The organism is Geodermatophilus sp. SYSU D00698 (assembly GCF_054050335.1).
Window position 1 is genome coordinate 226,797 of the sequence record NZ_JBJGZD010000003.1, and the last position, 54,950, is coordinate 281,746.

The 54,950-nt window shown below is 76.4% G+C and carries 59 protein-coding genes and 1 riboswitch (2 of these 60 cut by a window edge); of the genes, 15 read left to right on the top strand and 44 right to left on the bottom strand.

All coding sequences use genetic code 11. The features are described from left to right. The 10 genes from ACI8AB_RS04420 to ACI8AB_RS04465 form a co-directional block, all read right to left on the bottom strand. A protein-coding gene (locus tag ACI8AB_RS04420; protein WP_456949088.1) for an NADH-quinone oxidoreductase subunit G crosses the window boundary here: on the bottom strand, positions 1 to 378 show its start. The gene continues 2,109 nt to the left of window position 1, outside the view; only the first 378 of its 2,487 coding nucleotides appear in the window; its start codon is at positions 376 to 378; the stop codon falls past the left edge of the window. Then, entirely contained in the window at positions 375 to 1,703 is a 1,329-nt protein-coding gene (nuoF, locus tag ACI8AB_RS04425; protein WP_456949089.1) for an NADH-quinone oxidoreductase subunit NuoF, read from the bottom strand. Before nuoF ends, ACI8AB_RS04420 begins: the two co-directional genes overlap by 4 nt. Before the next feature lie 4 nt (positions 1,704 to 1,707). Next, positions 1,708 to 2,730 carry an NADH-quinone oxidoreductase subunit NuoE gene (gene nuoE / locus ACI8AB_RS04430; protein ID WP_387987834.1) on the bottom strand — a complete coding sequence of 341 codons (1,023 nt, stop codon included), beginning with the start codon at positions 2,728 to 2,730 and terminating at the stop codon, positions 1,708 to 1,710. Between the two features lie 73 nt (positions 2,731 to 2,803). After that, the gene (locus ACI8AB_RS04435; RefSeq protein ID WP_456949090.1) at positions 2,804 to 4,126 is read right to left on the bottom strand and encodes an NADH-quinone oxidoreductase subunit D; all 1,323 of its coding nucleotides are present in this window, start codon (positions 4,124 to 4,126) and stop codon (positions 2,804 to 2,806) included. Next, on the bottom strand, positions 4,123 to 4,860 hold the full coding sequence (locus tag ACI8AB_RS04440) for an NADH-quinone oxidoreductase subunit C (RefSeq protein WP_456949091.1): 738 nt from the start codon (positions 4,858 to 4,860) through the stop codon (positions 4,123 to 4,125). Before ACI8AB_RS04440 ends, ACI8AB_RS04435 begins: the two co-directional genes overlap by 4 nt. Then, positions 4,857 to 5,534, bottom strand: coding sequence for a NuoB/complex I 20 kDa subunit family protein (locus ACI8AB_RS04445; protein WP_456901420.1), 678 nt, complete (start codon positions 5,532 to 5,534; stop codon positions 4,857 to 4,859). Before ACI8AB_RS04445 ends, ACI8AB_RS04440 begins: the two co-directional genes overlap by 4 nt. A 15-nt stretch (positions 5,535 to 5,549) precedes the next feature. Then, the gene (locus ACI8AB_RS04450) at positions 5,550 to 5,912 is read right to left on the bottom strand and encodes an NADH-quinone oxidoreductase subunit A (RefSeq protein WP_456901421.1); all 363 of its coding nucleotides are present in this window, start codon (positions 5,910 to 5,912) and stop codon (positions 5,550 to 5,552) included. A gap of 152 nt (positions 5,913 to 6,064) precedes the next feature. Continuing rightward, positions 6,065 to 7,339, bottom strand: a complete 1,275-nt coding sequence (locus ACI8AB_RS04455; RefSeq protein WP_456949092.1) for a geranylgeranyl reductase family protein — start codon at positions 7,337 to 7,339, stop codon at positions 6,065 to 6,067. A gap of 40 nt (positions 7,340 to 7,379) precedes the next feature. Continuing rightward, positions 7,380 to 8,066 carry a phosphoribosyltransferase gene (locus ACI8AB_RS04460; RefSeq protein ID WP_456949093.1) on the bottom strand — a complete coding sequence of 229 codons (687 nt, stop codon included), beginning with the start codon at positions 8,064 to 8,066 and terminating at the stop codon, positions 7,380 to 7,382. A gap of 212 nt (positions 8,067 to 8,278) precedes the next feature. Beyond that, positions 8,279 to 8,998 carry a demethylmenaquinone methyltransferase gene (locus ACI8AB_RS04465; RefSeq protein ID WP_456949094.1) on the bottom strand — a complete coding sequence of 240 codons (720 nt, stop codon included), beginning with the start codon at positions 8,996 to 8,998 and terminating at the stop codon, positions 8,279 to 8,281. Positions 8,999 to 9,034: 36 nt separating this feature from the next. Here ACI8AB_RS04465 and ACI8AB_RS04470 point away from each other — a divergent pair, with 36 nt between their 5' ends. Continuing rightward, complete coding sequence (locus tag ACI8AB_RS04470) at positions 9,035 to 10,309, top strand: isochorismate synthase (protein WP_456949095.1); 1,275 nt, start codon at positions 9,035 to 9,037, stop codon at positions 10,307 to 10,309. A 96-nt stretch (positions 10,310 to 10,405) separates the two neighbouring features. On the opposite strand, the gene ACI8AB_RS04475 is transcribed toward ACI8AB_RS04470, so the two are convergent. The 3 genes from ACI8AB_RS04475 to ACI8AB_RS04485 all read right to left on the bottom strand — a co-directional run bounded on the left by ACI8AB_RS04475 (position 10,406) and on the right by ACI8AB_RS04485 (position 14,710). Beyond that, entirely contained in the window at positions 10,406 to 11,560 is a 1,155-nt protein-coding gene (locus ACI8AB_RS04475; protein WP_456949096.1) for a transglycosylase family protein, read from the bottom strand. Between the two features lie 4 nt (positions 11,561 to 11,564). Next, positions 11,565 to 11,734, bottom strand: a riboswitch (cyclic di-AMP (ydaO/yuaA leader). Between the two features lie 340 nt (positions 11,735 to 12,074). Further along, positions 12,075 to 13,754 carry a 2-succinyl-5-enolpyruvyl-6-hydroxy-3-cyclohexene-1-carboxylic-acid synthase gene (gene menD / locus ACI8AB_RS04480; protein ID WP_456949097.1) on the bottom strand — a complete coding sequence of 560 codons (1,680 nt, stop codon included), beginning with the start codon at positions 13,752 to 13,754 and terminating at the stop codon, positions 12,075 to 12,077. Then, positions 13,751 to 14,710 (bottom strand): o-succinylbenzoate synthase, encoded by a 960-nt coding sequence (locus tag ACI8AB_RS04485; RefSeq protein ID WP_456949098.1) that lies wholly within the window; start codon positions 14,708 to 14,710, stop codon positions 13,751 to 13,753. The genes menD and ACI8AB_RS04485 overlap by 4 nt, the downstream gene beginning before the upstream one ends. Positions 14,711 to 14,751: 41 nt before the next feature. Here ACI8AB_RS04485 and menE point away from each other — a divergent pair, with 41 nt between their 5' ends. Then, positions 14,752 to 15,891, top strand: a complete 1,140-nt coding sequence (menE, locus tag ACI8AB_RS04490) for an o-succinylbenzoate--CoA ligase (RefSeq protein WP_456949099.1) — start codon at positions 14,752 to 14,754, stop codon at positions 15,889 to 15,891. After that, positions 15,891 to 16,763 (top strand): 1,4-dihydroxy-2-naphthoate polyprenyltransferase, encoded by an 873-nt coding sequence (locus tag ACI8AB_RS04495; RefSeq protein WP_456949100.1) that lies wholly within the window; start codon positions 15,891 to 15,893, stop codon positions 16,761 to 16,763. Before menE ends, ACI8AB_RS04495 begins: the two co-directional genes overlap by 1 nt. Before the next feature lie 7 nt (positions 16,764 to 16,770). Here ACI8AB_RS04495 and ACI8AB_RS04500 read toward each other — a convergent pair whose 3' ends face one another. Then, positions 16,771 to 17,082, bottom strand: a complete 312-nt coding sequence (locus tag ACI8AB_RS04500; protein WP_456949101.1) for a DUF4229 domain-containing protein — start codon at positions 17,080 to 17,082, stop codon at positions 16,771 to 16,773. Between the two features lie 29 nt (positions 17,083 to 17,111). Then, positions 17,112 to 17,621: an Lrp/AsnC family transcriptional regulator gene (locus tag ACI8AB_RS04505; protein WP_456949102.1), complete on the bottom strand. Its 510-nt coding sequence runs from the start codon at positions 17,619 to 17,621 to the stop codon at positions 17,112 to 17,114. A 35-nt stretch (positions 17,622 to 17,656) separates the two neighbouring features. Here ACI8AB_RS04505 and ACI8AB_RS04510 point away from each other — a divergent pair, with 35 nt between their 5' ends. Beyond that, positions 17,657 to 17,866, top strand: a complete 210-nt coding sequence (locus ACI8AB_RS04510; protein ID WP_387988404.1) for a hypothetical protein — start codon at positions 17,657 to 17,659, stop codon at positions 17,864 to 17,866. 95 nt (positions 17,867 to 17,961) lie between these two features. Here the strand turns inward: ACI8AB_RS04510 and ACI8AB_RS04515 are convergent, their stop codons facing one another. From ACI8AB_RS04515 to ACI8AB_RS04580, 14 genes are all read right to left on the bottom strand, one after another. After that, complete coding sequence (locus tag ACI8AB_RS04515; RefSeq protein WP_387988403.1) at positions 17,962 to 18,312, bottom strand: hypothetical protein; 351 nt, start codon at positions 18,310 to 18,312, stop codon at positions 17,962 to 17,964. Between the two features lie 116 nt (positions 18,313 to 18,428). Further along, entirely contained in the window at positions 18,429 to 19,394 is a 966-nt protein-coding gene (gene ccsB, locus ACI8AB_RS04520; protein WP_456949103.1) for a c-type cytochrome biogenesis protein CcsB, read from the bottom strand. Beyond that, positions 19,391 to 21,025 (bottom strand): cytochrome c biogenesis protein ResB, encoded by a 1,635-nt coding sequence (resB, locus tag ACI8AB_RS04525; protein ID WP_456949104.1) that lies wholly within the window; start codon positions 21,023 to 21,025, stop codon positions 19,391 to 19,393. Before resB ends, ccsB begins: the two co-directional genes overlap by 4 nt. After that, a complete protein-coding gene (locus tag ACI8AB_RS04530) occupies positions 21,022 to 21,840 on the bottom strand; it encodes a cytochrome c biogenesis CcdA family protein (RefSeq protein ID WP_387988400.1) in 819 nt (272 codons plus the stop codon). Before ACI8AB_RS04530 ends, resB begins: the two co-directional genes overlap by 4 nt. Continuing rightward, on the bottom strand, positions 21,841 to 22,473 hold the full coding sequence (locus ACI8AB_RS04535; protein ID WP_456949105.1) for a TlpA family protein disulfide reductase: 633 nt from the start codon (positions 22,471 to 22,473) through the stop codon (positions 21,841 to 21,843). It abuts the gene before it with no gap. After that, positions 22,470 to 23,102, bottom strand: coding sequence for a histidine phosphatase family protein (locus ACI8AB_RS04540; protein WP_456949106.1), 633 nt, complete (start codon positions 23,100 to 23,102; stop codon positions 22,470 to 22,472). Before ACI8AB_RS04540 ends, ACI8AB_RS04535 begins: the two co-directional genes overlap by 4 nt. Beyond that, on the bottom strand, positions 23,102 to 24,484 hold the full coding sequence (gene hemL, locus ACI8AB_RS04545; RefSeq protein WP_456949107.1) for a glutamate-1-semialdehyde 2,1-aminomutase: 1,383 nt from the start codon (positions 24,482 to 24,484) through the stop codon (positions 23,102 to 23,104). Before hemL ends, ACI8AB_RS04540 begins: the two co-directional genes overlap by 1 nt. Next, complete coding sequence (locus tag ACI8AB_RS04550; protein WP_456949108.1) at positions 24,481 to 25,026, bottom strand: hypothetical protein; 546 nt, start codon at positions 25,024 to 25,026, stop codon at positions 24,481 to 24,483. The genes hemL and ACI8AB_RS04550 overlap by 4 nt, the downstream gene beginning before the upstream one ends. Further along, the gene (hemB, locus tag ACI8AB_RS04555) at positions 25,026 to 26,024 is read right to left on the bottom strand and encodes a porphobilinogen synthase (protein WP_387988395.1); all 999 of its coding nucleotides are present in this window, start codon (positions 26,022 to 26,024) and stop codon (positions 25,026 to 25,028) included. Before hemB ends, ACI8AB_RS04550 begins: the two co-directional genes overlap by 1 nt. Further along, on the bottom strand, positions 26,021 to 27,550 hold the full coding sequence (locus tag ACI8AB_RS04560; protein WP_456949109.1) for a uroporphyrinogen-III synthase: 1,530 nt from the start codon (positions 27,548 to 27,550) through the stop codon (positions 26,021 to 26,023). Before ACI8AB_RS04560 ends, hemB begins: the two co-directional genes overlap by 4 nt. A gap of 103 nt (positions 27,551 to 27,653) precedes the next feature. Next, entirely contained in the window at positions 27,654 to 28,604 is a 951-nt protein-coding gene (gene hemC / locus ACI8AB_RS04565) for a hydroxymethylbilane synthase (RefSeq protein ID WP_456949110.1), read from the bottom strand. Further along, positions 28,601 to 29,956 carry a glutamyl-tRNA reductase gene (locus ACI8AB_RS04570; RefSeq protein ID WP_456949111.1) on the bottom strand — a complete coding sequence of 452 codons (1,356 nt, stop codon included), beginning with the start codon at positions 29,954 to 29,956 and terminating at the stop codon, positions 28,601 to 28,603. Before ACI8AB_RS04570 ends, hemC begins: the two co-directional genes overlap by 4 nt. Beyond that, entirely contained in the window at positions 29,953 to 30,639 is a 687-nt protein-coding gene (locus tag ACI8AB_RS04575) for a redox-sensing transcriptional repressor Rex (protein ID WP_387988391.1), read from the bottom strand. The genes ACI8AB_RS04570 and ACI8AB_RS04575 overlap by 4 nt, the downstream gene beginning before the upstream one ends. 265 nt (positions 30,640 to 30,904) lie before the next feature. Further along, the gene (locus tag ACI8AB_RS04580; protein ID WP_456949112.1) at positions 30,905 to 31,156 is read right to left on the bottom strand and encodes a glutaredoxin family protein; all 252 of its coding nucleotides are present in this window, start codon (positions 31,154 to 31,156) and stop codon (positions 30,905 to 30,907) included. A gap of 301 nt (positions 31,157 to 31,457) precedes the next feature. Here ACI8AB_RS04580 and ACI8AB_RS04585 point away from each other — a divergent pair, with 301 nt between their 5' ends. The 3 genes from ACI8AB_RS04585 (at position 31,458) to ACI8AB_RS04595 (ending at position 34,525) form a co-directional block, all read left to right on the top strand. Continuing rightward, a complete protein-coding gene (locus tag ACI8AB_RS04585) occupies positions 31,458 to 32,204 on the top strand; it encodes a sigma-70 family RNA polymerase sigma factor (RefSeq protein ID WP_456949113.1) in 747 nt (248 codons plus the stop codon). Positions 32,205 to 32,322: 118 nt separating this feature from the next. Beyond that, a complete protein-coding gene (locus ACI8AB_RS04590) occupies positions 32,323 to 33,516 on the top strand; it encodes a DUF5667 domain-containing protein (protein ID WP_456949114.1) in 1,194 nt (397 codons plus the stop codon). A gap of 94 nt (positions 33,517 to 33,610) precedes the next feature. Continuing rightward, positions 33,611 to 34,525, top strand: a complete 915-nt coding sequence (locus ACI8AB_RS04595) for an HAD family hydrolase (RefSeq protein ID WP_456949115.1) — start codon at positions 33,611 to 33,613, stop codon at positions 34,523 to 34,525. A gap of 194 nt (positions 34,526 to 34,719) precedes the next feature. Here ACI8AB_RS04595 and ACI8AB_RS04600 read toward each other — a convergent pair whose 3' ends face one another. From ACI8AB_RS04600 to proC, 5 genes are all read right to left on the bottom strand, one after another. Beyond that, entirely contained in the window at positions 34,720 to 35,631 is a 912-nt protein-coding gene (locus ACI8AB_RS04600) for a lysophospholipid acyltransferase family protein (RefSeq protein ID WP_456949116.1), read from the bottom strand. Continuing rightward, positions 35,624 to 36,742 carry an NAD-dependent epimerase/dehydratase family protein gene (locus ACI8AB_RS04605; RefSeq protein ID WP_387988385.1) on the bottom strand — a complete coding sequence of 373 codons (1,119 nt, stop codon included), beginning with the start codon at positions 36,740 to 36,742 and terminating at the stop codon, positions 35,624 to 35,626. The genes ACI8AB_RS04600 and ACI8AB_RS04605 overlap by 8 nt, the downstream gene beginning before the upstream one ends. A gap of 10 nt (positions 36,743 to 36,752) precedes the next feature. Next, on the bottom strand, positions 36,753 to 36,851 hold the full coding sequence (locus ACI8AB_RS04610) for a 30S ribosomal protein bS22 (protein WP_012854759.1): 99 nt from the start codon (positions 36,849 to 36,851) through the stop codon (positions 36,753 to 36,755). Positions 36,852 to 37,152: 301 nt separating this feature from the next. Then, positions 37,153 to 37,494 (bottom strand): helix-turn-helix domain-containing protein, encoded by a 342-nt coding sequence (locus tag ACI8AB_RS04615; protein ID WP_456901439.1) that lies wholly within the window; start codon positions 37,492 to 37,494, stop codon positions 37,153 to 37,155. 252 nt (positions 37,495 to 37,746) lie between these two features. Continuing rightward, positions 37,747 to 38,565 (bottom strand): pyrroline-5-carboxylate reductase, encoded by an 819-nt coding sequence (proC, locus tag ACI8AB_RS04620; RefSeq protein ID WP_387988384.1) that lies wholly within the window; start codon positions 38,563 to 38,565, stop codon positions 37,747 to 37,749. Positions 38,566 to 38,670: 105 nt separating this feature from the next. Here proC and ACI8AB_RS04625 point away from each other — a divergent pair, with 105 nt between their 5' ends. After that, entirely contained in the window at positions 38,671 to 39,240 is a 570-nt protein-coding gene (locus ACI8AB_RS04625) for a type 1 glutamine amidotransferase domain-containing protein (RefSeq protein WP_456901440.1), read from the top strand. Between the two features lie 27 nt (positions 39,241 to 39,267). Here the strand turns inward: ACI8AB_RS04625 and ACI8AB_RS04630 are convergent, their stop codons facing one another. Both ACI8AB_RS04630 and ACI8AB_RS04635 read right to left on the bottom strand, forming a co-directional pair. Continuing rightward, positions 39,268 to 40,113, bottom strand: a complete 846-nt coding sequence (locus ACI8AB_RS04630) for a hypothetical protein (RefSeq protein ID WP_456949117.1) — start codon at positions 40,111 to 40,113, stop codon at positions 39,268 to 39,270. Next, positions 40,113 to 41,057, bottom strand: a complete 945-nt coding sequence (locus tag ACI8AB_RS04635) for a Ppx/GppA phosphatase family protein (protein ID WP_456949118.1) — start codon at positions 41,055 to 41,057, stop codon at positions 40,113 to 40,115. Before ACI8AB_RS04635 ends, ACI8AB_RS04630 begins: the two co-directional genes overlap by 1 nt. Before the next feature lie 40 nt (positions 41,058 to 41,097). Here ACI8AB_RS04635 and ACI8AB_RS04640 point away from each other — a divergent pair, with 40 nt between their 5' ends. The 3 genes from ACI8AB_RS04640 (at position 41,098) to ACI8AB_RS04650 (ending at position 45,044) form a co-directional block, all read left to right on the top strand. Next, the gene (locus tag ACI8AB_RS04640) at positions 41,098 to 41,916 is read left to right on the top strand and encodes a hypothetical protein (RefSeq protein WP_456949119.1); all 819 of its coding nucleotides are present in this window, start codon (positions 41,098 to 41,100) and stop codon (positions 41,914 to 41,916) included. Positions 41,917 to 42,010: 94 nt separating this feature from the next. After that, positions 42,011 to 44,182 (top strand): bifunctional MFS transporter/dTMP kinase, encoded by a 2,172-nt coding sequence (locus ACI8AB_RS04645; protein ID WP_456949120.1) that lies wholly within the window; start codon positions 42,011 to 42,013, stop codon positions 44,180 to 44,182. Positions 44,183 to 44,192: 10 nt separating this feature from the next. After that, the gene (locus ACI8AB_RS04650) at positions 44,193 to 45,044 is read left to right on the top strand and encodes a class I SAM-dependent methyltransferase (RefSeq protein ID WP_456949121.1); all 852 of its coding nucleotides are present in this window, start codon (positions 44,193 to 44,195) and stop codon (positions 45,042 to 45,044) included. Between the two features lie 232 nt (positions 45,045 to 45,276). On the opposite strand, the gene ACI8AB_RS04655 is transcribed toward ACI8AB_RS04650, so the two are convergent. Beyond that, positions 45,277 to 46,290, bottom strand: coding sequence for a helix-turn-helix domain-containing protein (locus ACI8AB_RS04655; RefSeq protein WP_456949122.1), 1,014 nt, complete (start codon positions 46,288 to 46,290; stop codon positions 45,277 to 45,279). A gap of 81 nt (positions 46,291 to 46,371) precedes the next feature. Here ACI8AB_RS04655 and ACI8AB_RS04660 point away from each other — a divergent pair, with 81 nt between their 5' ends. Further along, on the top strand, positions 46,372 to 46,590 hold the full coding sequence (locus tag ACI8AB_RS04660) for a hypothetical protein (RefSeq protein WP_387988376.1): 219 nt from the start codon (positions 46,372 to 46,374) through the stop codon (positions 46,588 to 46,590). A gap of 10 nt (positions 46,591 to 46,600) precedes the next feature. Beyond that, complete coding sequence (locus ACI8AB_RS04665; RefSeq protein ID WP_456949123.1) at positions 46,601 to 46,822, top strand: DUF3072 domain-containing protein; 222 nt, start codon at positions 46,601 to 46,603, stop codon at positions 46,820 to 46,822. 146 nt (positions 46,823 to 46,968) lie between these two features. Here the strand turns inward: ACI8AB_RS04665 and ACI8AB_RS04670 are convergent, their stop codons facing one another. After that, complete coding sequence (locus tag ACI8AB_RS04670) at positions 46,969 to 47,649, bottom strand: winged helix-turn-helix domain-containing protein (RefSeq protein WP_456949124.1); 681 nt, start codon at positions 47,647 to 47,649, stop codon at positions 46,969 to 46,971. Continuing rightward, positions 47,646 to 48,872: a sensor histidine kinase gene (locus tag ACI8AB_RS04675; protein WP_456949125.1), complete on the bottom strand. Its 1,227-nt coding sequence runs from the start codon at positions 48,870 to 48,872 to the stop codon at positions 47,646 to 47,648. The genes ACI8AB_RS04670 and ACI8AB_RS04675 overlap by 4 nt, the downstream gene beginning before the upstream one ends. A 219-nt stretch (positions 48,873 to 49,091) precedes the next feature. Between ACI8AB_RS04675 and phoU the strand changes: the two genes are divergently transcribed. After that, on the top strand, positions 49,092 to 49,745 hold the full coding sequence (gene phoU / locus ACI8AB_RS04680; protein WP_387988372.1) for a phosphate signaling complex protein PhoU: 654 nt from the start codon (positions 49,092 to 49,094) through the stop codon (positions 49,743 to 49,745). 179 nt (positions 49,746 to 49,924) lie between these two features. Here phoU and ACI8AB_RS04685 read toward each other — a convergent pair whose 3' ends face one another. Genes ACI8AB_RS04685 through mshA form a run of 5 tightly spaced genes read right to left on the bottom strand, consistent with a single transcriptional unit; the run spans position 49,925 to position 54,537 of the window. Then, the gene (locus ACI8AB_RS04685; RefSeq protein ID WP_456949126.1) at positions 49,925 to 50,695 is read right to left on the bottom strand and encodes a phosphoglyceromutase; all 771 of its coding nucleotides are present in this window, start codon (positions 50,693 to 50,695) and stop codon (positions 49,925 to 49,927) included. A gap of 5 nt (positions 50,696 to 50,700) precedes the next feature. Then, positions 50,701 to 51,003, bottom strand: coding sequence for a hypothetical protein (locus ACI8AB_RS04690; protein WP_387988370.1), 303 nt, complete (start codon positions 51,001 to 51,003; stop codon positions 50,701 to 50,703). Between the two features lie 18 nt (positions 51,004 to 51,021). Continuing rightward, positions 51,022 to 52,614 carry an MFS transporter gene (locus tag ACI8AB_RS04695; RefSeq protein WP_456949127.1) on the bottom strand — a complete coding sequence of 531 codons (1,593 nt, stop codon included), beginning with the start codon at positions 52,612 to 52,614 and terminating at the stop codon, positions 51,022 to 51,024. Next, on the bottom strand, positions 52,611 to 53,195 hold the full coding sequence (locus ACI8AB_RS04700; protein WP_456949128.1) for a YbjN domain-containing protein: 585 nt from the start codon (positions 53,193 to 53,195) through the stop codon (positions 52,611 to 52,613). Before ACI8AB_RS04700 ends, ACI8AB_RS04695 begins: the two co-directional genes overlap by 4 nt. 13 nt (positions 53,196 to 53,208) lie before the next feature. Continuing rightward, entirely contained in the window at positions 53,209 to 54,537 is a 1,329-nt protein-coding gene (gene mshA / locus ACI8AB_RS04705; RefSeq protein ID WP_456949129.1) for a D-inositol-3-phosphate glycosyltransferase, read from the bottom strand. 84 nt (positions 54,538 to 54,621) lie between these two features. On the opposite strand from mshA, the gene ACI8AB_RS04710 reads away from it, so the two are divergent. Continuing rightward, positions 54,622 to 54,950: the 5' portion of an SDR family oxidoreductase gene (locus ACI8AB_RS04710; protein ID WP_387988366.1), read on the top strand. The gene runs 460 nt beyond the window's last position; the window shows 329 of its 789 coding nt (coding positions 1-329); it begins with the start codon at positions 54,622 to 54,624; the stop codon falls past the right edge of the window.

The window sequence follows — 54,950 nt, forward strand, 5'->3', positions numbered from 1 at the left end:
GCAGTCCAGCGGGTGGTTGATCAGCAGCAGCTCCATCGTGCCCTGCTGCGCCTTGTCGGCGACCGGGCTGGTCAGCTGCGTCTTCACCGCCATGCCGTCGGTGACCGGCATGGTGCAGGAGGCCACCGGCTTGCGCTGGCCCTCCACCTCGACGAGGCACTGCCGGCAGGCGCCGACGGGGTCGAGCAGCGGGTGGTCGCAGAACCGCGGGATCTGGATGCCGACCATCTCCGCGGCGCGGATGATCAGCGTCCCCTTGGGCACCGCGACGTCGAAGCCGTCGATGGTGCAGCGGACGGCGTCCGGCGGGGTGTGCGGGCCGGGGACGCCCGGCGGCACCGCCGGCGCGGGCTCGGGGGCGGTGGGAGTGAGCGTCACGAGGCGACTCCGACGGGCTCGAGCCGCAGCGAGCGGCCCAGGCGGGCCTGCTCCTCCGGCGGCAGCAGGGCGACGTAGTCGTCGCGGAAGTACTTGAGCGAGCTGGTGATGCAGCTGGTCGCGCCGTCCCCGAGGGCGCAGAACGAGCGGCCGAGGATGTTGTCGCAGGTGTCGGTGAGCAGGTCGAGGTCGGCCGCCGTCCCGCGGCCGTCGACCAGCCGCCGCAGCACCTGCACCAGCCAGTAGGTCCCCTCGCGGCAGGGCGTGCACTTGCCGCAGGACTCGTGCGCGTAGAACTCGGTGAACCGCAGGGTGGCCTCGACGATCGAGTCGGTCTCGTCGAACACCATGAGCGCCGTCGTGCCGAGCATCGAGCCCGCGGCGGCGACCGAGTCGAAGTCGAGCGGCACGTCGAGGTGCTCGGCGGTGAAGTACGGCGTCGAGGAGCCGCCCGGCGTCCAGAACTTGAGCTCGTGCCCGGCCCGCACGCCGCCGGCCATCTCCAGCAGCTCGCGCATCGTGGTGCCCATCGGCGCCTCGTACTGGCCGGGGCGGGTCACCCGGCCCGACAGCGAGTAGATCTTCGGCCCGGGCGACTTCTCCGGCCCGAACCGCTTGAACCAGTCGGCGCCGCCGCGGACGACGAACGGCACGGTGGCCAGCGTCTCCACGTTGTTGATGACCGTGGGGGCGCCGTAGAGCCCGGCGACCGCGGGGAACGGCGGCTTGAGCCGCGGCTGGCCGCGGTAGCCCTCGAGCGAGTCGAGCAGCGCCGTCTCCTCGCCGCAGATGTAGGCCCCGGCGCCGGCGTGCACGACCAGCTCCAGGTCGTAGCCCGAGCCCAGGACGTCGCTGCCGAGGTAGCCGGCCGCGTAGGCCTCCTCGACGGCGGCCACCAGCCGGCGGTGGGCGTGCACCGCCTCGCCGCGGACGTAGATGACGGCGAACCGGCAGCGGATCGCGTACGCCGAGATGATCACGCCCTCCACCAGGGAGTGCGGGTCGGTCATCATCAGCGGCAGGTCCTTGCAGGTGCCGGGCTCGCCCTCGTCGGCGTTGACCACGAGGTACTTGGGCATCGCGGCCGGCCCGGTGGGCGTCTCCCCCGGCTTGGGCTGCGGGATGAAGCTCCACTTCATGCCGGTCGGGAAGCCTGCGCCGCCGCGGCCGCGCAGGCCGGAGTCCTTGACCAGGGAGACCAGCTCGTCGGGCTGCATCGACAGCGCGGTGCGCAGCGCGGCGTAGCCGTCGAGGGACTCGTAGGTGGACAGCCGCCAGGGCTGCTCGGCGCCCCAGCGCGAGGTGAGGACGGGGGTGAGGGGCATCGGGTCAGGCCTCCCGCTGGGTCGCGGGCCCCTGGCCGGAGGTGCCCGGCTCGGTGCCCGCGGGGGTGTCGGGGGTGGGACGGTCGCCGCCGGGGGTGCGCCGGCCGTACTCGGTGCCGCGGTCGGGGTGCGCCTGCGCGGCGCCGGCCCGCTCGGCCGGGTTGTCGGCGGCGGCGACGCGGGCGTCGGCGGCCTCCTCCTCCGGCGTCTGCCCGGTGTCGCCGGACGGCGCGACCGTGTCCGCGGGCTCGCCGGCGTCGGCGGGCTCCGGCTCGGGACCGCTCATCGGCGGGGCGGACTCGCCGCGCTCGGCGGCCAGCCGGACGCCGGCCAGCGTCGGCCCCCACTCGCCCGGCGCGTCGACGGCGGCGCGCGCGGCCCCGGCGTCGGCGTGCTGGGAGAAGCCGGCCAGCTGCCGGGAGACCCCGCGGAAGTCGGTGAGCGGGGCGCCGCGCGTCGGGTGCGGCTTCTCCCCGCGGCGCAGCGCGGCGACCAGCGCCCGGGCGCTCTCGACGTCCTGCTGGTCGTAGAACTCGTAGTCGACGGTGACCACGGGCGCGTAGTCGCAGGCGGCCAGGCACTCGGCGTGCTCGAGGGTGACCGAGCCGTCGGCCGCCGTCTCGTCGTGGTGGACGCCGAGGTCGGCGGACAGCGCGTCCATGATCCGCTGCCCGCCGAGGACGGCGCACAGCGTGTTGGTGCAGACGCTGACCAGGTGCCGGCCGGTCGGGCGGCGCTTGTACATCGTGTAGAAGGTCGCGACCGCGCCGACCTCGGCCTTGGTCAGCCCCAGCACCTCGGCGCACAGCGCGACGCCCTCCGGCGTCACGTAGCCCTGGTAGCTCTGGACCAGGTGCAGCATCGGCAGCAGCGCCGAGCGCGGCTGCGGGTAGCGGGTCGTGATCTCCCGCGCCTCGAGCCAGGCCTGCTCGGTCAGCGGCGGCAGGTCCGCCGGCGTCGGCTCGACGGGGCTGTCGACGAGCCCCGTCGTCGCCGCGCCCTCCCGGGACCCGGGGAGCGCGCTCACGGCTTCTCCTCGCCGGCGCTCGTCGACGCCGCTCGCGGCGCTGCTGTGCTCCTGGGTGACCTCGCGAGCTCGCTCACCTGTCCACCCCTCCCATCACGGGGTCGATGGAGGCGATGGCGGCGATGACGTCGGCGATCATGCCGCCCTCGCTCATGGCCGCGGTCGCCTGGAGGTTCACGAAGCTGGGGTCGCGCACGTGGACGCGCCACGGCCGGGTGCTGCCGTCGCTGACCACGTGGTAGCCGAGCTCCCCGCGCGGTGACTCGATCGGCACGTACACCTGGCCGGCCGGCACCCGGAAGCCCTCGGTGACCAGCTTGAAGTGGTGGATCAGGGCCTCCATCGAGGTGCCCATGATGTGGCGGACGTGCTCGAGGGAGTTGCCCATGCCGTCGGCGCCCAGCGACAGCTGCGCGGGCCAGGCGATCTTCCGGTCCTCGACCATCACCGGGCCGGGCTCGAGCCGGTCGAGCGCCTGGCGGACGATCTTCAGCGACTCGAACATCTCGGCCATCCGGACCAGGTAGCGGCCCCAGGCGTCGCTGGTGTCGGCCGTGGGGACCTCGAAGTCGTAGTCCTGGTAGCCGAGGTAGGGCTCCGTCCGGCGCAGGTCCCAGGGCAGCCCGGTGGCGCGCAGCACGGGCCCGGTGACGCCGAGCGCCAGGCAGCCGGTGACGTCGAGGTAGCCGACGTCCTTGAGCCGCCGCTGCCAGATCGGCTGGCCGGTGAGCAGCTTGTGGTAGCCGGCCAGGCGCTCCGGCATGACCTCGAGCCACTCGCGGATCGACTCCTCCACGCCGGCCGGCAGGTCCTGGGCGACGCCGCCGGGCCGGATGTAGGCGTGGTTCATCCGCAGCCCGGTGATCTCCTCGAGCAGGTCGAGGCACAGCTCCCGCTCGCGGAAGCCGTTGGTCATGCCGGTGAGCGCGCCCAGCTCCATGCCGCCGGTGGCCAGGCCCACGAGGTGCGAGGCGATCCGGTTGATCTCCATCACCAGCACGCGGATGGTCTGCGCGCGCTGCGGCACCTCGATGCCGAGCAGCTTCTCGACGGCCATGCTGTAGCCGGCCTCGTTGAACAGCGGGGACAGGTAGTCCATCCGCGTCACGAAGGTCGTGCCCTGCACCCAGTTGCGGTACTCGGTGTTCTTCTCGATGCCGGTGTGCAGGTAGCCGATGACCACCCGCGCCTTGGTCACCGTCTCGCCCTCAAGGTCGAGGACCAGCCGCAGGACACCGTGCGTCGAGGGGTGCTGCGGCCCCATGTTGACGACGAGCCGCTCCTCGCCGGAGAGGTCCGCGCCGAAGGCCTGGTCCCAGTCGCCGCCGGTGACGGTGTAGACCCGCCCCTCGGTGGTCTCCCGCGAGCCGGCGTACGGGTCGTAGGTGGTGCTCATCGGTAGCTCCGCCGGGTGTCGGGCGGCGGGATCGTCGCGCCGTGGTACTCCACCGGCACGCCGCCGAGCGGGTAGTCCTTGCGCTGCGGGTGCCCGTCCCAGTCGTCGGGCATGAGGATCCGGGTCAGCGCCGGGTGCCCGTCGAAGACGACGCCGAACATGTCGTACGTCTCCCGCTCGTGCCAGTCCGCCGTCGGGTAGACCGAGGACACCGACGGCACGTGCGGGTCCTCGGCGGTGACGGCGACCTCGAGCCGGATCCGCCGCCGGTAGGTCATCGAGGTCAGGTGGTAGACGACGTGCAGCCGCGGCCGGCCGGCGTCCGCCGCGGGGCCGCCGCTGTCGAGGTAGTCGACGCCGGAGACGCTGCTGCACAGCTCGAAGCGCAGGGCGTCGTCGTCGCGCAGCGCCCGGACCAGGGTGAGCAGGTGCTCGCGGGCGACGAAGTAGGTGATCTCCCCGCGGTCGACGAGGACGCGCTGCACGGCGGCGGCGTAGGTGGCCGCGCCGACGGCGTCGATCAGCGCGTCGGTCACCTCGTCGAACCAGCCGCCGTAGGGGCGGTCGGTGGAGTGCAGCGCGACCGCGCCGCCGGGCTCGACGCGGACCAGGCCGCCGAACCCGGAGGTGTCGCCGCTGCCGCTGACGCCGAACGCGCCCTTGCGGAAGCCGCCGCCCGCGGCCGCGGCGCCCTGCGAGGCGTCGGCGCCGCTGCGGTCGCCGGGGCCGGTCACCGGGACCCGCCGCGCGGTCCGGGCAGCAGGACGGCGTCGCCCCCGCGCTGCTCGATGGCGAACTGGCCCGTGCGCCCGAGGGCCGCGGCCTGTTCGTAGGCCGCCCGCTTGGCCTTGTCGGCGCGGACGCTGGAGGGCATCTCGACCAGCAGGTCGGGGGCGCGGCCCTCGGCCCGCTCCTCCTCGAGCCGGCGGGCCCGCTTCGGACCGAGCGGCTCGTTCTGGATCTTGTGGTGCAGCTTGAGGATCGCGTCCATGAGCATCTCCGGGCGAGGCGGGCAGCCGGGCAGGTACATGTCGACCGGCACCACGTGGTCGACGCCCTGCACCACCGCGTAGTTGTTGAACATGCCGCCGGAGCTGGCGCAGACGCCCATGGCGAGCACCCACCGCGGCTCGGGCATCTGGTCGTAGATCTGCCGCAGGACCGGTGCCATCTTCTGGCTCACCCGGCCGGCGACGATCATGAGGTCGGCCTGGCGCGGGGAGGCGCGGAACACCTCCATGCCGAAGCGGGCCAGGTCGTACCGGCCGGCGCCGGTGGCCATCATCTCGATGGCGCAGCACGCCAGGCCGAAGGTGGCCGGCCACAGCGAGGACTTCCGCGTCCAGTTGACCAGCTTCTCCACCGTGGTCAGCAGGAAGCCGCTCGGCAGCTTCTCCTCGAGACCCACGTCAGCTCCCCTCCGTCAGTCCCACTCGAGGCCGCCGCGGCGCCAGACGTAGGCGTAGGCGAGGAAGACGGTGGCGATGAAGACCACCATCTCGACCAGGCCGAAGACACCCAGCGCGTCGTTGGCGACGGCCCACGGGTAGAGGAAGACGATCTCGATGTCGAAGACGATGAACAGCATCGCCGTCAGGTAGTACTTCACCGGGAAGCGGCCGCCGTGCAGCGGCTGGTCGACCGGCTCGATGCCGCACTCGTACGCCTCGAGCTTGGCCCGGTTGTAGCGGCGCGGACCGACGAACGGCGCGACCGTCACCGAGAACAGCGCGAAGGCCGCGGCGAGCGCGAACAGCCCCACGATCGGGACGTAGGACGACAGCACCGGCACCTCCCTCGGCGGCTCGTGGGCTTGTGAAGAAATTCACAAACTCGTGCCACGAGCCTATGCCGCCGGGAGCGGCAAGTGAAGCGCAGGGGGTGAGTGAGTTCACATCCCCGGGTCACGGTCCGGTCACGGACCGCTTCCGGCGCTCCTCAGACGGACGGCGCCAGGCGGGTGAGGACGGCGACCACGCGGTCGAAGCGGTCGCCGTCGCGGCCGTCGGAGAGGTTGCCCATCAGCCGCAGCGCGGCGTTCACCATCGCCGGCCGCTCGAGCCCGTGCGCGGTGGCGAAGCGGACCAGGCCGGGCCGGTCGAGCAGGGCCAGGAAGGCCATCCCGAGCCGGTGGTGGCGGCCGTAGGCCTCGCGCAGCCGCTCGGGGTAGCGGCGCAGCACCGCCTCGCGGGCCGGCCCCTCCGGTGTCGCGAGCGCCGCGGCCGCCGTCTCCCCGGCCATGCGGCCGGTCTCCAGCGCGTAGCTGATGCCCTCGCCGTTGAACGGGTTGACCACGCCGGCGGTGTCGCCGGCCAGCAGCAGGCCGCGGGTGTAGGCCGGCCCGCGGTTGAGCGCCATGGGCAGGCCGGCGCCGCGCAGCGGGGTGACCGCGTGCTCCTCGCCCAGCTGCCACTCCGGCGGCAGGGTGGCCAGCCAGCGGCGCAGCACGGTGCGGGCGTCGGTCTCGCCGCCGCGCCGGGTGTCGAGCAGGCCGAAGCCGACGTTGGCGGTGCCGTCGCCCATGCCGAAGGACCAGCCGTAGCCGGGCATCGAGTCGGCGGTGGGGCCCTCGGCGGAGAGGTCGAAGGAGATGTCGAGGTAGGGGTCCTCGCCGCGCGGCGTCTCGACGTACCGGCGGACGGCGACGCCGAGCGGGCGGTCCTCGCGGCGGGTCAGCCCGATGGCCTTGGCCAGCCGGCCGGACAGGCCCTCCGCGGAGACGACCAGCGGCGCCCGCCAGGTCACCTCCTCCCTGTCCGGGCCGGCCTGCGCGTGCACGCCCGCGACCCGGCCGGCGTCGTCCAGCAGCGGGCCGGTGACGGTGACCTCCTGCTCGAGCCGGGCGCCGGCGGCCACGGCGTGCTCGGCGAGCATCGGGTCGAGGTCCTTCCGCGGCCGGATGAGCCCGTAGCCGGGCCAGGAGGACAGCTGCGGCCAGTCGACCTCGACGACCCGGCCGCCGCCGAAGACCCGCAGGCCCCGGTGCCGCACCCAGCCGGCCGCCGGGGAGACGTCGATCCCCATCTCGTCGAGCGCCTTCACCGCGCGCGGGGTCAGGCCGTCGCCGCAGACCTTCTCCCGCGGGAAGCGCGCCTTCTCCAGCACGACGACGTCGAGCCCGGCGGTGGCCAGCGTCCAGGCCGCGGCCGACCCGGCCGGTCCCGCACCGACCACCACGACGTCGGCGCCGCCCCCGGCGGTCGGACTCGTCACGCGCGGCCCCCTCGGTGCTCGGAATGCGGTCGTCCCGAGCCTAGGCGGGCCCCCCGCCGGAGCCGCCGGCGAGCGCGGCGTGCACCTCGTCGTCGGACGTCTCGCCGAAGTCGTCGTAGTAGCGGCCCACCGCGCCGAACGGGTGCGGGGTGACCGGGCAGACGACCTCGTCGGCCAGCACGGACAGGTCGGCGCACACGTCGGGCGCCCCGACGGGCACCGCGACGACGACCGCGGCGGGGCCGGCCGCGCGGACCGCGGCGAGGGCGGCGCGCATGGTGGAGCCGGTGGCCAGCCCGTCGTCGACGAGGACGGCGGTGCGGCCGGCGAGCGCGGGCGGCGGCCGGTCGCCGCGGTAGGCGAGCTGGCGCCGGCGCAGCTCGGCGAGCTCGGAGCGGCGGACCTCGTCCGCGGCGGCCGGTCCGACGGGGTTGCGGGCGAGGACGGACTCGCTGCGGACGCTCTCGACGGTCTCCCCCACCGCGGCCAGCGCGCCCATGGCCAGCTCCGGCCGCTCGGGCAGGCCGAGCTTGCGGACCGCGACCACGTCGAGCTCCGCGCCGAGCGCCGCCGCGACCTCGGCCGCGACCAGGACGCCGCCGCGGGGCAGGCCGAGGACGAGCGCGTCGGGGCCGAGCGGCACGGCGGGGGGACGGGCGGGGTCGGTCAGGCGCGCGCCGAGCTGCCGGCCGGCGTCGCGCCGGTCGCGGTACGGGCGGCCGTCCACCGCGCGGCCCGGGTCAGACGGGCTGGGGTCCCGACGGCGGCGGGGCGCTCGGGTCGGTGGGGCTCGGCTGCGGCAGCGGGGCCGGCGACGGCGGGGAGATCGGGTCGACCGGGGACGGCGACGGACCGGGCGGCTCGGGCATCGGTGTCGGTGTCGTCATGCGGCGACGCTATCCCCGCGGGCGTGCCGCGGGAGCCCTCGCCGGCGGCCCGTCAGGGGCGGACGGCGCGGTGCAGCGCGACGACGCCGCCGGTGAGGTTGCGCCAGGCGACGTCGGTCCACCCGGCGGCCCGGACGCGGGCGGCGAGCGCCGGCTGGTCGGGCCAGGCGCGGATCGACTCGGCCAGGTAGACGTAGGCGTCGGGGTTGCTGCTCACCGCGCGGGCGATCCGCGGCAGCGCCCGCATGAGGTACTCGGTGTAGACGGTGCGGAACGGCTTCCAGGTGGGGCTGGAGAACTCGCAGACGACGAGCCGCCCGCCCGGCCGGACGACCCGGGCGAACTCGCGCAGCGCGGCGTCGGGGTCGGCCACGTTGCGCAGGCCGAAGGAGACGACCAGCCCGTCGACGCTCGCGTCGGCGAACGGCAGCGCCATCGCGTCGCCGGCCACCTTGGGCACCGGCCGTCCCGCGCCGGCCAGCAGCATCCCCTGGGAGAAGTCGCAGGCGACGGCGCGCACGCCCCCGGCGGCGAGCTCCACCGTGGAGACGGCGGTGCCGGCGGCGACGTCGAGGACGAGGTCCCCCGGCCGGGCGCCCAGCGCCTCGCGGGTGGCCCGCCGCCAGGCGGCGTCGCGACCGCCGGAGAGCACGGTGTTGGTGAGGTCGTAGCGGCGGGCGACACCGTCGAACATGGCCGCGACCTCGTGCGGCTGCTTGTCCAGCCCGGCCCTCGACCCGGCGGTGTGTGCGCTGTCTCGCCGGTCTGCCACGGCGGACGACGCTACCGGCTGCCTACGCTGGGGGACGTGACGGCAGCGGCGGTGACCACCCCGGACGCCGCCGCGCCCGCCGTGACCACGGTCGCGCTGCCCGACTCCCCCGACCTGCTGGCGCTGCTGCCGCGCGAGGGCGCGCTGTCCTGGGTGCGCCGCGGCGAGGGCCTGGTCGGCTGGGGCGAGGCCGACCGCCTCGAGGTCTCCGGTCCCGGCGCGCTGGCCGAGGCCGCCGCCTGGTGGGCCGACCGCAGCGCCGCCCTCGCCGTCGACGACGAGGTGGGCGTGCCCGGCTCCGGGCCGGTCGTGTTCGCGAGCGCCGCGTTCGACCCCGCGCGGGAGACGTCGGTGTTCGTCGTCCCCGAGGTCGTCGTCGGCCGCCGCGACGGCGTCGCCTGGGTGACCACGAGCGGCGACGCCGACCCGGGCGACGTGCTGGCGGCGGCCCGCGAGCCGCTGACCCCCGCGCCGGGGCGGCTGCGCTACGCCGACGGCGCGCTCGACCCCGCCTCGTGGTGCGGCGCGGTGTCCGCCGCGATCGGCCGCATCGGCGCCGGTGACCTCGCCAAGGTGGTGCTCGCGCGCGACCTGCTGGTCACCGCCGACGTGCCGCTGGACCCCCGCCGCCTGCTCGACCGGCTGGCCGCCCGCTTCCCCGACTGCTGGACCTTCGCCGTCGACGGGCTGCTCGGCGCCACCCCCGAGCTGCTGCTGCGCCGCACCGGCCGGCAGCTGTCGGCGCGGGTGCTGGCCGGCACCGCCCCGCGCGGCGCGGGCGCCGAGGACGAGCGGCTCGCGGCCGGCCTGCTGGCCAGCGCCAAGGACCGCGCCGAGCACGCCCTCGCCGTCGACTCGCTCGTGCGGGCGCTCGACCCGTTCTGCACCGCGCTGTCGGTGCCGGAGCAGCCCTCGCTGCTCACGCTGCCCAACGTGCGGCACCTGGCCACCGACGTCGTCGGCACCCAGCGCCGCTCGGGCGCCCGCGGCCGCGCCGGGCTGCTGGAGCTGGTCGACGCCGTGCACCCCACCGCCGCCGTCTGCGGCACCCCGCCCGAGGCCGCCGCCGGGGTCATCGCCGAGCTGGAGGGCATGGACCGCGGCCGCTACGCCGGGCCAGTGGGCTGGCTCGACGCCCGCGGGGACGGCGAGTTCGGGCTGGCCCTCCGCTGCGCGCAGCTGGTCGACGACGACCCGTGCTCGGCCCGGCTGTTCGCCGGCTGCGGCATCGTCGCCGGCTCCGACCCGGCGGCCGAGCTCGCCGAGACCCAGTCGAAGTTCGCCGCCTTCCAGGCCGCGCTCGAGGGCTGAGCCGGCCCGCTCCCGGCCGGCCGCCGTCCTGCCCCGGGAACGACGAGGGCCCCGGCCGCGGCGCGCGGTCGGGGCCCTCGTCGGGTGAGGCGGAGGTCAGCCCACGTAGTTCACGTGCACGTGGTCCATGTGGTTGGCGGTCGCGCCGCCGCGGTCCTCCATCGCCTTCCAGGCGCCGTCGGGCGAGGTCAGGATGCGCTGCTGCCAGATGACGTACTCGACGCCGAGCTCGTCCCAGTGGTCGACGTGGTACTGGGCGATCGCGTCGCCGAGGGCGGCGTCGGACATGACCATGTAGTCCAGCGCCTTGCCGGAGGGGTGGCCGTCCGGGTCGACCGCGCTGGCCCGCGTGCCGCCGAGGGTGATGTCCGCGGCGCCCGGGACGTTGCTGACGACGGCGTTCGCCGCCGCCTGCACGGCCTCGTGGATCGCGCCGGCGGTGTTCGTGATCTCGGCGACGACCGAGGCCTGCGCGACCTGCGGGGCGGCCTCGGCGATCGGCGGGGTGGCGGCGGGCGCCGCCTCGCCGGCGGCGGCGACCGGGGCCGGGGCGGCCTCGGCGGCGGGAGCCGCAGCGGCCTCGGCCGGGGCGGCGGTCGAGCCGCTGAGCGCCAGCACCTGACCGGGGTAGATCCGGTTCGGGTTGCCGCCGATGACGTCGACGTTGCGCTCGTAGAGCTCCCGCCAGCTCTGGCCGTGGGCGGCGGCGATCTTCGCCACCGTGTCCCGCCAGCGGACGGTGTACTCCTCGGTGCTGACCTCGGCCTGCTCGGCCGGCGCGGCCTGCTCGGCGGCCGGCTGCTCGGCCGGAGCGGCCGGGGCCCCGGCGGCCGGGGCGACCTGCTCGGCGGGAGCGGCCGGCGCCTCGGCGGCAGCCGCGGTGGTGCCGTCGGTCAGGTACTTGCCGCAGGTCGGCCAGGCGCCGACGCCCTGGCCGGCCAGGACGGCCTCGGCGATCTGGACCTGCTCGGCCGGGGTGGCGAGGTCGGCGCGCGGGGCGAGGTCGGTGCCCCCGAAGGCGGCCCAGGTGGACTGGCTGAACTGCAGCCCGCCGTAGTAGCCGTTGCCGGTGTTGATGCTCCAGTTGCCACTGGACTCGCACTGGGCGACGCCGGTCCAGTCGTGGGTGGTGGAGGCGGAGGCCGGCGAGCTCAGGACGCCCAGACCGACGGCGGCGGCGCCGGCGGCGACAGGGGCCTTGGCGATGACCTTCTTGGTGCGGACGTAGCGGGGTGCGCGGTGCTTGGGCATGGTGATGATCTCCCGATCACCGCCGGCGAGGTGAGCTGTCGGGTTCGGGCGATCGGTGCCCGGCCGCGGTCCGCGGCTTCACCCCGAGGCGCGCTCCGACAGGCCCCCGTAGGCCGTCGCGCGCCGGAAGAGTGGGTCCCCCACCCCTGCCCTGGGAGTTGACGTGGGCGACCGGTGGGCAGGGTTTGGCGGACCGGTGCCGCGCTCCGTGTTCGCTGAGCGCAGCCAAAACGTTACGTGTCGTCATGTCGACTGTCGTCGTGACGGCGGTCACACGGCGGTTCGGCCGGGGCGCGTGGGGTATGGCGTGACGTCGGCGTGACCACCGCGCGGGTAACGGAACCCGCTGCTCGTCGCGCAGGATCGGGCCCTGCCGGGGTCGTGCCGCCCCCGCCGCGGCCGCGCCGGGTCCCGTGACGAAGGCCACCGGGAACGCGTGCCGGACCGGCCCGTCACGAGGGCCCGGGACGGGCTCCCGGCCGTGCCCGGCCCCGTCCGGCGCTCCTCGGACCGGTCAGGCCAGCGCGCGGCCCGCGGCCTCCCGCAGGGCGACGGCGAGGTCGGCCTCCGCGCGCTGGTCGGTGCGGGCGACGACCACCCGCGGCCCGCCGCGCGCCAGCGCGGCGGCGAGCTCCTCCGGCGTGGTCACCGCCATCGACTCCCACCCCAGGGACGCCGCGACGGCGACCAGGTCCCGCCCGTGCGGCGTGCCGAACACCCGCCGGTAGTCGCGGGCGTACGCCGGCCGCCCGGGCTCCAGCTGGGCGAAGATCCCGCCCCCGTCGTTGTCGGGCACCACCACGGTGAGGTCCGGGCGCGGCTCGCCCTCGCCGGTGAGCAGCCCCTGCAGGTCGTGCAGGAACGTCAGGTCGCCCATGAGCGCCACCGCCGGCCCGCCGTGGACCAGCGCGGCGCCGACGGCGGTGGACACCGTGCCGTCGATGCCGGCGACGCCGCGGTTGGCGAGCACGGCGACGTCGCCGCGCGGGACGGCGAGCCGGTCGACGTCGCGCACCGGCGTGGAGGAGCCGAGCACCAGCAGCGCCCCAGGCGGCAGCGCGGCGACGACGTCGCGGGCCAGCCGGGCGGCGGTCAGCCCGGGCGCGGCGTCGAGCGCGGCGTCGACGGCGGCGCCCACCCGGTCCGCGGCCGCGCGCCAGGCGGCGGCCCAGCCGGGGTCGCAGGGCGGCCCGGCCGGCGGGGCGGCGCGGGTGACCAGCGCGGCGGAGCGGCCGGCGTCGGGCCAGCGCGGCCCGGCGACCACGGTCTCCACGCGCACCCGCGGGTCGGCCAGCAGCGCGGACACCGGCCGGGACAGCGTCGGCCGGCCGACGACGACCACCCGGTCGGGCCGGTGCGCGTCCAGCCAGCCGGGCACGCCGAGCAGCAGCGCCCCGCCGCGCACGGCGCCGTCGGTCCACGCCCCGCCGCTCGGCTCGGCGACCACCGGCCAGCCGGCCGCGGCGGCGCCGGCCGCCCACGCCCGGCCGGCGGCGTCGGGCCCGTCCCCGGCGACGACGAGCGTGCGCGGGCCGTCGGCGATCGGTGCGGCCGCGGCGGGCGCGGACGCGCCGGCGGTCCACGGCGCGCCACCGTCCCGGCCGGCCCACGGGCCCTCCAGCGGGCCGGGCTCCTCCTCGGGCAGCAGCGGGTCGCGGAAGGGCAGGTCCAGCTGCACCGGCCCGGGGTCGCCGGACAGGACGCCGGTGGCCGCGAGCAGCGCCCGGGACACCACCGAGCGCCAGTAGCGGTTCTGCGCGGCCTCGCGGCCGGCCTCGGGCACGCCGACGTCGGCCGCCCAGCGCACCGCACCGCCGTACAGGCCCGGCTGCTCGATCGTCTGGTTGGCGCCGGTGCCGCGCAGCTCCGGCGGCCGGTCGGCGGTGAGCGCCAGCAGCGGCACCCCGCTGACGTCGGCCTCGAGGACGGCGGCGTGCAGGTGCGCGGTCGCCGTCCCGGAGGTGGTGAGCACCGGCACCGGCCGGCCGGATGCGCGGGCCAGGCCCAGGGCGAGGAAGGACGCCGTCCGCTCGTCGATGCGCACGTGCAGCCGCAGGACGCCGGCCCGCTCGGCGGCGGCCAGCGCCAGCGCGACCGGCGCCGAGCGGGAGCCGGGCGCGACGACGGCGTCGCGGACGCCGCCGCGGACCAGCTCGTCGACCAGCACGCGGGCCAGCGCGGTGGAGGGGTTCACGCGGCCAGCACCGCGCCCAGCCGCTCCGTCCAGCGGGCGGTGACGTCGCCGGGCGCGGTCACGGCGTCCAGCCGGCCGGGGTCGGGCCGGGTCACCGGCAGCGCGCCGTCCACCGGCAGCAGCGGGGCGTCGGTGACGTCGCCGTCCAGGAGGGCGACCGTGGCCAGGCCGCAGGCGAAGGGCAGCTCGGGCAGCGCGGCGGCCAGCGCGACCCCCGCGGCGATGCCCACCGAGGACTCCAGCGCGGAGGAGACCACGCACGGCAGCCCATGCGCCTCGGCCACGCGCAGCGCGGCCCGCACGCCGCCGAGCGGCTGCACCTTGAGGACGACGACGTCGCCGGCCTCCCGCAGGTCGACGCCCAGCGGGTCGTCCGCGCGGCGCACGCCCTCGTCGACGGCGACCCGGACGTCGACCCGGCGGCGCAGCGCGGCGAGCTCGGCCAGCGTGGCGCAGGGCTGCTCGACGTACTCCAGGCCCACCCGGTCCAGCTCCCGGATGCGGGCGACGGCGGTGTCGACGTCCCAGGCGGCGTTGGCGTCCACCCGCAGCGCACCGGACGGGCCGAGCGCGTCGCGGACGGCCTCCACGCGGGCGAGGTCGTCGGCGGCGGTCTGGCCCGGCTCGGCCACCTTCACCTTCGCCGTCCGGCAGCCCGACGCGGTCACGATCGCGTGCGCCCGCTCGGCGCCCACCGCGGGGACGGTCACGTTGACCGGCACCGCGTCGCGCACCGGCGCGGGCCAGCCCTGCAACGCGGCCTCGGCGGCGGCCGCCCACCAGCGGCGGCTCTCCCGCACGCCGTAGTCCCAGAACGGGGAGAACTCTCCCCAGCCGGCCGGGCCGTGCACGAGCACGCCGTCGCGGACGTCGATGCCGCGGAAGCGGGTGCGCATCGGCACCGACCACACCGCCAGCCGGTCGATCCCCTCGGGGAGGCCGGCGGGGGTGATCACGCCCGCAAGCCTATGTCGCGCGCGACGTACCCTCGGGACCCGTGATCCGGCAGCTGACCGTCCTCCCCGCGCCGGACTCCCCCGACGCCGTCCTCGGCACCGTGCTGCCCGCCGTCCGCGCCTGCCTGGAGGGCGCCGCGCCGCTCGCCGTCCTCCCGGCCGGGCCGCCCGCGGCGGCCGCGCGGGAGGTCCTCGCGCCGGACGAGCCGCTCGAGGACGGCACCGACCTCGTCGTCGTCACCTCCGGGTCGACCGGCGGCCCGCGCGGCGTGCTGCTGCCGGCCGCGGCGCTGCGGGCCTCGGCGACGGCGACCCTCGACCGGCTCGGCGGCCCGGGCGCCTGGCTGCTCGCGCTGCCGGTGTCGGCGATCGCCGGGCTGCAGGTGCTGGTGCGGTCGGTGCTCGGCGGCACGGCGCCCACCGTGCTCGCGCCCGGGGAGGACCTGGCCGCGGGGGTGGCGCGGATGCCCGCCGGCCGGCGGTACACCGCGCTGGTGCCCACCCAGCTGCGCCGGTACCTGGAGCGCGAGCCGGCGGCGCTGCGCGCGTTCGACGCGGTGCTCGTCGGTGGCGCGGCCACCGACCCGGGGCTGCTGGCGCGCGCCCGCGAGGCCGGCGTCGCGGTGGTGACCACCTACGGCACGACCGAGACCGCGGGCGGGTGCGTCTACGACGGCGTCCCGCTCGACGGCGTCCGGGTGCGCGCGGACGACGAGGGGATCGCGATCGCCGGACCGGTGCTGGCGCTCGGCTACCGCCGCGACCCGGAGAGCACCGCGGCGGCGTTCGCCGGCGGGGAGTTCCGCACCCGCGACGCCGGCAGCGTCGGCCCCGACGGGCGGCTGACGGTGGCCGGGCGGCTCGACGACGTCGTCGTCACCGGCGGGGTGAACGTGGCCCCGCAGGCGGTCGAGGGGGCGCTGCGCGAGCACCCCGCCGTCGCCGACGCCGTGGTCTTCGGCCGGCCCGACGACGAGTGGGGGCAGCGGGTGGTGGCCGCCGTCGTCCCGGCGCCGGGCGCCGCACCCGACCTCGCGGCCCTGCGGCCGTGGGTGGCCGAGCGGCTGGGCGGCCCGTCCGCGCCGCGCGAGCTGCACCTGATCGGGTCGGTGCCGACGCTGCACACCGGCAAGCCCGACCGCCGCGGCGTGGCGGCCGCCCTGGGTGGAGGGGTCCGTTGATGGCGACGCCCGCGCAGTGGGTGGCCGGCGCCCGGCCCCGCACCCTGCCGGCCGCGCTCGCCCCGGTGCTCGTGGGCACCGGCGCCGCGGCCGCGCTCGACGGCTTCCGGCTCGTGCCCGCGCTGCTGGCGCTGCTCGTGGCCCTGGCGCTGCAGGTGGCGGTCAACTACGCCAACGACTACTCCGACGGCAGGCGCGGCACCGACGCCGTCCGGGTCGGGCCGATGCGGCTGGTCGGCTCGGGCGCGGCCTCGCCCCGCGCGGTGCTGACGGCGGCGCTGCTGTCCTTCGCCGTCGCGGGGGTCGCGGGGCTGGTGCTGGCGGCGCTGTCGAGCTGGTGGCTGGTCGCGGTCGGCGCGGTGTGCATCGCCGCGGCCTGGACCTACACCGGCGGCCCGCTGCCCTACGGCTACCGGGCGCTCGGCGAGGTGTTCGTCTTCGTGTTCTTCGGCCTGGTCGCCGTCGCCGGGACGACGTTCGCGCAGACCGGGCGGGTCGAGGGGCTGGCGCTGGCCGCCGCGGTGCCGATCGGGCTGCTGTCGGTGGCGCTGCTGGTGGTCAACAACCTGCGCGACGTCGAGGGCGACGCGCGGGTGGGCAAGCGCACGCTCGCGGTGCTGCTCGGCGACCGCGCGACCCGGCGGTTCTACGTCGGCCTGCTCGCGGTCGCGTTCGCCGTCGTCGTGGCGATCGGGGTGGGCCGGCCGTGGGCGCTGCTCGCGCTGGCCGCCGCGCCGCTGGCCGTGCCGCCGTCGCGGGTGGTGCTCTCCGGCGGCCGCGGGCCGGCGCTGATCGCCGCGCTGCAGGCCACCGGCCTGCTCACCCTGGCCACCGGCGTGCTGCTCGGCGCCGGGCTCGCCCTGTCGGGCTGAGGCGGGCTCAGGCGGCGGCGTCGCCCGACAGCCGGGCGCGCAGCTGCTCCTTGCGGGTGCGGCGGGCGACGCTGCGGGCGGCCAGGCCCTCGGTCAGCTTGTCGCGGACCGGGCGCAGCAGCACCAGCGCCACCGGCATCGACAGCAGCAGGCCGAACAGCAGCGCCGGGAAGCCGGGCAGACCGACCAGCCAGATCAGCGCGACGAGCGCGACGGCGATGACCAGCCGGCCGAGCGTGTAGAGCAGCAGCCACGGCGCGATCCGCGGCGGGGTCGCGGGACCGCCGGTGGGCGCGCCCGGGGTGGTGCTCTCGGCCATGCTGCTGTCCTCCTGCGTGCTGTCGGGCGTCATCCCGTCCGGCCCTCCCACTTCGTGGAGAGCACGACGGTCGTGCGGGTGCGGGCGACGCCCTCGATCCTGTTCAACGCGTTGATGGCGGCCTCGAGTGCCGGGATGTCGGTCACCCGGACCTTGAGCACGTAGCCCTCGCTGCCGGCGACCCGCCAGCAGTCCTCGACCTCGGGCATCGCCCGCAGCGCCGCCTCCACGCCGGTGTCGTCGACGGCGTCGCTCTCGATGACGCCGATCAGCGCGGTGACGTCGAGCCCGAGGGCGGCGGGGTCGACGACGGCGCGGTAGCCGAGGACCACGCCGGAGGCCTCCAGCTTGCCCACGCGCTCGTGCACGGCCGGCGCGGAGAGCCCGACCTGCCGGGCCAGCTCGGCGATGCTGGCGCGGCCGTTGGCGCGCAGCAGGTCGATCAGCTGCCGGTCGACGGCGTCGATGGGGGGCTCCGTCCAGGTCGTGTGCGGACGCGGTCGCGGCCCGCTCCCCCGAGTATCCCCGCGCTCGTACATTGGGTGCAGGGACGTTCCTGGAGAGGGGAGGCCGGGTGCCGGTCGTGCTGCTGCTGGTGGCGGTGCTCGTGGTGGTGCTCGTGGTCCGGGCGACGGCGGTCGCCGGGAGCGAGCTGCGCCGGGAGCGGCCGGCCCGTCGTCCGCGGCCCTCCCGCGCGTCCCGCCCGGTCGCCCCCGACGACGACCCGGAGTTCCTCCGCGAGCTCGGCCGCCGCGTCCGCCGCGACGACGGCTCCCCCGCCTAGCCGGACCGCAGGCCGAGGACCGCCCCGGCCAGCCGTCGGCCCTGCCGCGGGGTCCCGCCCCCGAGCCTGCGAGGGGTGGGGAGCAGCGGGGTCCTTCAGGCCGCGCGGCCGCCGAACAGACGGCGCCAGCCGCGCGGGCCCGGCGGTTCCGGGTCCCCGTCCGGCGCGGTGCCGGGCACGGCGGGGACGACGTCGATGCGCGCGGTGGCCTCGGGGCCCTCGGTCGCGTCGGTCCCGGCCGCCGCGCCGGCGTCGTCGGCCCGGTCCAGCGAGCCCGGCCAGCCGAGCCCGCCGCCGGTGGTGGTGTCCCCCGGCCAGCCCAGGTCGCCCTCGGTCCCCTGGGCGGTGGCGCCGGGCGCGTGCCGGGTCGCCGGGGTGCCGGTGGCCAGCGCGGCCGCCACGATCGGGTCGGTGCCGGCGCCGTCGGCGGCTGCGTGCCTACCCACGGCGTCCCCCCGCGCGTGCAGTCATGCGCCCATCGCAACACGCCGGGCCGGGAACCCGCGCCCGGACCCCCTCACGGGAGTGAGGGGTGGGGCGGGTGGGGCGGACGGGGCGCAGGTCAGTCGACACCGCCGTAGCTGTGCAACCCGGACGACACCATGTTCACGTACAGCAGGTTGAAGACCATGACGCCCAGGCCGACCACGTTGACCCACGCCGCGGGGCGGCCCCGCCAGCCCGCCGTCGTCCGGGCGTGCAGGTAGGCGGCGTAGACCACCCAGGCGATGAAGGCCCACGTCTCCTTGGGGTCCCAGCCCCAGAACCGGCCCCAGGCGCTCTCGGCCCAGATGGCGCCGGCGATGACCGCGAAGGTCCAGATCGGGAAGCCGAAGATCGCCGTGCGGTGCGCGACCCGGTCCAGCGTGGCGGCCGAGGGGATGCGCGCCACCAGCCGCGACGACGACGGGTCGCCGCCGCGGGCCTCGAACCGGCCGCGGACCAGGTACAGCACGCTGGCGATGCCGCTGACGAAGAAGACGCCGAAGCCGAGGATCGCCGTCGTCACGTGCACGGCCAGCCAGCTCGACCGCAGCGCCGCCACGAGCGGGGCGCTCTCGACGTAGAGGAACAGCCCGATCGCGACCAGGCTGACCACGACCGGGGCGAGGACGAACAGGCCCAGGTGCCGCAGGGCCGGTGAGCGGACGGCGAGGACGAGGAAGGCCACGACGGCGACCAGCACGACCGCGACGGCGAACTCGTACATGTTGCCCCAGGGCAGCCGGTCGACGGCCAGGCCGCGGGCGACGAGCACGCCGGCGTGGGTGAGCGCCCCCAGGGCGGTGAGCAGCATCGCCACCAGGCCCCAGCGGCGCACCGCCGGCGGGTCGTCCGTGCCGGCCGGGGCCGCCTCGGGGGCCGCCGGCTCGTCGAGCGGGGCGCCGGCGCCGACCAGCGCGCGGGCGCGGGCGGGCCGGCGGCCGAAGGCCAGCTGCGCGGCGAAGGCGACGACGGCGAGCGAGTACAGGCCGACGCTGACGGAGAACAGGGTGTCCGACAGTCCGGACAGCTGGTCGGCGGTCACGTGGGTGTGCCTCCGGTCTCGGGTGCGCCCCCGGACGGGGCACGGGTCGCGGCGCGGGCGGCGAGGGCCGCCCGCAGGTCGTCGGTCAACGCCGTGAAGCGCGGTGCGCTGTCGCCGCTGCCTCGAGTCAGTCCACCGACCTCGAGCACGGTACCGCCGTCGGCGGAGGACCCGGTGGCGCGGGCGAAGACCCGCTCCCGGCGCAGCAGCAGCATCCCGAGCAGGCCGGCCAGCACCGCGATCGCCGCGGCGAGCACCCACACCTGACCCGGGTCGTGCGAGAACTGCAGGGCGGCGAACTCCTTGTAGCCGGTGAAGGTCACCGTCGTCCCGTCGGGCAGGGTCAGCGACTCCCCGACCGACAGGTTGCCCCGGCCGACCTCGGTGAGCCGCCCGCGCTCGATCTGCGAGGCGTCGAGCGAGTAGACCGACTGCGGCAGGCCGGAGTCCAGGCCGAGGTAGCCCTCGTAGGCCACGACCGCCACCTGCGGCGCCAGCGGGCGCGGGTCGATCGAGGTGAGGACCCCGCCCTGCGTCAGGCCGGTCGGCGCGAAGAAGCCCTCCAGCGCGAACTGGTCCTCGGTGCCCGCGCCGAGGTCGGGCAGCTTGAGCGCGCCCTGGCTGCCCATCATCCGCTGGTCGCTGGGGAGGAACGGCGCCGAGACGTCGTCGATGCTGAACCCGTCGGGCCGGGTCACGGTGAAGGTCGGGCTGAACCCGTGGCCGGTGACGTAGACCCGGTCGCCGTCGACCCGCAGGGGGTCGTTGACGCCGATCGTCGTCGGCCGGCCCTCCTCGCCGGGGGCGCCGTAGGTGATGTCGGCGGTGAACGAGGAGGCGGTGAGGTCCTGCTCGTAGGTGGCGCGGAAGTCGTCGAGCCCGACGCAGATCGGCGTCAGGTCGCTGCCCTCCACCAGGGCGCCGGAGGAGTGGGTGTCGTACTGCTGGAACGAGTTGCAGAACCGCTGGCCCTCGGTGACCAGGATGCTGCCCTCGTAGCCCCACAGCTTGCCGCCGGCCAGCGCCAGCAGCAGGCCGACCAGCGCCAGGTGGAAGACCAGGTTGCCGGTCTCCTTGAGCAGGCCCTTCTCGGCCGACAGCTCGGCCACGCCGTCCCGCTCGCGGCGCACCACGCGGTAGCGGCGGACCCGCAGCTCCTCCTCGACGACGTCGAGGGCGCCGGCGGCCGGCAGCGCGGTGGGCAGCGCGGCGGCGTCGGGGAGCCGGGTCAGCCGCCGGGGCGCGGGCGGCGGCGGGGTGCGCAGCGCGCGGGCGTGCTCGAGCGCGCGCGGCAGCACGCAGCCGATGAGCGAGACGAACAGCAGCAGGTACACCGCGGCGAACCACGGCGAGCCGAACACGTCGAACAGGTAGAGCCGGTCGAGCAGCGGCGCGAGCGTCGGGTGGTCGGCGAAGTACTGCGTGACGTTGCTCTGCGACAGCGACCGCTGCGGCAGCAGCGAGCCGGGGATGGCGGCCAGCGCCAGCAGGAACAGCAGCACGATCGCCGTGCGCATGGCGGTGAGCCGGCGCCACTGGCGCAGCAGGAACCCGCCGGCGCGGCGGAGCCCGGAGGGCGGGGCCGGCGGCGGGGGCGCGGCGGCCGGGCGGGGCGGGGCGGTGGTCGTCACAGTGGCGCGGACTCCCCCAGCCCGGTGACGGCCAGCCAGGACCGCAGCCAGCCCATCATCTCGGTCCACGCGCCGGTGACCAGGAGCAGGCCGACCAGCACCAGCACCGCGCCGCCGAAGCGGGTGACCCCGCGGGCGTGCCGGCGCAGGAACGTCGTCGCCCCGACCGCCCAGCGGGCGCCGAGCGCGACCAGCACGAACGGCACGCCCAGGCCCAGGCAGTAGGCGACCGACAGCAGCGCGCCGCGGCCGGCGGTGGCCTCGGTGTAGGCCAGCGAGTAGACCGCCGACAGCGTCGGGCCCAGGCACGGCGTCCAGCCCAGCCCGAAGACGACGCCGAGCAGCGGGGCGCCGGCCAGCCCGGCCGCCGGGCGCACCGACAGCCGGGCGGTGCGCTGCAGGAACGGCAGCCAGCCGAGGAAGCCCAGGCCGACCACGACGACGACCGCGCCCATCACCCGCGTGATGACGTCGTCGTACTGGACCAGCAGCCGGCCCAGCCCGCCGAACGCCGCGCCGGCGGCGACGAACACGACGGTGAAGCCGAGGACGAACAGCAGCGCGCCGAGCACCATCCGCCCGCGCGGGGTGCGCTCGTCGGCGCGGACGGCGGTGGCGGTGGCGCCCGGGCCGGCGGGGACGGGTGCGGGCGCGGGGCGGGCGCCGGTGCCGACGAGCCCGGTGACGTAGGACAGGTAGCCCGGCACCAGCGGCAGCACGCAGGGCGAGGCGAAGCTGACCAGCCCGGCCAGCGCGGCGACGACGGCGGCCACCAGCAGCGGGCCGTCGGTCACGAGCTCACGCACGCCGTCCACTCAGCTCTCCTCCCCGAGCAGCCGGTCGAGGACGGCGCGCAGGTCCTCCTGCGACACCTCGCCCGTGTACACGGCGGCGACCCGGCCGTCCCGGTCCAGCACGATCGTGGACGGGATCGCGTTCGCCGGGTAGTCCCGGAAGGCCAGCGCGACCTCGCCGGCGGGGTCGTACAGCGAGGGGAACTCGATGCCCTGGCTGTCGACGAACGCCTGCGCGAACTGCTCGTCGGCCTCCTTGACGTTGAGGCCCAGGAAGGCCACGCCCCGGTCGCGGACCTCGGCGTAGACCTCCTGGAACGCCGGCGTCTCCACCCGGCAGGGCGCGCACCAGGAGCCCCAGAAGTTGAGGACGGCGACCTGCCCGGCCAGCTCGTCGGAGGTCCAGTCGCCGCCGCCGACCAGGGTGCCGCCGAACGCGGGCGCGGAGTCCCGCTCCCCCTCGGGGATCACCTCGCCGGCCGGGGTGGCCGCGACGAAGCGGAACTCGCCGCCGTTGCTGACGTCGACGGCGTCGGAGCCCGTGGAGCAGCCGGCCAGCAGGGCGGCCGACGCCAGCAGGGCGGTCAGCGCGCGCCTCCCGGGGACCCCGCGGGAGCGTGGGGCGCCGGCGGAGCGCTGTCGTGGGGTGGTCATGCCCCGGGCACCGCGTCGGGGTCGGTGGCCCCGGCCGGCTCGGCGTAGGTGATGCCGGCGACCCGGTCGGCCTCGTAGGTCACCGACGTGACGCTGGCCAGCCCGCACTGCCGCCGGCGCGGGTCGTGCACGTACCGCTTCCCCTCCAGGTGCAGCCGCAGCGTCCAGATGGGCAGCTGGTGGCTGACGCAGACGGCGGCGGCGCCGCGGGCGGCGTCGCGGGCGGCCTCGACGGCGAGCAGCATCCGCGCGGCGATCTCGACGTAGGGCTCGCCCCACGAGGGCCGCACCGGGTTGCGCAGCTTCCACCAGTCCCGCGGCCGGCGCACCAGCCCCTGGCCGCCGGCCACCGGCATCCCCTCGAAGGCGTTGCCGGCCTCGATGAGCCGCTCGTCGACGGCGACCGGCAGGCCCAGCGTCTCGGCGACCGGCGCGGCGGTCTGCCGCGCCCGCTCCAGCGGGCTGGAGACCAGGTGCGTGACGCCGCGACCGACGAGCCACTCGGCGGCGCGGCGGGCCATCGCCTCGCCGGCCTCCGACAGCCGGTAGCCGGGCAGCCGGCCGTAGAGCACCTTCCCGGGGTTGTGGACCTCCCCGTGCCGGAGCAGGTGGACGACGGTCGTCTCCATCAGGGCTGCAGCTCCTGGGCGTCCTTCGCGTCCTCGTCGGACGGGGCGTCGGCGGGGTCGGCGGCCGCGGCGGCGCGGGCGGCGGCGGGCAGCGCGTCGAGCACCCGCTCCACGGCCTCGTCGTCGAGCGCGGCGCTGACGAACCATGCCTCGAACGCCGACGGCGGCAGGTACACGCCCCGGGCGAGCATCTCGTGGAAGAACGCGCGGTGGGCCGCGGTGTCCTGGGTGCGGGCGTCGTCGTAGTCGCGCACCCGGCGCTCGTCGGGGACGAAGAAGACCGAGAACATCGACCCGGCCTGCTGCACCCGGTGCGGGACACCGGCGGCGAACAGGGCCGCGCTGGCCGCGCCGCGCAGGGTGACCGCGACCCGGTCGCAGCGGGCGTAGACGTCGTCGGTGCAGTGCCGCAGCGTGGTGAGCCCGGCGGCGACGGCGACCGGGTTCCCCGACAGCGTGCCCGCCTGGTACACCGGCCCGGTCGGGGCCAGCTGCTCCATCAGGTCGGCGCGCCCGCCGAAGGCCGCGGCCGGCAGCCCGCCGCCCATGACCTTGCCGAAGGTGAACAGGTCGGCGTCGACGGGGTCGAGGCCGTACCAGCCCGAGCGGGACACCCGGAAGCCGGTCATGACCTCGTCGAGCAGCAGCAGCGCGCCGTGCTCGGCGGTGATCCGGCGCAGCTGCGCGTTGAAGCCGTCCAGCGGCGGGACGACGCCCATGTTGCCCGGCGCCGCCTCGGAGACCACGACGGCGATGTCGGACCCGCGCTCGGCGAAGACGGCCTCGACGGCGGCGACGTCGTTGTAGGGCAGCACGATCGTGTCGGCGGCCGCGCCGGTGGTGACGCCGGGGGTGTCGGGCAGGCCGAGGGTGGCGACGCCGGACCCGGCCGAGGCCAGCAGCGCGTCGACGTGGCCGTGGTAGTTGCCGGCGAACTTGACCACCAGCGGCCGGCCGGTGGCGCCCCGGGCCAGGCGCAGCGCGGACAGCACCGCCTCGGTGCCGGAGTTGACCAGCCGCACCCGCTCGACCGGGCGCACGCGGGCGATGATCTCCTCGGCGAGCTCGAGCTCGCCCTCGGTGGGCGCGCCGAAGGACAGCCCGCGGCGGGCGGCGGCGGTCACCGCCTCGACGACGGCCGGGTGCGCGTGGCCGAGGATCATCGGCCCCCACGACGCGACGAGGTCGACGTAGCGGCGGCCGTCGGCGTCGGTCAGCCAGGGGCCCTGGGCCTGCGCGATGAACCGCGGGGTGCCGCCGACGGCGCGGAAGGCGCGCACCGGCGAGTTCACCCCGCCCGGGGTCACGCGCTGCCCGCGGGCGAACAGGTCGGCGGAGACCGGTGCGCCGTAGTCGTACCGGGTCGTGTCCAGCGAGGTCACGGCCCCAGTGTCCTCCCGCCCCCCGGACGCCCGTCGGGGGTGTCGGGGCCGGCGCCGTGTGACGTCGGGCTCCCCGGCGGGGCGCTGCCCGGGACCGCGGCCAGCAGCGCGCCGGCGAGCGCCGCGGGGTCGCGGGTGGGCACGAGCACGGTCCGCCCGTCGGTCAGCCGCAGCGGCAGCCCGGTGCGCCCGCGCGGCACCGACCACCCGCCGCCCAGGACGGGGGCGCCGGCGTCCACGCCGGCCGTCCCCTCGCGCACGGCGCGCAGGTGGGCGGCGTCGACGTCGGCCAGCGGCACCCGCTCGCGGCCCACCGACAGCGCGCCGTCGGGACCGCCGCCGTCGACCCGCACCGTCCACACCCACCGGGCCGCCGTGCAGCCGAAGGCGACGGTGCCGAGCACCGCGACGACGGCGAGCACCCACAGCAGCGGCGGCACGTCCGGGCCGGGCAGCACCAGGTCCAGGACGGCGAGGAGCCCGAGGACCCCGGCGACCAGCCAGAACGGCCGCCAGGAGCCCCCGGGCTCGACGTAGCCCATCAGCGGAGCAGGCGCGCGGCCTCGACCGCCCAGTAGGTGAGCACCTGGCCGGCGCCGGCCCGCCGGATGGCGGTGATCGTCTCGAGGATCGCCCGCTCGCGGTCGATCCAGCCGTTGGCCGCGGCCGCCTCGACCATCGCGTACTCGCCGGACACCTGGTAGGCGCTGACCGGGACGTCGACGGCGTCGGCGACCCGGGCCACGACGTCCAGGTAGGGCAGCGCCGGCTTGACCATGACGGCGTCGGCGCCCTCGGCGAGGTCCTGCGCCACCTCGCGCAGCGCCTCGTCGGCGTTGGGCGGGTCCATCTGGTAGGTCGAGCGGTCGCCGAACTGCGGCGCGCCCTCGGCCGCCTCGCGGAACGGCCCGTAGAAGCCCGAGGCGTACTTGGCGGCGTAGGCGAGGATCGGCGTCTCGGTGAACGCGGCGCCGTCCAGGGCCCGGCGGATCGCCGCGACCTGCCCGTCCATCATCCCGCTGGGGGCGATGACGTGGGCGCCGGCCTGCGCCTGCGCGATCGCCACGGCGGCGTACCGGTCCAGCGTCGGGTCGTTGTCCACGACGCCGGCCGGGGTGACCAGGCCGCAGTGCCCGTGCGAGGTGTACTCGCACAGGCACAGGTCGGCCACGAGCACCAGCTCGTCGCCGAGGTCGGCGCGCAGCTGGCGCAGCGCCACGTTGACGATCCCGTCGGCGGCGTCGGCCTGCGAGCCGGCCTCGTCCTTCTCGGCGGGGATGCCGAAGAGGATCAGCCCGCCGATGCCGGCGTCGGCCGCCTCGTGCGCGGCCTTCCGCAGCGAGTCCAGCGTGTGCTGCACGACGCCGGGCATCGCGCCGATCGGCTGCGGCCGGTCGATGCCCTCCTTGACGAACACCGGCAGCACCAGGTCGGCCGGGGCCACCCGGGTCTGCGCGGTGAGCCGCCGCAGCGCGGGCGTCGACCGCAGCCGGCGCCCGCGCGCGAAGCCCGGGTTCGACCCGCCCTGCGGGGAGGTCACTCGCCCTCACCCTCCCGCCGCGCCTCGGCGTACTCGGCCAGCGCGTCGACCAGCGGGAGCACCGCGGCGGTCTCGGGCTGGACGTCGACCCGCAGGCCGAACTCCTGCGCGGTGGCCGCGGTGGCGGGGCCGATGACGGCGACGACGGTCTTCGCGTGCGGCTTGCCGGCGATGCCGACCAGGTTGCGCACGGTGCTCGAGGAGGTGAAGCACACCGCGTCGAAGCCGCCGCCCTTGATCGCCTCGCGGACCGCGGCGGCCGGCGGGGCGGCGCGCACGGTGCGGTAGGCGGTCACGTCGTCGATCTCCCAGCCGCGCTCCTGCAGGCCCGCGGCGAGGGTCTCGGTGGCGATGTCGGCGCGGGGCAGCAGCACCCGGTTGATCGGGTCCAGCACGTCGTCGTACTCGGGGAAGTCGGCCAGCAGGCCCTCGCTGGACTGCTGCCCGCTGGGCACCAGCTCCGGCACGATGCCGAACGCGCGGACCGCCTCGGCGGTCTGCTCGCCGACGCAGGCGACCTTCACGCCGGCGAAGGCGCGGGCGTCGAGGCCCAGCTCGGCGAACTTCTCCCGGACCGCGCGCACCGCGTTGGCCGAGGTGAACACGATCCAGCCGTAGCGGCCGGTGACCAGGCCCTTGATGGCGCGGTCCATCTGCGCGGGGCTGCGCGGCGGCTCGACGGCGATGGTCGGCACCTCGACCGGCACCGCGCCGTAGGCCCGCAGCCGGTCGCTCATCTCGCCGGCCTGGTCCTTGGTGCGCGGCACCAGCACCCGCCAGCCGAACAGCGGGCGGCTCTCCCACCAGGAGAGCTTGCCGCGCTTGTCGACGGCGGCGCCGACGGTGGCCACGACCGGCCCGCTGACGCCGCCGAGGTCGGCGGTCTTCTCGGCGACGGCCGACAGCTTCGCGGTCACGCTCCTCTGGCCGGTGCCCGAGCCGCCGGTGGTGACGACGACCGGCGTGCTGCCGGACAGGCCGCCCTCGACCAGCCGCGCGGCGGCGTCGGGCAGCTGCTCGGCGCCGCCCTGCAGCACCACCGGGGCGCCGAGGGCGTGCGCGGCGCCGGCCAGCGCGGGCAGGTCGACGTCGCTGTGGCGCAGGTCGGCGGACAGCGAGGTGCCGCCGAGCGCGACGCCGGCGAAGGCCGGGACCGCGGTGGCGGGGGCGACGCCGGGGACGACGTCGAAGGGCACGGAGGTGCGGCCGACGGCGAGCACCTCCTTGACCACGGCGTCGGAGGTGAACGGGTCGCCGGCGACCACCCGGACGACGACGTCGCCCGTCTTCGCGGCCGCGACGGCGGCCTTGGCGACGTCGGCCGGCTCGCCGCTCACGACGGTCGGCTCGACGCCGGGGCGGCCGGCGCGCACGGCGTCGAGGAGGGCGGCGGGCACGTCGGGGTCGACGTGCAGCACCGCGGCCTCGGCGATCGCGGCCGTGGCCCGGGCGGTGAGCATGCCGGGGTCACCGGGGCCGGCGCCGACGAAGACGACGCGGCCGGGGGTCTTGCGGAAGCGCGTCATCACGAGCTCCTGGTCCTTGTTGGTGTCGAGGCCCTGGGGAGGGCGTGGGTGGGGGTCTGGGGTGCCGGAGCGGTCTGCCCGGCGGGGGGACGGCGCCCGGGGCTCACCGGGCGGCCGCCACGAGCTCCGCGGCGCCGCGGTCGAGCAGGTCGGCGGCGAGGTCGCGGCCCAGCCGCCCGGCCTCGCCGACCGGCCCGGTGACCGAGCCGCGGACGCCGTCGCTGCCGTCGATCGCGGTGACCGAGGCACGCAGGTACAGCTCGGCGCCGTCCTCGCCCTCGGCCAGCTCCGCGTAGGCGGCCACCGGGGCGCTGCAGCCGGCCTCGAGCGCGGCCAGCGTGGTGCGCTCGGCGAGCACGCAGGCACGGGTGCCGGCGTCGTCGAGGGGAGCGAGCAGCTGCAGCGTCCGCTCGTCGTCCGCCCGGCACTCGACGGCCAGGGCGCCCTGCGCCGGGGCGGGCAGCACCTGCAGCGGGTCGAGGGTCTCGGTGACCGCGGCCAGCCGGCCCAGGCGGGCGAGCCCGGCGCGGGCGAGCACGACGGCGTCGAGGTCGCCCGGGACGACGCGGGCCATCCGGGTGTCGACGTTGCCGCGGATCGGCACGACCTCCAGGCCCAGGCCGAGCGCGCGCAGCTGGGCGACCCGCCGCGGGGCGCCGGTGCCGACGCGGGCGCCGGCCGGCAGCTCGCCGAGGGTCAGGCGGTCGCGGGCGACCAGCGCGTCGCGGGGGTCCTCCCGCGGCGGGACGGCGGCCAGCACCAGCCCGGGCTCGGGCGCGGTGGGCAGGTCCTTGTAGCTGTGCACCGCGACGTCGACGGTGCCCTCGAGCAGCGCCCTGCGGATCGCGGTGACGAAGACGCCGGTGCCGCCGAGCTGGGCGATGGCCGCGGCCGACCGGTCGCCCTCGGTGCTGATGTGCACCAGCTCCACCGGCACGCCGCTGGCCGCAGTGATCGCGTCGGCGACGGTCTGCGACTGGGTGCGGGCGAGCTGGCTGGCGCGGGTGCCCAGGCGCAGCGTGCGGGTGGCGGTGCCGGTCGACGGCGCGGTCACGCCACACCGCCGGGGCGCAGGTCGTCGGGGTCGACGGTGACCGCCTCGGCCAGCCGGGTGCCGTCCTCGGGCACCTCCGTGTCGATGCCGAGGCCGAACAGCGCCCGCAGCGCGTCGGCGTAGTCGACGCCGCCCGGGGTGGCGGCCAGCTCCTTGACCCGCACGGTCGGCTCGTGCAGCAGCTTGTCGACCACCCGCCGCACGGTGCGGGCGATCTCGCCGCGGGCGCGGGCGTCGAGGTCGGGCAGCCGGGTGGACAGCCGCAGCAGCTCGGCGTCGACGACCTCGGCGGCCTGGCTGCGCAGCGCGGACACGGTCGGGGCGACGGCGGCGGCCTGCCGCTCGGCGCGCAGCAGCGCGGTCTCGGCCTCGATGAGCGCGTGCGCGGCGGAGACGTCGTCGGCGGCGACCGGGCCGGTGCCCCCGGCGGCCGAGCGCTCGCCCTGCAGCAGCGCCAGGTCGACCAGGTGCACGCCGGGCAGCGCGGCCACGCCCGGGTCGACGTCGCGGGGCAGGGCCAGGTCGACGACGGCCAGCGGGCGGCCGTCCCGGTCGGCCAGGGCGCCGGCGACGACGTCGGTGCCCACCACCAGGCCGGTGGCACCGGTGCAGGTGACCACGACGTCGGCGTCGGCGATCGCCGCGCGCAGGTCGGCGAGCTCGGCGGTGCCGCCGTCGACCGCGGCGGCCAGGCGCGCGGCCGACTCCGGCGAGCGGCTGGCGACGGTGACCAGCGCGCCGCGGCGGGACAGCGTGGTGGCGGCCAGCGCGCCCATCGACCCGGCGCCGACGACCAGCGTCGGGCGGCCGGCCAGCGGGCCGACCCGCTGCTCGGCGTGGTCGAGGGAGACGGTGACCAGGTTGGCGCCGGCTCGGTCGATGCCGGTCTCGGAGTGCACCCGCTTGCCCACCCGCAGCGCGTGCTGGGCGACCGGGTGCAGCGAGCGGCCGACCGTGCCCTCGTCCTGGGCGAGGGCGTAGGCGGCGCGCAGCTGGCCGAGGACCTGGGTCTCGCCGACCACCATGGAGTCCAGACCCGCGGCCACGGTGAACAGGTGCGCGACGGCCTGGTCCTCGTAGTGGACGGTGACGTAGGGCGAGAGCTCCTCGACGGAGGCGCCCGCCTGGCGGGCCAGCACCCGGCTGACCTCGGCGACACCGCCGTGGAAGCGGTCGACCTCGGCGAAGACCTCGACCCGGTTGCAGGTGGCCAGCACCAGCGCCTCGCTGACGTGGTCGCTCTCGACCAGCTCGTGCAGCGCCTTGACCCTGTCGTCCGCGCTCATCGCGACCTGCTCGAGCAGCGCGACCGGCGCGGTCCGGTGGCTGATGCCGACGGCGAGCAGGCTCATGCCATCCCCCCGGCGGGGGCGAGCCCGGTGCCGAGCGCCGTTCCCGGGAGGGCGCCCCGCTGCTTGTCGAGGAACGCGAGGACCTGCAGCTCGACGGAGAGGTCGACCTGGCGGACGCCGACCCCGGCGGGTGCGGTGAGCGCCACCGGCGCGAAGTTCAAGATGCTCCTCACCCCGGCCCTGGTCAGCCGGTCGCAGACCCGCTGCGCCACCTCGGCCGGTGTCGCGATGACCCCGATCGTCGCCCGCGTGGCGGCGACGACCTCGTCGAGCTCCTCCATCGGCCGGACCGGCAGGTCGCCGATCCGCTGCCCCACCCGGGCCGGCGAGGCGTCGAACAGGCCGACGAACTCGAAGCCGCGGTTGCCGAAGCCCCCGTAGCCGGCCAGCGCCGACCCCAGGTTCCCGATCCCGACGAGGACGCACGCGTGCGCGGTCTCCATCCCGAGCACGGCCGCGATGCGGTCGCGCAGGGTGGCCACGTCGTAACCGACCCCGCGCACGCCGCAGGGGCCGAGGTGGGAGAGGTCCTTGCGCAGCCCGGCGGGGTTGACGCCGGCCGCCGAGGCCAGCTCGCCGGAGGAGACGGTGCCGCGGCCGCTGTCGGCGAGTCCGGTGAGCACCCGCAGGTACACGGCCAGCCGGGCGACGGTGGCCTCCGGGATCCGGGGCCGCGACTGCATCACGGGCCTACTCCACAGCGGTCGCGCCCGGGCGCCGGCGGGAGCCTGCGTGGGCGGACGACATCGGGGATCCGGGCGGTACGCCCACCCGGCGACAGCCACGGTAACCGCTTGTGAACGCAGGAACAAAGTCCCGGGGACGCCCTCGGGCCCCGGGCCAGCGCGGATGCCCGCGGCTGTGTCCGAGACCATACCCGCCCGGGGGTCCTCCGACTCTCGTGACGGCCCCGCCCCGAGCCTGCGAGGGGTGGGGAGGACGGGGTGCTTACGCGATGCCGAGGTCGCGGCGCAGCCGGGGGACGTCGACGGTGAAGTAGGAGTGCTCCCGGCCGTCGAGCAGCACCACCGGCACCCGGTCGCCGTACTCGGCCTGCAGCTCCGGGTCGGCGTCGACGTCGACCTCGCGGGTGGCGACGCCGGCCTCCCCGGCGATCCGCGCGAGCGTCTCGGCCGCGGTCACGCACAGGTGGCAGCCGGCCCGGGTCAGCAGCTCCAGCCGCACGGGGGTCTCGGTCACAGGACACCTCCTGCGGGGCGGCGGCGGTCCCCCCGGCGGGGTACCGGGACGTACCGCACGGCCGGCCGACGTGGACGGTTCGCAGTGATGTTGTCACCATGTGAGAGGACCCGCAGGACAGCGGGACACCGCCGAGCCGGGAGGACCCCCGTCGGGCGAGCCGTCACGGCTCGGCGGGCCGACGAGGAGGTCGACGTCCCGCATGCCGCAGTCGCGCCCGGTGGACGAGCGGTCGTCCGCCGTCCCGGCGGGGCGACGGCCCGGTCCCCGCCCCCGCCCGACGCCGTACCCGCGCGCCAGCGTGGAGGCCGCACCGGCGGAGCCGGACGCCGTCGTCGACCCCGAGGCCGTCGCTCCGGAGGCCGTCGCTCCGGATGCCGTCGCTCCGGAGGCCGTCGCTCCCGACGGGGCCGCCCCCGGGACCGTGGTGGAGCCGCCCGAGGAGGACGAGGGGGCGCTCGCCGAGGAGCTGGCGGCGCTCGAGGAGGACCTGCCCGACGACCGGGTCGACGTCTGGGACCTCGTCCGGCAGGCGCAGGCCGGCGACGCCGAGGCGTTCGGCCGGCTCTACGACCACTACGTGACACTGGTCCACCGGTACGTGCTGCACCGCGTGGGCGACCGCGCCCAGGCCGAGGACTTCACCAGCGAGACCTTCGTCCGCGCCCTGCGGCGCATCGACTCGCTGTCCTTCCAGGGCCGCGACGTCGGCGCGTGGCTCGTGACGATCGCCCGCAACATCATCCGCGACCACGTGAAGAGCAGCCGGTTCCGGCTGGAGGTCACCACCGCGGACATGCGCGACGCCGACCAGGCCACCGACGGTCCCGAGGACGCCGTCGTCTCGCGGCTGACCAACGAGCAGCTGCTGGCGTGCATCCGCCAGCTGGGCAGCGAGCAGCAGGAGTGCATCTCGCTGCGGTTCCTCCAGGGGCTGTCGGTGTCGGAGACCGCGGCGGTCATGGGCAAGAAGGACGGCGCGGTCAAGGCGCTGCAGCACCGGGCGGTGCGGCGGCTGGCCGGCCTGCTGCCGGAGGGGCTCCGGTGACCCGCGGGACCCCGGGCGGGGGACGCGGCGTTGTTACCCGCGGGTACGCCGTAACGGCCCCTGACCTGCGTCGTTGCTCCCGTCGACCGAGCCCTGACCGACAGACCGGAGGACCCAGGTGAGCGCCGAGCACGACGCCGCGGGAGCATCCCGCCGTGCGTCCGCGCGGCAGCGGGAGGCGGCCCTCGAGGACCGGCTCCGCGCGCTCGCCGTGGACCTCGACGACGAGCCCGCGCCCGACTTCCGCGCGGCCACCCGCGCCCGGCTGGTGGCGATGGCCGCCGTCCGCTCGCCGGCGCCGGAGCCGCGTCGGGGTCTGTCCCGGCTGTGGGCCGCCCGGCCGGCGCCCGGCCGCCCGGCGTGGCGGTCCCGGCTGACCGCCGGGGTCGCCGGCGCGGCGCTGGCGGTCACCGCGCTCGGGTCCCTGGTCGCGCTGTCCACCGACGCCGAGCCCGGCGACGCGCTCTACGCCCTGAAGCGGGGCACCGAGCAGACCCAGCTCGCGCTGGCCGGCGACGAGCGCGGCCTGACGCTGCTGGAGTTCGCCACCACCCGGCTGCAGGAGCTCGGCGACCTGGTCGAGGACGGCGCGGCCACGCCGCCGGCCGGCCTGGTCGTCGACACCCTCGCCACCATGGACGCCCAGACCACCGAGGGCGCCGCCCTGGTGCTCACCCAGGCCGTCGCCGGCCGCGATGCCGCTCCCCTGGCGGTGCTCGCCGGCTGGGCCGAGGACCAGGGCTCCGGCCTCGCCGGCCTGCAGGACGCGCTGCCCGCGGACGCCGGCACCGCCGCCACCCGCTCGCTCGAGGTGGTCTCGGAGGTCGGCACCCGCGCCGCGGAGCTGCGCACCGCACTCGACTGCCCCGCCGGCCCCGCCGTCTCCGGCGCCGACCGGTTCGGCCCGCTGCCCGTCGCCTGCGGGGCCACCCCTCCCCCGCCGACGGCCGGCTCGGGGACCACGGCGCCCGCACCGGCCGGCCCCGGCGCCCCGACCCCCGACCAGCCGGCCGCGCCGTCGACGCAGCCGGCCCCGCCGACGGCCGGCTCGGGGACCACGGCGCCCTCGAGCGCGCCGCCCGCGCCGTCGACCGGCAGCGGCCCGGCGGCGCCGACCGGCTCCGGGGGCGGGAGCGTCCCGACCGGCGGCACCGCGCCGACGACGGCCCCGCCCGTGCCCGGCGGGGGCCTGCCCCTGCCGCCGCTCCCGCTGCCCGGGGGCGGCGGTCAGCCGTCCGTGCCGTCGACCACCACGCCGCCCCCGGTCCTGGACACCCCGCTGCCGATCTGCCTCTGGCCGATCATCTGCTGAGGCCCCGGTCCGGGTCGGGGGCCCCGGCGGGCGGCCGATAGGGTCGGTCGGGTACCGCCCCAGGGCGGAGGGACCACCCCAGGGGAGGGAGCCCGTGCCGGGTCTGCCGTTCCGCGGCCGCCGCAGGCAGGACGGCGGGGCGCCGTCCGAGGAGGAGATCCGCGCGCACGTCGCCGGCGCGGCGTCCGCGGCCGCCGCGGAGGTCGAGCCCGTCCCGGCCGTGGTGGCCGACCGCACCGCCGCCGCGTTCTTCGACGTCGACAACACGATGATGATGGGCGCCTCGCTGTTCTGGTTCGCCCGCGGCCTGGCCTCGCGGAAGTACCTGACCTCCCGCGACATCGCCCGCTTCGCGTGGCAGCAGGCCAAGTTCCGCGTCGCGGGCAACGAGAGCGCCGGCGACATGCACACCATCCGCGAGACCGCGCTGGCCTTCGTCGCCGGCCGCGAGGTCGCCGAGATCGTCGACGCCGGCGAGGAGATCTACGACGAGCTCATGGCCGACCGGATCTGGTCGGGCACCCGCAACCTCGCCCAGCAGCACCTCGACGCCGGCCAGCGGGTGTGGCTGGTCACCGCGACACCGGTGGAGCTGGCCCGGATCATCGCCCACCGGCTGGGGCTCACCGGCGCGCTGGGCACGGTCGCCGAGGTGGTCGACGGCCGCTACACCGGCCGGCTGGTCGGCGAGCTCATGCACGGCGAGGCCAAGGCGGAGGCGGTGCGGGCGCTGGCCGAGCGGGAGGGCCTGGACCTCGCCCGCTGCACCGCCTACAGCGACTCGGCCAACGACCTGCCGATGCTCACCCTGACCGGGACGGCGGTGGCGGTGAACCCCGACACCGAGCTGCGCGCGGTCGCCCGCTCCCGCGACTGGACCGTCCGCGACTTCCGCACCGGCCGGAAGGCCGCCCGCATCGGCGTCCCCACGGTCGCGGCCGCGGCGGTCACCGGCGGCGTCGTCGGCGGCGCGGTCGCCCTCCGCCGCCGCAACGCCTGGCCGTTCTGAGGAGCGGGGGCCCGGAGGGTCCCCCGACGAGGAACACGCGGCCGCGGCCGCTGGGCCGGGGACGCACGCGCTCGCGGATGCCGACGTGACGCGCCCCGCGAGGTGCCGCAGGCTCCCGCGACCGAGCGGCAGGGAGGGCTCCCCGCGGCAGGGGGACGGCACGTGGCCGCGGTGTCGGCCGGAGGCCGACGACGTCAGCTGAAGACGGACCTGCGCTGCAGGAGCAGCTGGTAGATCGAGTGCTGGACGGTCTCCCGGACCTGGTCGGTCAGGTTGAACACCAGCATCGGGTCCTCGGCGGCGGCCGGGCCGTAGTGCGCCGTCTCGATCGGCTCGCCGAAGGCGATCAGCCACTTCGACGGCAGCGGCACCAGCCCGAGCGGGCCGAGCGCGGGGAAGGTCGGCGTCACCGGGAAGTACGGCAGCCCGAGCAGCCGCGCGAGGGTCTTCGCGTTGCCGACCATCGGGTAGATCTCCTCGGCGCCCACGATGGCGCAGGGGACGATCGGCTTGCCGGTGCGCAGAGCCGCCGTGACGAAACCGCCCCGGCCGAACCGCTGCAGCGTGTACCGGTCGCGGAACGGCTTGCCGATGCCCTTGAACCCCTCGGGGAAGACGCCCACCAGCTCGTCGGCGCACAGCAGCCGCTCGGCGTCCTCGCTGCAGGCCAGCGTGGCGCCGAACTTGCGGGCCAGCGACCCGACGAAGGGCAGGTCGAAGACCAGGTCGGCGCCGAGCAGCCGGAACCGCCGCTGCGCCGGGTGGTCGTCGTGCAGCGCCACGGTGGCCATGAGCGCGTCGACGGGCAGCGTGCCGGAGTGGTTGGCGACCACCAGCGCCCCGCCGTCGGTGGGCACGTTCTCGATGCCGTGGGTCTCGACGCGGAACCACCGGTTGAACAGCGGCCGCAGCACCGGCAGCAGCACGTGGTCGGTGAGGTCGGTGTCGAAGCCGAACTCGTCCGTCTCGTACTCGCCGGTCAGGCGGCGGCGGAGGAACTCCAGGCCGCCGGCGACCTGCTCGTCCCAGCTCGGGTCCGACGGCGGCGGGACGTGCGGCCGGCCGTCGTCGTCGGGGCGCAGCCGGATGACGCGGGCCTCAGGCATCGCGCACCGCCCGCAGTCCCGGCGGGGCCGGCGTCGGCCGCAACCGGCCCTGCACCGTCGTCCCCACGGAGGAGGCGACCGACCCGGCCCGCGCGACCAGCCCGCGGGCCCGGTCGGTCGCCTCGCCGACGAGGGCCGGCGGGACCACCGGCGGGACGGTGCGCGCGTAGTCGGCCAGCGCCTCGGCGGTGGTGTAGCGGGGGGTGTAGCCGAACTCGGTGCGCAGCACGGTCGTGTCCACGACGCGGCCGAAGTTGAGGAAGCGCATCTGCTCCGGGGAGTAGTCGACGTAGCCGAAGCGGCGGGTGAGCCGGCCGAGGGAGCCCAGCGCCGGCGAGGGCACCGGCAGCTGCAGCCGGCCCAGCCGGCGGATGACCTGGGACAGCAGCAACGTGCCCCCTCCCCCGACGTTCACCGTCCCCGCGAAGTCCCCGGTCGTGGCGCGGGTGAGCACGCCGAGGGCGTCGTCCTCGTGCAGCAGCTGCACGCGCGCGTCGTAGCCGAGGGCGGTGGGGACGACGGGCATGCGCAGGAACCCGGTGAGCACCGAGTCGATGCGCGGGCCGATGAAGTTGGTGAACCGCAGGACGGCGACCCCGACGTCGGGACGGCGGCGCGCGAAGGACCGCACGTAGCCCTCGATGTCGAGGCTGTCCTTGGCGAACCCGCCCGAGGGCACCCGGCGCGCCTGCATCGCCTCGGTGAAGACGGCGGGGTCGCGCGGGGAGGCGCCGTAGACGGCGCTGGTCGACTTGAGCACCAGCCGGCGCACCGAGGGCGCGCGCTGGCAGGCGGCGAGGAGCTGCATCGTCCCGATGACGTTGAGCTCCTTCATCGGCCCCCGCCCGCCGGACCCGGCGGGCGTGGAGCTGATGTTCATGTGCACGACGGTGTCGACCGCCGCGGTGCTGATGACCTTGCCGATCAGCGGGTTGCGGATGTCGGCACGCACGAACTCGGTGCGGCCGAGGCGGCGGAGCAGCTCCGCCGACGGGGGGACGGTGTCGACCCCGATGACCCGGTCGATGGACGGGTCGCGAGCGAGCTCGGCCGCCAGCGCACCCCCGAGCCACCGGCTGACACCGGTGACGAGGACGACGGCAGGCGGCACGAGCGTCAGCTCACTTCTTGTTGCGACGCTGCACGCGGGTCTTCTTCAGAAGCTTGCGGTGCTTCTTCTTCGCCATCCGCTTGCGGCGCTTCTTGATGACCGAACCCATGTCCTGCTCCCGACGTCGTTGCCGCGTGTCGCGCCGGGGACCGCTGGTTCGGAACCGGACGCCACGCGAGTGTGGATCAGCTCGTGTGCGACGGCTCCGGCCGGGGCCGGGGTGTCGCTCGGCGCCCGAGCCTACCCGGCGCCCCCGCGGCGACGCTGCCGCGGGAACCGGGCCGGGTGGATCTCCCCCTGGCGAGGGGGTGGAACGGCCCCCTCTGCGGGGGCCTGGCGAGGTGCTGGAACGCCCTTCCTGCCGGGGCCCGCGCCGAACGGAGCGAGGCGTGGGGCAGGGAGGTCCTCCGTCAGGCGATGTCGGTGTAGGCGTCGCGCAGGTAGTCCTGGACGGCGCGCTCGGGGACGCGGAAGGAGCGGCCGACGCGGACGGCGGACAGCTCGCCGGCGTGCACGAGGCGGTACACGGTCATCTTGGAGACGCGCATCATGCTGGCGACCTCGGCGACGGTCAGGAAGGTGACCGCGGCGCGCGGCTGCGGGACGGCCGGGCGGCCGACGGGCATCGCGGCGGGGTGGGCCGGGCCGACGGGGCGCGCGACGGCGGCGGCCGGCATCGGGCGGGCCATGGGCCGCGGGCCGGGGACGGCCGGGCGGACGTAGGCGGCGTTGGTGCGCTGGGGCATGGTCATGATCAGCTCTCCGGACCTAGCACGCGTCGGGCGTCGGCTTCCCCACCGACTACGGGACACGCACGTGCTGACACAGAGAGTAGGGGGACCCGCGTGACGGAAGCGATGGAAGAAACGGACACGGGGAACGGTCCGTCCCTGGCAGAACTACACCTATGCAACTCGCTTCACAGCCGTATCGGCGCGTCTCCACGTCGCCGTGTCGACACCGTGACGCAGCGTCCCCCCACTCCGGTCACGGGCGGGTTACCGTCACCGGCTCCCGTCGGTCCGGCCGAGCTCCACCGAGCGCCGGGCGGCCGCCTCGATGGCCGCGATGAGCGCCGAGCGCACCGAGTGCCGCTCGAGCTCCCGGATGCCGGCGATGGTGGTGCCGCCGGGGCTGCTCACCGCGTCCCGCAGCTGGGCCGGGTGTTCCCCCGACTCGCGCAGCATCACCGCTGACCCCAGCGCCGTCTGCACCACCAGCTCGGTGGTGAGCGCCCGCGGCAGGCCGAGCAGCACGCCGGCGTCGACCATCGCCTCGACGAGGTAGAAGAAGTAGGCGGGCCCGCTGCCGGACAGCGCCGTCACCGCGTCCTGCTGGTACTCGGGCACCCGCGCCACCCGGCCGACGGTGGACAGCAGCGCCTCGGCCTCGTCCAGCTCCGCCTCGCCCGCCGACGCCCCGGCCGACAGCACGCTCATCCCCTCGTCGACCAGCGCCGGGGTGTTGGGCATGACCCGCACCACCGGCACGCCGGCCGGCAGCGCCGCCTCGATGGTGGCGGTGGCGATGCCGGCGGCGATGCTCACCACCAGGTGCCCGGGGTCCACCGACGGCGCCAGCCGCTCCAGCAGCGCCGGCAGGTCCTGCGGCTTGACCGCCAGGAGCAGCACCCGCGCGCGGGCGGCCGCCTCCTCGATCCCGACGACGTCGATCCCGTAGCGGGTGGCGAGCTCGCGGCCACGCTCCGGGTGCCGCTCGCAGACGACCACACCGTCCGGGCCCTGCCTCTTCACCAGCCCGGCCAGCAGCGCCTCGCCCATCTTGCCGCCGCCGTAGACCGCCAGGCCCTGCCGCTGTGCCATCCCGTTCTCCCAGCTCTCGGTGTGCGCCGGACGCCGCATCGACCCCGCGTCGGACGGTAGTGCGCGCGGGTGTGCCGCCTCCCGGTGCCGGGTAGCCGCGCCCGCATGGCAGGAGAACTGGACGGGATGAAAGTGGCCGTGCTCGCGACCGACGGCGTCGAGCAGGTCGAGCTGGAACGGCCGTGGCAGGCGCTGGAGGACGCCGGGGCCGAGCCGGAGCTGGTGTCACTGGAGAGCGGCAGCATCACGATGTACCAGCACATCGACAAGGGCGACACGAGGAAGGTGGACACGACCGTCGCCTCGGCCGACCCCGAGGACTACGCGGCGCTGGTCCTGCCCGGCGGCGTCATCAACGGCGACTTCGTCCGGGCCGACGCCGACGCCGTCGCCTTCGTGAAGGCGTTCTTCGACGCGGACAAGCCGGTCGCGGCGATCTGCCACGCGCCGTGGGTGCTGGCGGAGGCCGACGTCGTCCGGGGCCGGCGGATGACGTCGTGGCCGTCGCTGCAGACCGACCTGCGCAACGCGGGCGCGAAGTGGGTCGACGAGGAGGTCGTCGTCGACGGCAACCTGGTCACCAGCCGCGAGCCCGACGACCTCGACGCGTTCACCGCGGCGATCGTCGAGCAGTTCGGCCAGGCCGGCGCCGACGGGGACGACGAGGACGAGTGACGCGCCGCCGGGCTGCCCGGCGGCCCCTCAGGTGCCGGCGAGCAGCCCGGCGGCCGGGGCGATGGTGAGCAGCGTCCCGGCGAACACGAGGACGGCGACCAGCCGCAGCCCGGTGGGCTCGCGGCCGGTGCGCTGCCGCCAGGCGCCCACGCCGGCGACCAGGCCGGTCACCGCGAGCGGGGCGAGGACCACCGCGACCTGCGGCACCTGCTCCCAGACGACGGTGGCCAGGAAGTAGATGCCGACGCCGGCGGCCAGCGCCAGGACCAGCTCACCGGCGAAGCGCAGCCAGGCCAGTGCGCCCTCCTTGGCGCCGAGCGGCTCGTCGAGGACCTCGGTCTCCCCGCCGCGGGCGACCGGGATCGGGCCGGTGGCGGGCGCGCGCTCCGCCGGGGCGCCGGGGACGCCGGGCTTGCGGGAGGGCCGGATGCCCGGGATGGCCGCGGTCGACGGCTCGGCGGGTCCGCGCCCGTCCCCGGCCGGCGCCCCCGCGACGCGGCCGGTGTCCCGGGTCCTGCCGGCCCTCTCGGCGGCCTTCTCGGCCCTGCCCGCCCTCTCGGCCCGGGCGGCCGCCTTCTCCGCCGCCCGGTCCCGCGCGGGGCGGCCGGTGTCGGCGACCGGCCCCGTGTCGGGGGACGGCCGGCCGGCCCCGGGGACCCGGCCGGTGTCGCCCGCGCGGCGGCCGGGGTTGGGGCCGTCCTCGGCGTCGGGGTCCCGGCGGCGCTGCTTGATCGGGATGTCACCGGTGTCGCCGCGGCGCCGGCGCACGCTGCGCGGTGCCTCGATGCCGGCCTCGCGCAGGATGTCGGCCAGCGGCCGGCCGCCGGTCTCCGGGCCGCGCCCGGGATCGGGGTCCCTGCGGGGCTGTGCCATCACGCGCCTCCCAAGGAGTCCAGTCGCCGCAGGATGACGCCCTCGCGCAGCGCCCACGGACAGATCTTGACGGAGGGTAGTTCCAGCGCCTGCATGGCCGCCTGCGCCACCACGGCACCGGCCGGCACCTGGTGGGCGCGGTCGGGCGACACGCCGCGCAGCTCGGCGAGGCTGCGCGCCTCGATGCGGGACACGAAGCCGATCAGCTGGCCGAGGCCGTCGAGGGTGAGCTCGCGGGGCACCCGCAGGCCGGCCGAGTAGGGCGCCGCGCCGGTCAGCCGGGCCAGCGTGCGGAAGGTCTTGCTCGTCGCCGCCACGAGGTCCGGCGCGCCGGCGCCGCGCAGCTTCCTCGCCGCCGGCTTGAGCACGTCGGCCGCGTGCTCGCGCAGCGCGCCGAGGGCGGCCAGGTCGGGCCGGCCGCCCTCGGCGGCGTCCTGCAGGAAGCGGCGGGTCATCCGCCCGGCGCCCAGCGGCACCGACAGCGCGACGTCCGGGTCCTCGTCGACGCCGCTGGCCAGCTCCAGCGAGCCGCCGCCGATGTCGAGGACCAGCAGCCGGCCCGCGCTCCACCCGTACCAGCGGCGGACGGCGAGGAAGGTCAGCCGCGCCTCCTCCTCGCCGCTGGTCACCTGCAGCTCGACGCCGGTCTCCGCGCGGACGCGGTCGAGCACCTCCATGCCGTTGACCGCCTCGCGGATGGCCGAGGTGACCAGCGCGAGGACCTCGTCGCAGCCCTGCTCCTCGGCCCGCCGGCAGGCCTTGCGCACGGCGGCGACCAGCGCCTTCTCCCCGGTCCTGGAGAGGACGTCGTCCTTGCCGACGTGCTCGGCCAGGCGCAGGACCGCGCGGTCGTCGTACGTCGGGGTGGGGTGGCCGCCGCGGTGGGCGTCCACCACGAGCAGGTGGACGGTGTTCGAGCCGACGTCCAGCACCCCGAGCCGCATGCGGTCAGTCTGCCGGGCGGGCCGTCCCTAGGCTGGACCGGTGCAGGACGTACCGCCGGAGGTCGACCCGGACTTCGCCCGCGAGTGGATCGAGTTCCCGGACCCGGCCGACCCGCGGCACGTCGTCCGCGCCGACCTGACCTGGCTGTCCTCGGCCTGGACCTGCGTGTTCGGCCGCGGCTGCGCCGGTGTCGTCGAGGGCCGGGCCGACGACGGCTGCTGCAGCCACGGCGCGTTCTTCAGCGACGAGGACGACCTCGCCCGGGTGACCGCCGCCGTCGCCGACCTCGCCGACGAGGACTGGCAGCTCGCGCCGCTCGGCCGCGGCGCCTGGACCGAGGAGGACTCCGCCGACGACGCGGCCCCCGAGGAGGGCGGCGTCCGCTCCCTGCGCACCCGCCTGGTCGACGGCGCCTGCGTCTTCCTCAACCGCCCCGGCTTCCCGGGCGGCACCGGCTGCGCGCTGCACCGGATGGCGCTGCGGGAGGGGCTGCACCCGCTGCTCACCAAGCCCGACGTCTGCTGGCAGCTGCCGGTGCGCCGCGAGCAGGAGGAGGTCGAGCGGCCCGACGGGACGACGGTCCTGGTCAGCACGATCGGCGAGTTCGACCGACGCGGCTGGGGCCCGGGCGGCGCCGACCTGCACTGGTGGTGCACCGGCTCGCCGGCCGCGCACGTCTCCCCCGAGCCGCTGGTGGTCACCTACGCCGCCGAGCTCACCAGCCTGCTCGGCCCGGCCGCCTACGCCGAGCTGCGCCGGCTCACCGAGGCCCGGCTGGACCTCGGCCTGGTCGCCCCGCACCCGGCCAGCCCGGCGCCTGTGCCCCTCCCGCTGCCCCGGCTGCGGCCCGGCGCCTGAGGGCACTCCCCCGCCCGGGTGCGGCGGGGGCCGGATCGACACCGCCCGCCACTACCCTGCTGGGGACGACCGCGACGACCGGACGGCGAGGACTGTGAGCGACGGACAGGCGGCGAGCCCCCGCGCGCGCCCGGCGGGGTCGTCGGCCAGCGGGCGGGCGCAGGAGAACGCGCTGCTGGTCCTCCTGCGCATCCCGGTGTTCCGCCGCATGTGGGCGGCGATCACCGTCTCCAGCCTCGGCGACTGGCTGGGCCTGCTGGCCACCACGGCGATGGCCCAGCAGCTCACCCGCGACGAGTCGCTCGGCGTCCAGGGCGCGGCGATCTCCGGCGTCATCCTCACCCGGCTGCTGCCCGACCTGCTCCTCGGCCCGATCGCCGGCGCCCTGGCCGACCGGCTCGACCGCCGCACCACCGTCGTCGTCGGCGATCTGCTGGCCTGCTCGCTGTACCTGTCGATCGCCTTCAGCTACGAGCTGACCTGGCTCTACGTGGCCCAGTTCCTCGTCGAGGCGGTGGGGCTGTTCACCAACCCGGCCAAGCAGGCGATCTGGGTGGCGATCGTGCCGCGCGAGCGGCTGGCCGTGGCCAACCAGGTGTCGCTGTTCAGCGTCTACGGCGCGGTGCCGGTGGCGTCGCTGCTGTTCGCCCTGCTGTCCACCGTCGCGCGCGTGTTCCCCGGCAGCGGCGAGGCGGGCGACGCGCGGACGGCGATCGTCGTCGCCCTGCTGTTCAACTCGGCGAGCTTCGCCCTGTCGGCCACCACGGTGCTCCTGTCCCGGCGGCTCATCCCGCGGACGCCCGTCGACCGGCAGTCGTCGTCGAACGTGTTCTCCCTCGTCGTCGAGGGCGTCTCCTTCCTGCGCGGGCAGCCGTTGATGCGCGCGCTGTACGTCGGCGTCATCGGCGCGTTCGGGGCGGGCGGGCTGATCATCGGCGTGGCGCAGCTCTACATCGCCACCCTGGACGCCGGCGCCGCCGGTTACGGCGTGGTGTTCGGCATCGTCTTCACCGGCCTGGCCCTCGGCATGCTGGTCGGGCCGCGGATCCTGCCCACGGTCCCCCGGCGCAGCCTGTTCGCCCGCTCCATCGGCCTGGCCGGGATCGCGCTGCTGGCGATGTCCCTGCTGCAGGACTTCGTCCTCGCCACCATGGCGGCGTTCCTCGTCGGCCTGTTCGCCGGCATCTCCTGGATCATCGGCTACACGCTCATCGGCTACGAGGTCGAGGACCGGCTGCGCGGCCGGGTGTTCGCCTTCGTCGTGTCGTCGGTGCGCATCGTCCTGCTGCTGTCGGTCGCCGTCGGCCCGGGCCTGGCGGGCCTGCTCGGCAACCACGACCTGCGCGTGGGCGAGCTGATGCTCAGCCTCACCGGGCCGGGCCTCACGCTGCTGATCGGCGGCGTCCTCGCGCTGCTGGTGAGCGCCTACGCCGTCCGCCAGGTCGTCCCGCGCGGCCGGCCGGGCACCCGACCCCGCGACGTGTTCCGGCTGCTGTGGGGCAGCTCGGACATCCTGTCGGCCTCGGCCAGCGGCACCGGCCTGTTCGTCGTCGTCGAGGGCGCCGACCGCGACCTCACCCGCCGGTACACCGCCGAGCTCGCCCAGGTGCTGCGCGACTGCGGCTGCCCGGTGGTGGCCACGCACGAGCCGAGCGACACGGCGCTGGGCCGGCAGGTCCGCACGCTGCTCTACCCGCCGGCGCCCGGGGTGCCCGGCGCGACCGACGGCGAGGGCCACCCGGTGGCCGCCTACACCGCGGCGCTGCTGGCGGCCGCCGACCGCGCCGAGCACGTGGCCACGGTCATCCGGCCGGCGCTGCAGCGGCGCGAGGTCGTGGTGTGCAACCACTACGTGGACACCTCGATCGCCTTCCACGGCGCCGGGCAGGGCCTGGACGCCGACCGCATCTTCCGCACCTCGCTGTGGGCCACCCGCGGCCTGCTGCCCGACCTCACCGTGGTCGTCGACTCCGCCGTCACCGCCCGTCCCGTCGACGCCGACGCCGACGCGGTGCGCGCGGCGTTCCTCGCCCAGGCCGAGGCCGCGCCCGACCGCTACGTCGTCGTACCGGGCGAGCTGCTCGGCGCCGACGGGGGCCCGGACGGCGACGGTCTGGTGTCGCGCGCGGTGCGGCGGAAGATCACCACGCTGGTCACCCAGCGCTATCCCGAGCTCGGCGAGCGTCCCGACGGCGCCGCCGGCGCGGCCGACCCGCCCGTCGGCGCAGCGCGGACCGGTACCGGGGGGATCACCGGAACTCCGTAGGCTGACCGGCGTGAGCGCCCCGGTGACCCCCGGCCCGGTGACATGGACGCCCGAGGACACCGAGGCGGTCGGGTGCTGCCTCTGCGGCGTCCCCGGCCGGCTCGTGCACGACCTCTCCCCGTTCGGCGTCGTCCGCTGCCCGTCCTGCGGCCTGGTGTTCGTCAGCCCCCGGCTGCGGCCGGAGGCGCTGCAGCGGCTCTACGACGACGTCGGCTACTTCGAGGGCGGCGTGTACGGCAGCGCCGTCGACGGGGCGGCGCAGGAGCCCCGCCGGCTCGACCCCGCGATGCTGCTGCAGCGCACCTGGACCGCCGGGCGGCTCGCGCTGCTCGACCGGGTCCGGGGCCGCGCCGCCGGCGGCCGGCTGCTCGAGGTCGGCGCCGGCTACGGCCTGTTCCTCGACGCCGCGCGCCGGGCCGGCTGGCGGACCAGCGGGGTGGAGCTGTCCCGCACCGGGGCGAAGCACGCCACCGAGGTGCTCGGCCTGGACGTGTTCTGCGGCCAGCTCGCCGAGGCGCCGCTGGAGCCGGGCTTCGACGTCGTCTGCGCGTGGGACACCGTCGAGCACGTGCCCGACCCGCTCGACTTCTGGCGCACCGCCCGCTCCCTCGTGGCCGACGACGGCGTCGTCCTGTTCTCCACGCCCTACGTCTCGTCGCTGCCGGCGCGGCTGCTCGGCACCCGCTGGTGGACGCTGAAGCCGGCCGAGCACATCTGGCACTTCACCCCGCGCACGCACGCGATGCTGCTGGCCCGCGCCGGGTTCGCGCTGACGCGGGTGGTCCGCAGCCCGCTCGCGCCGAGCAACGCCGGCCGGCTGGACTCCCTGGTCGGCGTCGCGCGCCCCGTCCCCCTGGCCTGACGCGCACGTGCGGGCGGGTCTCGACGGGCTGGTGCCCGCGGACCCGGTGAGGCACGAGCCGGAGCCGGGCTCCCCCGCCGAGCGGGGCGGACGGCGCGGTCACCGTGTTCCGGGACCGGGGCCTCGCGGACCGCTTCGCCGGTGCCGTCCTGCAGTTCGGGACCCACGACCTCGGCGGCCGGACCCGTCTGGGCGGCGGGGTCCTGGGCGGTGGGTCCTGGGCGGCGGGTTCCTAGGCGGCGGGGTCCTCGCCCGCCGGGACGAGCTCGACCCGGGCGCCGCCGGTGCGGAAGGTCTGCCGGTACGCCCGCGGTGAGACGCCGCGGCGGCGGCTGAACTGCTCGCGGAACCCGGCGGCGGTGCCGAAGCCGACCAGCCGGGCGATCTCCTCCACCGGGGCGTCGCTCTCCTCGAGCAGCGCCTCGGCCGCGGCCAGCCGCTGGGACAGCAGCCAGGCGTGCGGCGTCGTGCCCGTCGTGGCCTTGAACCGGCGGGCGAAGCTGCGCGGGCTCATCAGCGCGCGCCGGGCCAGCGCCTCGACGCTGATGTCCTCGGCCAGGTGCGCCCGGGCCCAGTCCAGGACGACGCCGAGCAGGTCGTCCTCGCAGCGGGCGACCGGCTCGTCGATGTACTGGGCCTGCCCGCCGTCGCGGTGCGGCGGCACGACCATCTCGCGCGCCAGGGCGTTGGCCGCCGCGGCGCCCCACTCCCGGCGGACGAGGTGCAGCAGGGCGTCCACGCCGCTCGCCGTCCCGGCGCCGGTGATGATCCGGCCCTCGTCGACGTAGAGGACCCGCGGGTCGACGTCGACCGACGGGTACCGGGCGGCCAGCTCGCCGGCGTACCGCCAGTGGGTGGTGGCGCGCTTGCCGTCGAGCAGCCCGGCCGCCGCGACGACGAAGGCGCCGGTGCAGTGGCTGACGATCTGGGCGCCGCGGGCGTGCACGGCGCGCAGCGCGTCGAGGACCGCCGGCGGGACGGGCGCGGACAGCTTCTCCCACGCGGTCACCAGCACGATGTCGGAGACGGCCAGCCGCTCGAGGCCGTGCTCGACGTACAGCGACAGCCCGGTGTCGGTGCGGACGACGCCCGGCCGGTCGGTGACGATCGCGAAGTCGAAGCGCGGCATGCCGAAGCGGCGGTAGTCGTAGCCGAAGACCTCGGCGGCGACGCCCAGGCCAAAGGCGCCGAGGACGCCGTCCCCGGCGAGCAGGCTGACGACGAGCGGGCGGTCGGGTTCGGTCACGCAGACATGATGGCAGGAAAGACGCGATCCATGTCACCCCTGCCACTCGTCCCGGGTGCAGACGCGGAGCACGCTCGTCCCATGTTGCTGATCACCTGCCCCGTGACCCGGACCGACGAGCTGGTCGCCGAACGGCGCATCCGGTCGGTCGTCAACCACCCGACCCACATCGCGCTGGCGGTCGAGTGCCCCTCCTGCGGGAGCGTGCACGTCTACCGCACCGGCCGGCGCTGGGAGGCCGCGCGGGCCGCCGCGGCCGGCCAGGCCGCTCGACCTGCGGCGGAGCTCACCCACGCCTAGGATCGAACACATGAGCGAATCCAACGCGAACACCGGCCAGGCCGACGACCCCACCGCCGAGAAGGACCCGTCGGACTGGGTGACCGGCGACGAGCCCGCCACCGGGGCGCAGAAGAGCTACCTCGGCACGCTGGCCCGCCAGGCCGGCGAGGACGTGCCGGAGGACATCACGAAGGCCGACGCGTCCCGGAAGATCGACGAGCTCCAGGAGGAGACCGGCCGGGGTCAGTGACCCCGCCGGCCCCTTCCTCGACGGACGCCGGTGGCGGTCGCCGGGAGCGGAGGGCCCGCAGGGTCCTCCCTCGCGGCGACGGGAAGCGGCTCAGCGGCGGCCGGCCACCCGTCCTGGCCGCGGTGGAGGCCGGTGGGCCGACCGTGTCACTGCTCGAACTTGTAGCCCAGACCCCGCACCGTCACGAGGTGCTTCGGGTTGGCCGGGTCGGGCTCGATCTTGGCGCGCAGCCGCTTGACGTGGACGTCGAGGGTCTTGGTGTCGCCCACGTAGTCCGAGCCCCACACGCGGTCGATGAGCTGGCCGCGGGTCAGCACCCGGCCGGCGTTGCGCAGCAGCAGCTCGAGCAGGTCGAACTCCTTGAGCGGCAGCGCCACCGTCTCGCCGTCGACGGCGACCACGTGCCGCTCGACGTCCATCCGCACCGGGCCGGCCTCCAGCGCGCCGTCGGCGGGGGCGTCGACGTCGCCGCGGCGGCGCAGCACCGCCCGGATCCGGGCGACCAGCTCGCGCGCCGAGTACGGCTTGGTGACGTAGTCGTCGGCGCCGAGCTCCAGGCCCACGACCTTGTCGACCTCGGAGTCCTTGGCCGTGAGCATGATGATCGGGACGTTGCTGCGGGAACGCAGGGCCCGGCACACCTCGGTGCCCGGCAGGCCGGGGAGCATGAGGTCGAGCAGGACGACGTCGGCGCCCGCGCGGTCGAACTCGGCCAGGGCGTCGGGGCCGGTCGCGGCGACGACCGCCTCGAACCCCTCCCGCCCGAGCATGTAGGACAGCGCGTCGGAGAAGGACTCCTCGTCCTCCACCACGAGCACTCGGGTCATGACCGTCCTTCCTGGAGGACCGGCGCGGCGCCAGCGGCCGCGCCGGGAGCTTCGCGGCGGTCCTCGACCGCCAGGGGGATGCGCAGCGTGAAGGTGGAGCCGAGGCCCTCCTCGCTCCACACGCTGACCGAACCGCCGTGGTTGCTGGCCACGTGCTTGACGATCGCCAGGCCCAGACCGGTGCCGCCGGTGCTGCTGGCCCGCGACTGGTCCACGCGGTAGAAGCGCTCGAAGACCCGCTCCCGGTCGGCCCGCGGGATGCCGATGCCGCTGTCGGTGACGGCGATCTCGGCGAACCCGCCGCGCGCCCGCGCCCCGACGGCGGTCTTCGTGTTCTCGGGGCTGTAGGCGACCGCGTTGGCCAGCAGGTTGGTGACCGCCGTCGTCAGCTGGGCCTCCACGCCCCGCACGACCAGCCCGTGGGCGCCGCCGACGGCGATCGTGATGCCCTTGGCCGCCGCGGCCAGGCCGGTGCGGTCGACGGCCTCGGCGAGCACCGTGTCGACGTCGACGGGCACGAGCTCGGGCAGCGGTTCGGCGCCCTGCAGGCGGGACAGGTCGATGAGCTCGCGCACGAGCCGGGCCAGCCGGTCGGCCTCGTGCGCCATCCGCGCGGCGAAGCGCTGGACGGTGTCCGGGTCGTCGGCGGCGCCCTGCATGGCCTCGGCGAGCAGGCCCAGCGCGCCGACCGGCGTCTTCAGCTCGTGCCCGACGTTCGCGACGAAGTCGCGCCGGACCGCCTCGACCCGGCGGGCCTCGGTCACGTCCTGGAGGACCAGCGCCACGGGGCCGGGGACGGCCGAGGGCGCGACCTCGCCGGGCGGGGTGTCCAGCCGGACGCCGTGCGCGCCGACCAGCCGCGTGCCGCCGCCGACGACCTCGCCGGGGAGGCTGACGTCCGAGCGCCGGTGCCCGCGGCGACGGACCTCCTTCACGAGGTCCTGCAGCGCGGGGACGACGAGCCGGCGCTCGCGGACGATCCCGAGCCCGCGCGCGGTCGGGTTGGCCACGACGACGGCGTCGTCCTTGTCCAGCAGGAGGACCGCGGGGTCCATGAGGTCGAGCAGCCGGCGGGCGAGCAGCGCCTCGGAGGGTGCGGTCCGGGCGGCGTCGTCGCCGGGGCGCTCGGTCCCGTCGGCGGGCCGGCGGGCGAGCAGCACGACGACGGCCGCCACGACGGCGCCGACGACGAAGCCGGCCCCGAGGGCGACCAGCGTGCTCACGGGGCCGATGCTAGGCCGCGTCCGGACCCGGTCATCCCCCGTGTGAGTGGCGCCGCGACCGGGTAGGGGGACTGTTCACGCTGGGGTGCCCCCACGTTCACCGATCGGGCCCGTCCGGTGTCTCCTCACCGCCTACCCTCGAACCGTCAGGACGGCGCACCGAGCAGACGGTGTCCGGACGGCGGTACCCGGTGGACGGCCGGCCGACGAGGAGGACCCGTGCGCGAGCACTACCGCGAAGAGCTCGAGGACATCAACCACTGCCTGGTGGAGATGGCCAACTCCGTCGGGTCGGCGATGAACAAGGCCACGACCGCGCTGCTCGACGCCGACGTCGCACTGGCCGACCTGGTCATCGCCGGCGACGAGCACATCGACGCGGTGCGCGAGAGCATCGAGGAGCGCTGCTTCACCCTGCTCGCCCGTCAGCAGCCGGTCGCCACCGACCTGCGCACGGTCACCACGGCGATGCGGATCGTCGGCGACCTCGAGCGCATGGGTGACCTCGCCGTCCACGTGGCCAAGCTCGCCCGGATGCGCTTCCCGGAGTCCGCCGTCCCCGCCGAGGTGCGGCCGATCTTCCTCGAGGCCGGCCACGTCGCGCAGAGCCTGGTCACGCAGGTCGGCGCCGTCATCGCCAAGCTCGACGTCGAGGGCGCCGCGCAGCTGGAGAAGGACGACGACCTCATGGACCAGCTGCACCGCCAGCTGTTCACTGAGCTGCTCAGCCCCGGCTGGACGCACGGCATGGAGTCGGCCATCGACATCACCCTGCTCGGCCGCTACTACGAGCGCTTCGCCGACCACGCCGTGAGCGTCGCCCGCCGGGTGGTCTTCCTCGTCACCGGCGAGCGGGACATGCAGGCGGTCTGACCCCACCCCACACGCACGAGGGCCTCCCCACCGCCGGCGGTGGGGAGGCCCTCTGCACGTCGTCGCCCTACCGGGCTCCCACCGCGGCCACGTGCGGTGTCAGTCGCGCGGAGCACCGACCGCGCTCCCTCGCGGAGGCCTCCGGCCCCCACTCGTCAGCACGAGCTCGCTGTCGCTCGCTACTTCTTGCCCTGGTTCCTGACCGCCTCGATCGCGGCCGCGGCGGCCTCGGGGTCGAGGTACTCCCCGCCCGGCTTCACCGGCCGCAGGTCGGCGTCGAGGTCGTAGCGCAGCGGGACGCCGGTGGGGATGTTCAGCCCGACCACCTCGTCCTCGCCCATGCCGTCGAGGTGCTTGACCAGCGCCCGCAGGCTGTTGCCGTGCGCGGCCACCAGCACGGTGGCGCCGCTGCGCAGGTCCGGGACGATCGCGTCGTACCAGTACGGGAGCATCCGGACGACGACGTCGGCCAGGCACTCGGTGGCCGGCCGCACCTCCGGCGGCAGGAAGGCGTAGCGCGGGTCGGCGTCCTGCGAGAACTCGCTGCCGGCCTCGATCGGCGGCGGCGGGGTGCTGTAGGAGCGCCGCCAGGTCATGAACTGCTCCTCGCCGTACTCGGCGAGGGTGGCCGCCTTGTCCTTGCCCTGCAGCGCGCCGTAGTGCCGCTCGTTGAGCCGCCACGAGCGGCGCACCGGGATCCACTGCCGGTCGGCGGCCGCCAGCGCCAGCTCCGCGGTGGTGATCGCCCGCCGCAGCAGCGAGGTGTGCAGCACGTCGGGCAGCAGGCCGTGCTCGGCCAGCAGCTGCCCGCCACGGGCCGCCTCGGCCCGGCCCTTCTCCGACAGCTCGACGTCCACCCAGCCGGTGAACAGGTTGGCCTTGTTCCACTCGCTCTCGCCGTGGCGGAGCAGGACGAGGGTTCCGGGCGCGTTCTCGACAGACGTCGTCACACCGGTCATCCTGCCAGCAGCGGCCAGAGCACCCAGGCCTCGTACAGCACCGGCGGGACCAGCCCGAGCAGCAGCCACGGGCTGACCACCCGGCGGGCGGCACCCCAGCGCACGGCGGCGACGAGCGCCACGCTGCAGGTCAGCGCGACCGCCAGCCACAGCGCGGTGGCGGCGACGTCGACGACGAACAGCTGCGCCAGCACCAGCTGCACCGCGCACAGCAGCAGCGGGTAGACCAGGCCGGACGCGGCGACCACGCCGATCAGCGCGCGGCCCAGCCGTTCCTGCGCGGCGGGCGGCTCCTGCACGCACCCACGCTAGGCCCGTCAGGTCGCCCGTGCGCCCGTCTCGCGTCGCCCGGGCAGCCACACCAGGACGACGACGGCAGCGACCGCCGCGGCCGCCGCGGTCCCGACGGCGGTCAGGTGCATCGCCGCGACGAACGCGTCACGGGCGGTGTCGGCGAGCGCGTCGGCGGCCGCGGCGAGCTCGGCGTCGCCGGCGGCCCGCGCCTCGTCCGCCGTCGCCCCGGCCAGCTCTAGGGTCGCCGCGACGGAGGTGCTCGCCTCGTCGCGCAGCCCGGCCGGCAGCACGTCGACGGCGCCGCGGACGTTGGCCGCGTACGCGGTCGCCAGCACCGAGCCGAGGATCGCGACGCCGAGCGCCCCGCCCACCTGGCGGACGGTGTTGTTCACCGCCGCGCCCGCGCCGGCCTTCTCCCGCGGCACGACCGACATGATCGACTCGGTGGCCGGGGCCATGACCGCGCCCATGCCCAGCCCCTGCACCGTCAGCGTGGTGAGCAGCAGCCACAGCGGCGCGGCCTGGTCGAGCAGCTGGAAGCCCAGGAACGACAGCGTGATGAGCCCGAAACCGGTCGCGCAGACGGCCTTGGCGCCGAACCGCTCGGCCAGCCGGGAGCTGCGCGGCGCCATCACCGCCATGCCCAGCGCCACCGGGATGAGCGCGGCGCCGGACTGCAGCGGGTCGTAGCCGCGGGCGCCCTGCAGGTAGTAGACGAGGTAGAAGGTCGCGCCCATCAGGGCGAAGAAGTTCAGGCCCAGCGCGGCGGCGGCCGCGGAGAACGCCGGGTTGCGGAACAGCGAGACGTCGAGCGCCGGGTGCGTCGAGCGCCGCTGCAGCCAGACGAACAGCACCACGAGCAGCACGCCGCCGACCAGCGGGACGAGCACCCCGGGCGTCCCCCAGCCCACGCCCGAGCCGCCGTGGATGATCCCGTAGACCAGCCCGGCCAGCGCGGCGATCGACAGCAGCACGCCCGGGAGGTCGAGCCGGCCGGGGTCGGGGTCCCGCGACTCGGGCACGAACGCGAGCGTGCCGAGGACGCCGACCAGGGCGACCGGCACGCCGATGAGGAAGATCGCGCCCCACCAGAAGTGCGTCAGCACGAGACCGCTGGCCAGCGGGCCGCCGGCGACGGCGAGCCCGGCGGTGGCCGCCCAGATCCCGATGGCGCGGCCGCGCTCGGCCGGCGGGAAGACGTTGGTGATGACGGCGAGCGTCGTCGGCTGCACCGCGGCCCCGCCGACGCCCATGACCGCCCGCCACGCGATGAGCTCCAGCGGGCTGTCGGAGGAGGCGGCCAGCACCGAGCCGCCGGCGAACACCGCGAGACCGATCAGCAGCACACGGCGGCGGCCGATGCGGTCGCCGATGACGCCCCAGGAGAACAGCAGCCCGGCGAAGACCACGATGTAGGCGTCGACGGCCCACTGGAGCTCGCCCTGGGTGGCGCCGAGCTCCCGCTGCAGCGTCGGGATGGCGACGTTGAGCGTCGTGTTGCCGGTGATCACCACGAGCAGGCAGACGGTCATCGTGGCCAGCACCCACCACCGCCGGGCGTAGCCGGGACGCTCCTCGACGGCCGGCGCCGCCGCGGGCCGCCCGGTGGTGGTCATCCCCCGTCGTCCGCGGAGGACGCTCCCCCGCCGTCGGCCGGTCGCCGGGTCGTGCCCCGCTGGGCGAAGGCGGCGAAGGCCTCCAGGTTGCGCAGCGACTCGCCGCGCTTGACCCGCCACTCCCACTCCCGGCGGATCGAGGTGCCGAAGCCGATCTCGAGCATGGTGTTGAAGTGGTCGTCGGCGTAGCTGAGGACCGCGCCGAGCAGCCGGTCGAGCTCCTCCGGGGTCACCGCGGCGTGCGGGACGCGGCCGGTGAGGTAGACGTCGCCGACCCGGTCGACCGAGTAGGCGACGCCGTACATGCGCGCGTTGTGCTGCAGCAGGTAGGTCCACAGCTGCTCGCGGTTCTCGTCGGGCTGGCGGCAGACGAACGCCTCGATCCGCAGCGCGTGCTCGCCGACGATGAGCCCGCAGACCGTCTTGAGCTTCTTGGTGCCCGGGAGGTCGACCAGCCAGCGGCCGGGCGCCGGGTGCTCGTGCACCAGGTCGGCCTCGCGCAGCGTGCGGTCGACGACGGCGTCCAGGGCGGCGACGACGTCGGCGCGGGTGGAGGGCGCCTCCCCGGTCCCGTCGCTCACCGCGCCCCCTCGCTCACCAGGCCACCTGCGTCCCGGCCACCGGCCGCAGCGAGCCCAGCGTGCGGCTGCGCCGGGCGGCCGCGGCCATCTCGGCGGCGGCCGAGGAGTAGGCGGCCACCAGCGCGTCGGCGGTGCGGTCCCAGGAGAAGGCCGCGGCGTGCCGGCGGGCACCGGCGCCCATCAGCTGCCGGCGCTCGAGGACCGCGCGGACCGCCGCCGCGTAGGCGCCCGGGTCCCGCCCGTCGACCAGGACGCCGGACACCCCGTCGCGGACCGCCGTCCGCAGGCCGCCGACCGACGCGGCGACCACCGGCGTCCCGCAGGCCTGGGCCTCGAGCGCGACCAGACCGAAGGACTCGTTGTGGCTGGGGACGACGGCGACGTCGGCGGCGCGGTAGTGCAGGGCCAGCCGGTCGGGCGGCTGCGGCGGGAGGAAGCGCACCAGGTCGGCGATGCCCAGGTGCGCGGCGAGCTCCTCGAGCTGCCGCGGCGCCTCCAGGCCCGACCCGCTCGGCGCCCCGACGACGTGCACCCGCAGCCGGGAGCGCAGCGCGGGGTCGTCCGCGAGCATCCGGGCGGCGGTGGCCAGCAGCAGGTCCGGCGCCTTGAGCGGCTGGATGCGGCCGACGAAGGTCAGCACGACGGCGTCGGCGGGCAGGCGCAGCGCGCGGCGGGCGGCGGTGCGGTCGCCGGGGACGAACCGGTCGAGGTCCACGCCCGGGGGGACGACGAGGGTGCGGCGCGGGTCGGCCCCGTAGTGCTCGACGAGCTGGTCGGCCTCCTCGTCGGTGTTGGCCACCAGCCGGTCGGCCTCGGCGACCACCTGCTCCTCGCCGATCACGCGGGCGCGCGGCTCGGGCCGGTCGCCGTCGGCCAGCGCGGCGTTCTTCACCTTGGCGAGGGTGTGCGCGGTGTGGATCAGCGGCACGTTCCAGCGGTCGCGCGCCAGCCAGCCGACCTGACCCGAGAGCCAGTAGTGCGAGTGGACGACGTCGTAGTGGCCCGGCTCGTGCTGGGCCTCCTCGCGCAGCACGCCGGCGGTGAAGGCGCACAGCTGGCCGGGGAGCTCCTCCTTGCCCAGGCCCTCGAACGGCCCGGCGCTGACGTGCCGCACGGTCACGCCCGGGCTCATCTCGACCACCGGCGGCAGGTCGCTGGAGGTGGCGCGGGTGAACACGTCGACGGCGATGCCGCGGGCGGCCAGCCGGCGGGAGACCTCGACGATGTAGACGTTCATGCCCCCGGCGTCGCCGGCGCCGGGCTGGTCGAGCGGGCTGGTGTGCACCGAGATGGTCGCCACCCGCCGCGGCGCGCGCGGAGGGAGGAGGCGGCGAGCAGGCACCCACGACCTCCCGCCTCGCCGCCCCGGGTGCCGGTGCGGCACCCCTGTCGACTCCCCATCCTGCAACAGGGTCAGGATGACCACATGACCGGTGTTGCCGAGATCTCCTCCTCCGGCCCGCGGCCGCTGCCGGGGACCGGCCGCACCGCCGTCGTCACGGGCGCCTCGAGCGGCATCGGCGCGGCCACCGCGGCCCGGCTGGCGGCCGAGGGCTTCGACGTCGTCGTGGGGGCCCGGCGGCTGGACCGGCTGACCGCGCTCGCCGAGCGGATCGGCGCCCGGGCGCTGCCGCTGGACCTCACCGACCCGGCGTCGGTCGAGGCGTTCGCCGCCGCCCTGGACCGCGTGGACGTGCTGGTCAACAACGCCGGCGGGGCGTTCGACGCCGCGCCGGTGGCCGAGGCCGACCTCGA

Bases quoted from the DNA above. Each gene is read 5' to 3' on its own strand.
- ACI8AB_RS04610 (WP_012854759.1), bottom strand. From the start codon at position 36,851: ATGGGTTCGGTCATCAAGAAGCGCCGCAAGCGGATGGCGAAGAAGAAG.
- ACI8AB_RS04505 (WP_456949102.1), bottom strand. From the start codon at position 17,621: ATGTACGAGCGCGGGGATACTCGGGGGAGCGGGCCGCGACCGCGTCCG.
- ACI8AB_RS04535 (WP_456949105.1), bottom strand. From the start codon at position 22,473: ATGACCACCCCACGACAGCGCTCCGCCGGCGCCCCACGCTCCCGCGGG.
- ACI8AB_RS04495 (WP_456949100.1), top strand. From the start codon at position 15,891: ATGGCGACGCCCGCGCAGTGGGTGGCCGGCGCCCGGCCCCGCACCCTG.
- ACI8AB_RS04615 (WP_456901439.1), bottom strand. From the start codon at position 37,494: ATGACCATGCCCCAGCGCACCAACGCCGCCTACGTCCGCCCGGCCGTC.
- ACI8AB_RS04475 (WP_456949096.1), bottom strand. From the start codon at position 11,560: ATGCCCAAGCACCGCGCACCCCGCTACGTCCGCACCAAGAAGGTCATC.
- ACI8AB_RS04550 (WP_456949108.1), bottom strand. From the start codon at position 25,026: ATGGGCTACGTCGAGCCCGGGGGCTCCTGGCGGCCGTTCTGGCTGGTC.
- ACI8AB_RS04540 (WP_456949106.1), bottom strand. From the start codon at position 23,102: ATGGAGACGACCGTCGTCCACCTGCTCCGGCACGGGGAGGTCCACAAC.
- ACI8AB_RS04660 (WP_387988376.1), top strand. From the start codon at position 46,372: ATGTTGCTGATCACCTGCCCCGTGACCCGGACCGACGAGCTGGTCGCC.
- ACI8AB_RS04435 (WP_456949090.1), bottom strand. From the start codon at position 4,126: ATGAGCACCACCTACGACCCGTACGCCGGCTCGCGGGAGACCACCGAG.
- ACI8AB_RS04575 (WP_387988391.1), bottom strand. From the start codon at position 30,639: ATGCAGTCGCGGCCCCGGATCCCGGAGGCCACCGTCGCCCGGCTGGCC.
- ACI8AB_RS04670 (WP_456949124.1), bottom strand. From the start codon at position 47,649: ATGACCCGAGTGCTCGTGGTGGAGGACGAGGAGTCCTTCTCCGACGCG.
- ACI8AB_RS04635 (WP_456949118.1), bottom strand. From the start codon at position 41,057: ATGCGGCTCGGGGTGCTGGACGTCGGCTCGAACACCGTCCACCTGCTC.
- ACI8AB_RS04600 (WP_456949116.1), bottom strand. From the start codon at position 35,631: ATGCCTGAGGCCCGCGTCATCCGGCTGCGCCCCGACGACGACGGCCGG.
- ACI8AB_RS04560 (WP_456949109.1), bottom strand. From the start codon at position 27,550: ATGACGCGCTTCCGCAAGACCCCCGGCCGCGTCGTCTTCGTCGGCGCC.
- ACI8AB_RS04500 (WP_456949101.1), bottom strand. From the start codon at position 17,082: ATGGCCGAGAGCACCACCCCGGGCGCGCCCACCGGCGGTCCCGCGACC.
- ACI8AB_RS04665 (WP_456949123.1), top strand. From the start codon at position 46,601: ATGAGCGAATCCAACGCGAACACCGGCCAGGCCGACGACCCCACCGCC.
- nuoF (WP_456949089.1), bottom strand. From the start codon at position 1,703: ATGCCCCTCACCCCCGTCCTCACCTCGCGCTGGGGCGCCGAGCAGCCC.
- ACI8AB_RS04570 (WP_456949111.1), bottom strand. From the start codon at position 29,956: ATGAGCCTGCTCGCCGTCGGCATCAGCCACCGGACCGCGCCGGTCGCG.
- proC (WP_387988384.1), bottom strand. From the start codon at position 38,565: ATGGCACAGCGGCAGGGCCTGGCGGTCTACGGCGGCGGCAAGATGGGC.
- ACI8AB_RS04625 (WP_456901440.1), top strand. From the start codon at position 38,671: ATGGCAGGAGAACTGGACGGGATGAAAGTGGCCGTGCTCGCGACCGAC.
- ACI8AB_RS04695 (WP_456949127.1), bottom strand. From the start codon at position 52,614: ATGACCACCACCGGGCGGCCCGCGGCGGCGCCGGCCGTCGAGGAGCGT.
- ACI8AB_RS04630 (WP_456949117.1), bottom strand. From the start codon at position 40,113: ATGGCACAGCCCCGCAGGGACCCCGATCCCGGGCGCGGCCCGGAGACC.